Annotated in this window: 49 protein-coding genes, 2 tRNA genes and 3 pseudogenes (1 of these 54 running past the window's edge); 38 read left to right on the top strand and 16 right to left on the bottom strand. The window is 49.1% G+C overall.

The window, feature by feature from the left end; genetic code table 11:
- From IPK30_00270 to meaB, 6 genes are all read left to right on the top strand, one after another.
- Window positions 1–143 carry the end of an ABC transporter substrate-binding protein gene (locus tag IPK30_00270; GenBank protein MBK8101772.1) on the top strand. 469 nt of this gene lie to the left of the window's left edge, so the window shows 143 of its 612 coding nt (coding positions 470–612); its start codon lies beyond the left edge, outside the window; it ends in the stop codon at window positions 141–143.
- 11 nt (window positions 144–154) lie between these two features.
- Window positions 155–460, top strand: coding sequence for an STAS domain-containing protein (locus IPK30_00265; GenBank protein ID MBK8101771.1), 306 nt, complete (start codon window positions 155–157; stop codon window positions 458–460).
- Window positions 461–462: 2 nt separating this feature from the next.
- Window positions 463–1,197: a VacJ family lipoprotein gene (locus IPK30_00260; protein ID MBK8101770.1), complete on the top strand. Its 735-nt coding sequence runs from the start codon at window positions 463–465 to the stop codon at window positions 1,195–1,197.
- Between the two features lie 68 nt (window positions 1,198–1,265).
- Window positions 1,266–3,056: a DUF1631 family protein gene (locus tag IPK30_00255; GenBank protein MBK8101769.1), complete on the top strand. Its 1,791-nt coding sequence runs from the start codon at window positions 1,266–1,268 to the stop codon at window positions 3,054–3,056.
- A complete protein-coding gene (gene ampD, locus IPK30_00250) occupies window positions 3,057–3,614 on the top strand; it encodes a 1,6-anhydro-N-acetylmuramyl-L-alanine amidase AmpD (GenBank protein MBK8101768.1) in 558 nt (185 codons plus the stop codon).
- 15 nt (window positions 3,615–3,629) lie between these two features.
- Window positions 3,630–4,598: a methylmalonyl Co-A mutase-associated GTPase MeaB gene (gene meaB / locus IPK30_00245; protein ID MBK8101767.1), complete on the top strand. Its 969-nt coding sequence runs from the start codon at window positions 3,630–3,632 to the stop codon at window positions 4,596–4,598.
- A 13-nt stretch (window positions 4,599–4,611) separates the two neighbouring features.
- Here the strand turns inward: meaB and cysQ are convergent, their stop codons facing one another.
- Both cysQ and IPK30_00235 read right to left on the bottom strand, forming a co-directional pair.
- Window positions 4,612–5,442 (bottom strand): 3'(2'),5'-bisphosphate nucleotidase CysQ, encoded by an 831-nt coding sequence (gene cysQ / locus IPK30_00240; GenBank protein ID MBK8101766.1) that lies wholly within the window; start codon window positions 5,440–5,442, stop codon window positions 4,612–4,614.
- 39 nt (window positions 5,443–5,481) lie between these two features.
- Complete coding sequence (locus IPK30_00235) at window positions 5,482–6,687, bottom strand: MFS transporter (GenBank protein MBK8101765.1); 1,206 nt, start codon at window positions 6,685–6,687, stop codon at window positions 5,482–5,484.
- Window positions 6,688–6,802: 115 nt separating this feature from the next.
- Between IPK30_00235 and IPK30_00230 the strand changes: the two genes are divergently transcribed.
- Both IPK30_00230 and rlmD read left to right on the top strand, forming a co-directional pair.
- Entirely contained in the window at window positions 6,803–8,266 is a 1,464-nt protein-coding gene (locus tag IPK30_00230; GenBank protein MBK8101764.1) for a glyceraldehyde-3-phosphate dehydrogenase, read from the top strand.
- A 98-nt stretch (window positions 8,267–8,364) separates the two neighbouring features.
- Window positions 8,365–9,717 (top strand): 23S rRNA (uracil(1939)-C(5))-methyltransferase RlmD, encoded by a 1,353-nt coding sequence (rlmD, locus tag IPK30_00225; GenBank protein MBK8101763.1) that lies wholly within the window; start codon window positions 8,365–8,367, stop codon window positions 9,715–9,717.
- On the opposite strand, the gene IPK30_00220 is transcribed toward rlmD, so the two are convergent.
- A complete protein-coding gene (locus tag IPK30_00220; GenBank protein MBK8101762.1) occupies window positions 9,707–11,458 on the bottom strand; it encodes a hypothetical protein in 1,752 nt (583 codons plus the stop codon). The two genes, rlmD and IPK30_00220, sit on opposite strands and share 11 nt — an antisense overlap.
- A 100-nt stretch (window positions 11,459–11,558) precedes the next feature.
- On the opposite strand from IPK30_00220, the gene IPK30_00215 reads away from it, so the two are divergent.
- Entirely contained in the window at window positions 11,559–13,313 is a 1,755-nt protein-coding gene (locus tag IPK30_00215; GenBank protein ID MBK8101761.1) for a sulfatase-like hydrolase/transferase, read from the top strand.
- A 55-nt stretch (window positions 13,314–13,368) separates the two neighbouring features.
- Here the strand turns inward: IPK30_00215 and IPK30_00210 are convergent, their stop codons facing one another.
- The 3 genes and pseudogenes from IPK30_00210 to IPK30_00200 form a co-directional block, all read right to left on the bottom strand.
- On the bottom strand, window positions 13,369–13,692 hold the full coding sequence (locus tag IPK30_00210) for a ferredoxin family protein (GenBank protein MBK8101760.1): 324 nt from the start codon (window positions 13,690–13,692) through the stop codon (window positions 13,369–13,371).
- Window positions 13,693–13,803: 111 nt separating this feature from the next.
- Window positions 13,804–16,395: a DNA mismatch repair protein MutS gene (gene mutS / locus IPK30_00205; protein ID MBK8101759.1), complete on the bottom strand. Its 2,592-nt coding sequence runs from the start codon at window positions 16,393–16,395 to the stop codon at window positions 13,804–13,806.
- A 20-nt stretch (window positions 16,396–16,415) separates the two neighbouring features.
- A pseudogene (locus IPK30_00200) lies at window positions 16,416–17,812 on the bottom strand (MATE family efflux transporter).
- Window positions 17,813–17,871: 59 nt separating this feature from the next.
- Here IPK30_00200 and IPK30_00195 point away from each other — a divergent pair.
- Window positions 17,872–18,669 (top strand): hypothetical protein, encoded by a 798-nt coding sequence (locus IPK30_00195; GenBank protein MBK8101758.1) that lies wholly within the window; start codon window positions 17,872–17,874, stop codon window positions 18,667–18,669.
- A 10-nt stretch (window positions 18,670–18,679) separates the two neighbouring features.
- Here the strand turns inward: IPK30_00195 and metG are convergent, their stop codons facing one another.
- Window positions 18,680–20,704: a methionine--tRNA ligase gene (gene metG, locus IPK30_00190; GenBank protein MBK8101757.1), complete on the bottom strand. Its 2,025-nt coding sequence runs from the start codon at window positions 20,702–20,704 to the stop codon at window positions 18,680–18,682.
- 119 nt (window positions 20,705–20,823) lie between these two features.
- Here metG and IPK30_00185 point away from each other — a divergent pair, with 119 nt between their 5' ends.
- Window positions 20,824–21,393, top strand: a complete 570-nt coding sequence (locus tag IPK30_00185; GenBank protein ID MBK8101756.1) for a dCTP deaminase — start codon at window positions 20,824–20,826, stop codon at window positions 21,391–21,393.
- Window positions 21,394–21,403: 10 nt separating this feature from the next.
- Here IPK30_00185 and IPK30_00180 read toward each other — a convergent pair whose 3' ends face one another.
- The 3 genes from IPK30_00180 to purB are packed head-to-tail and all read right to left on the bottom strand — an operon-like array spanning window position 21,404 to window position 25,178.
- Window positions 21,404–22,927 (bottom strand): hypothetical protein, encoded by a 1,524-nt coding sequence (locus tag IPK30_00180; protein ID MBK8101755.1) that lies wholly within the window; start codon window positions 22,925–22,927, stop codon window positions 21,404–21,406.
- A 2-nt stretch (window positions 22,928–22,929) separates the two neighbouring features.
- Window positions 22,930–23,763, bottom strand: a complete 834-nt coding sequence (locus IPK30_00175; protein MBK8101754.1) for a 2OG-Fe(II) oxygenase — start codon at window positions 23,761–23,763, stop codon at window positions 22,930–22,932.
- A 32-nt stretch (window positions 23,764–23,795) separates the two neighbouring features.
- Complete coding sequence (gene purB, locus IPK30_00170) at window positions 23,796–25,178, bottom strand: adenylosuccinate lyase (protein ID MBK8101753.1); 1,383 nt, start codon at window positions 25,176–25,178, stop codon at window positions 23,796–23,798.
- 498 nt (window positions 25,179–25,676) lie between these two features.
- On the opposite strand from purB, the pseudogene IPK30_00165 reads away from it, so the two are divergent.
- The 23 genes and pseudogenes from IPK30_00165 to IPK30_00055 all read left to right on the top strand — a co-directional run bounded on the left by IPK30_00165 (window position 25,677) and on the right by IPK30_00055 (window position 47,869).
- Window positions 25,677–26,195: pseudogene (locus IPK30_00165) on the top strand (hypothetical protein).
- A gap of 197 nt (window positions 26,196–26,392) precedes the next feature.
- Window positions 26,393–26,468 (top strand) — tRNA-His (locus tag IPK30_00160).
- A gap of 343 nt (window positions 26,469–26,811) precedes the next feature.
- The gene (locus IPK30_00155) at window positions 26,812–28,014 is read left to right on the top strand and encodes a glycosyltransferase family 39 protein (GenBank protein ID MBK8101752.1); all 1,203 of its coding nucleotides are present in this window, start codon (window positions 26,812–26,814) and stop codon (window positions 28,012–28,014) included.
- Window positions 28,011–29,075, top strand: coding sequence for an SGNH/GDSL hydrolase family protein (locus tag IPK30_00150; protein MBK8101751.1), 1,065 nt, complete (start codon window positions 28,011–28,013; stop codon window positions 29,073–29,075). Before IPK30_00155 ends, IPK30_00150 begins: the two co-directional genes overlap by 4 nt.
- A gap of 78 nt (window positions 29,076–29,153) precedes the next feature.
- On the top strand, window positions 29,154–29,504 hold the full coding sequence (locus IPK30_00145; GenBank protein ID MBK8101750.1) for an aldehyde dehydrogenase family protein: 351 nt from the start codon (window positions 29,154–29,156) through the stop codon (window positions 29,502–29,504).
- Entirely contained in the window at window positions 29,480–30,697 is a 1,218-nt protein-coding gene (locus tag IPK30_00140) for an aldehyde dehydrogenase family protein (protein ID MBK8101749.1), read from the top strand. The genes IPK30_00145 and IPK30_00140 overlap by 25 nt, the downstream gene beginning before the upstream one ends.
- A gap of 16 nt (window positions 30,698–30,713) precedes the next feature.
- Window positions 30,714–32,150, top strand: a complete 1,437-nt coding sequence (locus tag IPK30_00135; GenBank protein MBK8101748.1) for a cytochrome c-type biogenesis protein CcmH — start codon at window positions 30,714–30,716, stop codon at window positions 32,148–32,150.
- A gap of 25 nt (window positions 32,151–32,175) precedes the next feature.
- Window positions 32,176–32,826 (top strand): DUF3617 domain-containing protein, encoded by a 651-nt coding sequence (locus tag IPK30_00130; GenBank protein ID MBK8101747.1) that lies wholly within the window; start codon window positions 32,176–32,178, stop codon window positions 32,824–32,826.
- 104 nt (window positions 32,827–32,930) lie between these two features.
- Window positions 32,931–34,850: a threonine--tRNA ligase gene (gene thrS, locus IPK30_00125; protein MBK8101746.1), complete on the top strand. Its 1,920-nt coding sequence runs from the start codon at window positions 32,931–32,933 to the stop codon at window positions 34,848–34,850.
- Window positions 34,851–34,873: 23 nt separating this feature from the next.
- Window positions 34,874–35,428, top strand: a complete 555-nt coding sequence (gene infC, locus IPK30_00120) for a translation initiation factor IF-3 (protein ID MBK8101745.1) — start codon at window positions 34,874–34,876, stop codon at window positions 35,426–35,428.
- Between the two features lie 79 nt (window positions 35,429–35,507).
- Entirely contained in the window at window positions 35,508–35,702 is a 195-nt protein-coding gene (rpmI, locus tag IPK30_00115; protein ID MBK8101744.1) for a 50S ribosomal protein L35, read from the top strand.
- A 13-nt stretch (window positions 35,703–35,715) separates the two neighbouring features.
- Window positions 35,716–36,075: a 50S ribosomal protein L20 gene (gene rplT, locus IPK30_00110; protein ID MBK8101743.1), complete on the top strand. Its 360-nt coding sequence runs from the start codon at window positions 35,716–35,718 to the stop codon at window positions 36,073–36,075.
- 115 nt (window positions 36,076–36,190) lie between these two features.
- Complete coding sequence (gene pheS / locus IPK30_00105; GenBank protein ID MBK8101742.1) at window positions 36,191–37,183, top strand: phenylalanine--tRNA ligase subunit alpha; 993 nt, start codon at window positions 36,191–36,193, stop codon at window positions 37,181–37,183.
- Window positions 37,150–39,516, top strand: a complete 2,367-nt coding sequence (gene pheT, locus IPK30_00100; protein ID MBK8101741.1) for a phenylalanine--tRNA ligase subunit beta — start codon at window positions 37,150–37,152, stop codon at window positions 39,514–39,516. The genes pheS and pheT overlap by 34 nt, the downstream gene beginning before the upstream one ends.
- A gap of 2 nt (window positions 39,517–39,518) precedes the next feature.
- Window positions 39,519–39,839: an integration host factor subunit alpha gene (gene ihfA, locus IPK30_00095; protein ID MBK8101740.1), complete on the top strand. Its 321-nt coding sequence runs from the start codon at window positions 39,519–39,521 to the stop codon at window positions 39,837–39,839.
- Window positions 39,840–39,865: 26 nt separating this feature from the next.
- Window positions 39,866–40,246, top strand: coding sequence for a MerR family transcriptional regulator (locus IPK30_00090; GenBank protein ID MBK8101739.1), 381 nt, complete (start codon window positions 39,866–39,868; stop codon window positions 40,244–40,246).
- 14 nt (window positions 40,247–40,260) lie between these two features.
- Window positions 40,261–40,337, top strand: a tRNA-Pro gene (locus IPK30_00085).
- A 175-nt stretch (window positions 40,338–40,512) separates the two neighbouring features.
- Window positions 40,513–41,367: a tetratricopeptide repeat protein gene (locus IPK30_00080; protein ID MBK8101738.1), complete on the top strand. Its 855-nt coding sequence runs from the start codon at window positions 40,513–40,515 to the stop codon at window positions 41,365–41,367.
- Window positions 41,367–42,752, top strand: a complete 1,386-nt coding sequence (locus tag IPK30_00075; GenBank protein ID MBK8101737.1) for a hypothetical protein — start codon at window positions 41,367–41,369, stop codon at window positions 42,750–42,752. Before IPK30_00080 ends, IPK30_00075 begins: the two co-directional genes overlap by 1 nt.
- A complete protein-coding gene (gene pgaB / locus IPK30_00070) occupies window positions 42,737–44,716 on the top strand; it encodes a poly-beta-1,6-N-acetyl-D-glucosamine N-deacetylase PgaB (protein MBK8101736.1) in 1,980 nt (659 codons plus the stop codon). The genes IPK30_00075 and pgaB overlap by 16 nt, the downstream gene beginning before the upstream one ends.
- A 5-nt stretch (window positions 44,717–44,721) precedes the next feature.
- A complete protein-coding gene (pgaC, locus tag IPK30_00065) occupies window positions 44,722–45,990 on the top strand; it encodes a poly-beta-1,6 N-acetyl-D-glucosamine synthase (GenBank protein MBK8101735.1) in 1,269 nt (422 codons plus the stop codon).
- Window positions 45,948–46,445 carry a poly-beta-1,6-N-acetyl-D-glucosamine biosynthesis protein PgaD gene (pgaD, locus tag IPK30_00060; protein ID MBK8101734.1) on the top strand — a complete coding sequence of 166 codons (498 nt, stop codon included), beginning with the start codon at window positions 45,948–45,950 and terminating at the stop codon, window positions 46,443–46,445. The genes pgaC and pgaD overlap by 43 nt, the downstream gene beginning before the upstream one ends.
- A gap of 302 nt (window positions 46,446–46,747) precedes the next feature.
- Window positions 46,748–47,869 (top strand): annotated as a pseudogene (locus IPK30_00055) (DNA recombination protein RmuC).
- Here the strand turns inward: IPK30_00055 and IPK30_00050 are convergent.
- The 5 genes from IPK30_00050 to IPK30_00030 all read right to left on the bottom strand — a co-directional run bounded on the left by IPK30_00050 (window position 47,863) and on the right by IPK30_00030 (window position 51,159).
- The gene (locus tag IPK30_00050; GenBank protein ID MBK8101733.1) at window positions 47,863–48,825 is read right to left on the bottom strand and encodes an SGNH/GDSL hydrolase family protein; all 963 of its coding nucleotides are present in this window, start codon (window positions 48,823–48,825) and stop codon (window positions 47,863–47,865) included. The pseudogene IPK30_00055 and the gene IPK30_00050 overlap by 7 nt on opposite strands.
- Before the next feature lie 150 nt (window positions 48,826–48,975).
- Entirely contained in the window at window positions 48,976–49,191 is a 216-nt protein-coding gene (locus tag IPK30_00045; GenBank protein MBK8101732.1) for a bacterioferritin-associated ferredoxin, read from the bottom strand.
- 56 nt (window positions 49,192–49,247) lie between these two features.
- On the bottom strand, window positions 49,248–49,727 hold the full coding sequence (gene bfr, locus IPK30_00040) for a bacterioferritin (protein ID MBK8101731.1): 480 nt from the start codon (window positions 49,725–49,727) through the stop codon (window positions 49,248–49,250).
- Window positions 49,724–50,203 (bottom strand): bacterioferritin, encoded by a 480-nt coding sequence (bfr, locus tag IPK30_00035; protein ID MBK8101730.1) that lies wholly within the window; start codon window positions 50,201–50,203, stop codon window positions 49,724–49,726. The genes bfr (IPK30_00040) and bfr (IPK30_00035) overlap by 4 nt, the downstream gene beginning before the upstream one ends.
- 86 nt (window positions 50,204–50,289) lie before the next feature.
- Window positions 50,290–51,159 carry an NAD(P)-dependent oxidoreductase gene (locus IPK30_00030; GenBank protein ID MBK8101729.1) on the bottom strand — a complete coding sequence of 290 codons (870 nt, stop codon included), beginning with the start codon at window positions 51,157–51,159 and terminating at the stop codon, window positions 50,290–50,292.
- Between the two features lie 65 nt (window positions 51,160–51,224).
- Between IPK30_00030 and IPK30_00025 the strand changes: the two genes are divergently transcribed.
- The 4 genes from IPK30_00025 to IPK30_00010 are packed head-to-tail and all read left to right on the top strand — an operon-like array spanning window position 51,225 to window position 53,753.
- On the top strand, window positions 51,225–51,749 hold the full coding sequence (locus IPK30_00025; GenBank protein MBK8101728.1) for an SRPBCC family protein: 525 nt from the start codon (window positions 51,225–51,227) through the stop codon (window positions 51,747–51,749).
- A 41-nt stretch (window positions 51,750–51,790) separates the two neighbouring features.
- A complete protein-coding gene (locus tag IPK30_00020; protein MBK8101727.1) occupies window positions 51,791–52,195 on the top strand; it encodes a hypothetical protein in 405 nt (134 codons plus the stop codon).
- Window positions 52,196–52,204: 9 nt separating this feature from the next.
- Window positions 52,205–53,035 (top strand): DUF692 domain-containing protein, encoded by an 831-nt coding sequence (locus IPK30_00015; GenBank protein ID MBK8101726.1) that lies wholly within the window; start codon window positions 52,205–52,207, stop codon window positions 53,033–53,035.
- Window positions 53,028–53,753 (top strand): putative DNA-binding domain-containing protein, encoded by a 726-nt coding sequence (locus tag IPK30_00010; GenBank protein ID MBK8101725.1) that lies wholly within the window; start codon window positions 53,028–53,030, stop codon window positions 53,751–53,753. The genes IPK30_00015 and IPK30_00010 overlap by 8 nt, the downstream gene beginning before the upstream one ends.
- A gap of 13 nt (window positions 53,754–53,766) precedes the next feature.
- Here the strand turns inward: IPK30_00010 and IPK30_00005 are convergent.
- A partial coding sequence (locus IPK30_00005) for a thrombospondin type 3 repeat-containing protein (protein MBK8101724.1) occupies window positions 53,767–57,671 on the bottom strand: 3,905 nt, incomplete at its 5' end.

The following is a 57,671-nucleotide window of genomic DNA, read 5'->3' as shown; positions in this document are numbered from 1 at the left end:
AGGTGTTTAATGTTGTAGTTGAAGGTGCAAGTTTGGTGACGGTGTATCGCAATCAATTTGCTGATGAAGTGAATAAAGGCGGTATCGCTGGTTTGATTCAGTCGTTGCGCAACAAAAATGCGCAGCCAGCGCAGCAGTCGTAATAGGTATTGTTGTGTTAGAAGCGGTGTCTGCTAATCACTATCGCATACAGGGTGATATCGGTATGCAAAGTAGCTCGTTGTTGTTGCGTGAGTTATTGGCTTTACCAAACGCCAACAAGGGCTGTGATGTGTATGTGGATGTGAGTGCGCTGACATTTGCAGATTCGCTACTACTAGCGGCATTATTGAACTTGCAACGGCAGCAACAAAAACAACAGCAGCGTTTATGGGTCAGCGGGTTGCAGGAAGGTATATTGGGCCTTGCTCGCGTTTACGGTATTGAAACTTTATTAGAAGATATGATGGAAGTGGCATAGCAATGATAAAAACTTACGGTAAGTATTTTTTATTCGCGGCTTTTTTCTCGGCAATGACCGGCTGCGCGGGCGCGGGAAGTAATAACCGTGATCCGCTGGAGCCCATGAACCGTGCAATTTATAAATTCAATGACAAGGCAGATGCCTATGTGATGAAGCCAGTTGCAGAAGGCTACCGTTCTGTGACGCCGCAGCCTGTGCGTACAGGCGTGAGAAACTTTTTCAATAACTTGGATGATATGTCCAGCACGGTTAATTACGCGCTGCAAGCAAAGCCGCTGCCTAGTTTTTACTCCTTTTCTCGTGTGGTATTGAACTCAACAGCGGGTATTTTTGGCTTTTTTGATTTGACCGGCGAGCAGCAGCGCCGCTTTCCCGGCACAGACTTTGGGCAGACATTGGCTCGTTGGGGTTGGAAAGATAGTAGCTATTTGGTGGTGCCATTGTTTGGACCTTCAACCATTCGTGATGGTATCGGTACCTTGGCAGATTTAGCGTTCCGCAACGGAGTGATTTACGACAATCCGCACGATGATCGAATTTTTGCCTCGGCAGCAATGGACGCCGTGAGTACGCGGGAGTCGCTCCTAGGGGTGGAAGATACTATTCAAGGTGCGGCCTTGGATCCTTACGCGTATACCCGCGATGGCTGGCTGCAAATACGCGCAAAAACCACGGGTGATACGGTAGAAAGTGCGGATCCTGCTGACGAAAATATTGATGATCTGATGCAATGACCACGGCGCGTACTTCGCTTATGCTGAACGCAGTACCCCAGTGGATGCATAAGTGAAGGAACGCGACTATGGCTGTCTCTATCGCTGAAAGAACAAGCAACACACCGCAACAGCATTGGTTCTCACTGGCTAGTGTGTATCTGCACGATCAATTGCGTGCTGTTTTTGACGCCTGCGAAGAAGAGCTGCTGCAGGATGGCGAACAAACGGTCTTCTGCTGCGAACTGCGTCGTGCTCGGCGATCGTTTGTCGATAACTATTTAAACCAATTGTGGCTGCGTTGCCAAAACCCGACAGAAGTATGGGTAATAGGTGGCAGTAGTGCAGCGCCGCGTGCGCGTACGCTGATTTATCTCACCGATGCAGACAGAGCCGTGCGTGCGTTGTATCAAGATCAAGCGGTGCGTATCGGCAATTTGGTAGCAGCATGGCGACAACAGACGGGTATTGTTAATTCGGTTTTTGATTGTCCCTTTGCTCCGCATATTTTAACGCGATTGTTTTTTCTGCTGCTGCCGGAAATTCATCTACCGTTGCGTGTGCGTTGTAAGCTGGCCTCCAAATTTATCGAAGATCTACCGCGTTTTTCAATGACCTTACAGGATGCCGTGTTTAGCGCATTACAGCGCCGCGGGGTATCTGACACGGCACTTGAGCCTGTGGCAATGCCTGAATGGTGGGAGGTGCTGGAAAAAATGCGCCAACCTTCGGCAACGGCGCTGGCCCTCATTGCGCCGCCGCGCTCTGTTGAACGGGTATCGGCGTTGGCGCAACAAATTGCCGTCGCAGCGCTAGATAATGATGTTGCAACTGTGCAAACACTCTTGGCGAGCCAGCGTTCAACAACACTGTTCTCGTGGTTGTCTGAACGCATTGCTGATGCAAACGGCCAAACACCGCCGTTAGGTAAAGAAGTATTGTGTCTGCTAGCGGGGCCGTTACTGCAAGCGGCGTGTGAAGAATCGTTTGTTGATTTTGCGCATCCTGCCAGAAAAGTTTTGTTGGAGTGGAGTCATTGGGCACCGGGCTGGCAGGACAGTATAGGAATTGATGGTGTGGTGCCGGAGTTTTGTCGGGAGTTATCTACGACTTTGGCAAAACAATTAGCGCAAGGTGCGACATCGTTATTACAGGAATGGTTGCAGTTACAAGATTATTTGCAGCAATTGCGTTATCGCGTGCAGCAAGATATGACAACCGCTGTTGCCAGCACGCGCTTGTCCTTGCAGGTATTGGAGGTGCGCTCAGAAGTGGAGGCACTGATTGCCACGCGTGCCAATTCAGAATTTTGGCCGCCAGTGGTCATCGAAATTTTGCATGACTACTGGTTGAGCTTGTTGCTGTCTATACATTGGCGCGAAGGAACAGCTTCTGATAATTGGTTGAGTGCGCTCGCCGTTGTTGATGATTTATTGGCATCTGTGCAGCCCGCGCAAGACAGACAAGCGCGTATTCGCGCCATGCAGCACATTCCTGTCTTGTTGCAGGAATTGCGCAAAGGTTTTGATCAGTTAGGTTGTGATCGCCAAACCTACAGTGCGTTGCTTGATCGCTTACAAGCAGTGCATTTGGCAATGGCGAAGGACGAAGCTTCTTCTTTGACAGAAAAATTTATTCGTTGGCCAGCGGCAGCGTCGAAGCCTGCACAGGGTGATCCTTTTGAGGTGGGTACATGGTTGCGCGGCGAAGATGGGCGAGTGCTGGCGGTGGAATTTTCAGACCGCTGGTGCACGGCGCTGCGCGATGCGCACGATGCTTCTTTGGAGTGTCATAGCACAGCGGTTCTGCAGGCTGCGTTTTACGAAGGCAACTTAGAAGTGTTGCCTGTGCCGGCATATTTACAATTACTTGCGTCGTAAATGGAGGCAGTGTTGTTTAACGAGGGTTGGTTACGAGGTGTGCGTCATTTGCCCTCGACAAACTGCAATCCGCGTCCAGTGAATGCCTGTGTGGATTTATTAGTGATTCACAATATCAGCCTGCCGCCGAACCAATTTGGCGGCGGTTATGTGGATCAACTTTTTTGTAATACTTTAGACTGCAATGCGCATCCGTATTTTGAGCAGCTGCGTGAACTGCGCGTATCTGCCCATTTTTTTATTGGACGCAACGGCGATGTGACGCAGTTTGTTTCACTGGATCAACGCGCTTGGCATGCCGGTGTTTCTCAATGGTTGGGGCGAGAGAACTGCAATGATTTTTCCGTGGGTATTGAATTAGAGGGTACGGACACTATTCCGTATACCGACGAGCAGTACACTGCCTTGCAAAAAATTGCGCGCGAGGTGATGCAGTATTTCCCAGCGATTACCGTGGATAGAATTGTGGGACACAGCGATATTGCGCCGGCGCGAAAAACGGATCCTGGTGCAGCTTTTGATTGGCAGCGCTTCAGCAATAGTTTGGTTTCTAAATAAATTGATTTGTGTGATATGGCAATGAATTCTTCTGTAGATATAGATGCTTTGCGCGCTGGCAATCGCCGTGCATTGGCAAAAGCTATTACCTTGGTTGAAAGTAAGCGCGACGATCATCGCGAGCAGGCACAGCAGTTGTTGGAAACGGCGTTGCCGCATACGGGCAACAGCATTCGTATCGGCATTACTGGCGTGCCTGGTGTGGGTAAATCCACTTTTATTGAAGCCTTTGGTTTGTATTTAATTGCACAGGGAAAAAAAGTGGCGGTGTTGGCGGTGGATCCCAGCTCCCCTGTTGCTGGCGGTAGTATTTTGGGTGACAAAACGCGCATGGAAGAATTGTCGCGCCGCGATGAAGCCTTTATTCGACCATCACCTTCGGAAGGTTCTCTCGGTGGCGTGGCACACAAAACTCGCGAAACCATGTTGCTGTGCGAGGCGGCGGGCTACGATGTCATCATTGTGGAGACGGTAGGTGTCGGCCAGTCTGAATACGAAGTGGCCAGCATGGTGGATTTTTTCTTGGTGTTGATGCTGCCGAACGCCGGCGATGAATTGCAGGGCATCAAGCGCGGCATTATGGAATTGGCGGATGGTCTTGTGGTGAATAAGGCGGACGGTGATGCCTTGGTGTTTGCCGAACAAACACGCAGCCACTACCGCAATGCGCTCAAATTATTAAAACATCCCGATTATTGGCAGCCGCGCGTAGTGTGTTGCTCGGCACTGCAACATCAAGGTGTGGATGCTGTCTGGCAGATGGTGCAGGAATACTACACAGCCAGTCAGGATGCCAGCGCATTCCTAGAAAAACGCGCAAAGCAAAATGTCGAATGGATGAAAAAACTGCTGCACGAAATGATCGATGCACGCTTACAAAAAAATCCCGCACTGGCTACGCGTTTACCGTCGTTGCAGAGTGACATCGTAGCTGGGCGTGTTACCCCTTATAGCGCGGCGCGGGAGTTGATAAGTTTTCTATAACGATAGATTGAGTTCAATTTTTTAGCAGCGATTGCCATTCAAACGCCGCATCACCAATCACATAAAAAAACGGGTTCAAAATATCGTCTTTGGTGTTGTAGCGCATCACAGCTAATTGATCGGTGAGTACTTGACCGCCAGCTGCTTCAACCACGGCTTGTGCGGCGGCGGTGTCCCACTCCGAAGTGAGCGCAAGGCGCGGATAAATATCAGCAGCACCTTCGGCAACTAAACAGAGCTTCAATGAGCTGCCCATGTTTTTCAGTGCAACTTCGCCGAGTTTTTCGCTGATTTTGGTGAGTAGCGCGTCAACGGCATCGGCGCCGTGTGAGCGACTGGCAACCACCGCAACAGGTTCGTTGTGGCGATTATTGATAGCGCGTGTGCGTATGGTTTTTTTCTCGTTTTTTTCGTATTTGAATGCGCCCGCACCTTTAACGCCGCTGTAGCTGATGTTGAGTGCTGGCACATGTACCACGCCCAGTATCGGCTCGCCGTTATCAATCAAAGCGATGTTGACGGTGAATTCGCCGTTGCGTTTGATAAATTCTTTCGTGCCGTCGAGCGGATCAATAATCCAATAGCGCTGCCATTGTTGGCGCTCTGCCCACGCGGGCAATTTGCCTTCTTCCGACAACACAGGAACGCCAGCAATCAATTTTTGTAACCCGGGTTCTAAGATAGCGTGTGCCGCGAGATCCGCTTTGGTGAGCGGCGAATTGTCGGCTTTCATATCCACGCCAAAATCTGCTGTGTCGTAAATTGCCATGATGGCATCGCCAGCGGCACGGGCGAGTTGCAGAACATCAGGCAGTAATTTTTCTAACAACAAAAGATCAGACATCGTGTGTTTCCTGTTGAAATGAGAGAGTGATTATTGGTTTTAAGCTTTGATGTGATGCAGTGCGTCGCGTTTCGCTAATTCGGGAAACCATTTCATCCACAGTGCGGCAACGATTAAGGTGCCAAAGCCGCCGACGACTACAGCGGGTACTGTGCCGAGCAGGGAGGCTACGACGCCGGATTCAAATTCGCCGAGTTGGTTGGAAGTGCCTATAAATAGTGAGTTCACGGCGTTGACGCGGCCGCGCATATCATCAGGTGTTTCTAGTTGAATCAATGTGGAGCGAATCACCACGCTCACCATGTCTGTGGCGCCGAGTACCAACAATGCGAGCATTGTCAGCCAGAAGTGAGTTGATAAACCAAAGGCAATCGTCGCCGCGCCAAAGCCGGCAACGCAGGCGAATAATTTGCTGCCAGTGCGTCGTGTGATGGGGTGGCGTGCCAGCCAAAATGACATCAACAATGCACCCACAGCTGGGGCGGTGCGTAGCAAGCCTAAACCGAATGGACCGGTGTGCAAAATGTCGCGCGCAAAAATAGGCAGCAGAGCCGTGGCGCCGCCCAATAAAACGGCGAACAGGTCGAGTGAAATGGCGCCAAGTACAATCGGGTGTTTGCGGATGAAATGCACGCCGCCAAACAGCGACTCCAGCGTGGGGCGTTCGCGCAGTGCGGCGGGCGCGGCGGGGCGGTACTGGATCAGTGTGATGCTGAGACTGGCAGCGGCGTAAGCCAGTGCTGCGGCGATATACACCGCCTTAGCGCCAGCCACATACAGCCAGCCACCAATGGCGGGGCCGAGGATAATGGCGGTTTGCATGGCGGCAGCGGAGAGGCTGACTGCGCGTGGCAGGGTTTTGCCATCGACCAATTGAGGCAGCAGGGACATCAGAGTCGGTGACTCAAACGCGTGTGCTGAGGCATAGCAGAGAATCAGCGCGTAGATCAGCTCGCGGGTCAGCCAGCCCTGTATGCTGCCCAAGGCGAGTATGCCCACCACCACCGCTTCAATCGCCATGCACAGGCGCGCCACATTGCGGCGGTCAAAGCGGTCGGCCACTTGTCCCACTACCAGCACTAGCAGCACTTGGGGAATAAAGCTCACCAAGCCAATCATGCCCAAATCAAAGGCACTGTTGGTTAGGTCATAAATTTGCCAGCCCACACCTACCATCAGCATTTGTGTGGCGGCCATGGATGCCACGCGAGCAAACCAGAAAAGTTTGAAGGAACGATTGAGCATGAGGGATCCGAACAAAAAAGGGCACCGCTGCAACAAAAGGGTGCGACAAGTTGCAGCACTATAAGTGAATCACCATAATAACGCCTCTTTCAAACCAGACCACAGGTGCAGCACCATGGCCGAAGAACAAAAACGCCCCAAACCCGCAGATTATTTCTCAGATTGGAAGCAGCGCGAGGCGTTGGCGGAAGACATGATTCCGTTGATCGGTAAATTGCACCGTGAACACAATGTCAACACCTATATTTACGGGCAGCAACTCTACAGCCGTTCCGTGATCGACATCATGAAAGCGCACCGTTTTGTGCGTCAGGTCGAACAAAACGAATTGTCTGAATTCAATACTTTCCCTGTTGTAAAAGCACTGTCTGCGCTGAACCTCGGTCGTGCGCATGTGGATGTGGGTCGTATCGCCGTCAACTTTATGAAAGACAGCGGCGGTTTGTCGGTGGAAGATTTTGTAAAACGCGAATTGGCGGATGCTATCGGCACCGATGTAAAACCGATTCCAGAACCGCGCGATGTGGTGTTGTACGGTTTCGGTCGTATCGGCCGCTTGATGGCGCGTTTGTTGATTGAAAAAACTGGCGGCGGTGATGTGTTGCGTTTACGCGCCATCGTAGTGCGCAAAAGCAAAGGTGATGGCGATTTAGAAAAACGCGCCTCACTGCTGCGCCGCGATTCTGTGCACGGTCCTTTCCGCGGCACCATTCGTGTGGATGAAGAGACCAATAGCTTCATTGCCAACGGCAACGAAATCAAAGTGATTTATGCCGATAATCCAGAAGACATTGATTACACCCAGTACGGCATCAACAACGCGATTATTGTTGAAAACACCGGCAAATTGACTGACGAAGCGGGCTTGTCTAAACACTTGAAAGCCAAAGGCGTGAGCCAAGTGTTGCTCACCGCTCCAGCGAAAGGCGACATCAAAAATATCGTGTTTGGTGTGAACCATGAGCAAATTCTGCCAGAAGATAAAATTCTATCTGCCGCTTCTTGCACCACCAATGCGGTAGTGCCTGCGCTGAAAGCGATCAACGATAAATTTGGCGTGAAGTCTGGCCATATTGAAACTGTGCATGCGTACACCAATGACCAGAACTTGATCGACAACTACCACAAGGCCGAGCGTCGTGGTCGCAGTGCGCCGTTGAACATGGTTATCACCTCAACCGGCGCGGCAAAGGCCGTGGCGAAAGCATTGCCAGAATTGGCAGGCAAGCTGACCGGCAATGCGATTCGCGTGCCGATTCCTAACGTGTCGATGGCAATTCTGAACTTGGAATTGAACCAAGAAACTACGCTGGAAGAGTTGAACGAATACATGCGTCACATGGCGCTGCATTCACCACTGCGCAAGCAAATTGATTTCACTAACAGCACGGAAGTGGTGTCTAGTGATTTTGTTGGCTCGCGTCACGCCTGTATTTTTGATGCGAAAGCGACCATTGTGAAAGGCAATCATGCGGTGATGTATTTGTGGTACGACAACGAGTTTGGCTACTCCTGTCAGGTGCATCGCGTATTGGAGCGCTTGGCAGGCATTAACTATCGCGTTTATCCCAAAGAGTGATGCCATCACTTTGTGTGGAGAGAAAGCCCGCTGCTGCGGGCTTTTTTGTCTCTGAGTGTTTGATTGCGTGTTTGATTGCGTGTCTGATTGAGTAATACATGAAAGAACTGACGATTGAATCATTGGCGCACGATTTGCGCGGTGTGGCGCACGCTGAAGGTGTGGTGTGGCTGGTAGATGGCGCATTGCCGGCCGAACGAGTGTTGGTGCGTGAACGCGCGCGCTATAGCAATCGTGTTGAAGCAGAAGTGGTAGATGTGCTGCAAGCATCACCTACACGCATTGTGCCGCCTTGTGAATATGCAACAGTTTGTGGCGGTTGTGATGTGCAGTACATGGATTACGCAACGCAGCTCGTCAATAAAGAACAGGTGTTAAAAGAGCAATTAGCGCGCATTGAAAATATTGCCGCTGTGCAATGGCTGCCAACGCTGGCTGCAGAGCCGTGGGCGTATCGTCGTCGTGCGCGCATTGCCTGTCGTTGGTTGGCAGATAAAAAACATTTGGCGCTGGGATTTCGTCAGCGTCACAGCCAAACAATCGTTGAAATAAAACACTGCGCAGTTTTAGTGCCGGCTTTGCAGAAGTTGTTGCCGCACTTGCGGCAGTGTTTGTCGCGCTGGTCGCAGCCAAGGCAGTTGGGGCACATCGAATTATTAGCGGCGGATAATGGCATAGGCATGTTGTTGCGTGTAACTGCAGCACTATCGCCAGTAGATCAGGCCTTGTTGCAGGCATTTGCTGTTGAGCAGGCGGTAACGGTGTTTATCCAACAAGAAGAAAAAAGCTCCGCTCAGTATGCGTTTGGCAAAGAGCAGGTGTTGTTGCAGCACGAAAAATCTAAGACTGCGTTGGCGTGTATGCCGGGTGATTTTTTGCAGGCCAATGGCGCAGTGAATGCTTTATTGATTGATGCTGTGCTGTCGGCAATGGATTTGCGAAAAACGGATCTGGTGCTAGAGGCTTTTTCTGGTTTGGGGAATTTTACCTTGCCCATTGCAAAGGCGGTGAAGCAGGTTTCTGCGCTAGAAGTCAGTGAGACAATGGTAAGTCGCGCTAAAGCCCAAGCGATTGCATGCGCTGTCACCAATGTGTCGTGGCTGGTATGTGATTTATCGAATAAGAAAAATATTGAGAAAGTCACCTTAACTGCTAACAAAATATTGTTAGATCCGCCGCGTGAAGGCGCGCTAACTTTTTGTCAGCAAGTGAAGTTGGATGGTGTTGAGCGTATTGTGTATGTATCGTGCAGTCCATCTACTTTTGCGAGAGATGCGGCTGTTTTAGAGCGGCGTGGCTTTGCACTTGCTGAGGTTGGAATGGTGGATATGTTTCCACAGACTTCACATATTGAAGTGTTAGCAGTTTTTACAAAAAGACATTTATCGATAAGTAAAAAAACAAAAGCGGATCATCAGCCAAAGAAGGCGCTGAAGAAACTCAAGCGCTAGGCGTAATGCTTGGCAATGTCATTTGGCATTGCGTTGTGTTGTTGTATATGCCTAATAGGGTGATGGGTTGGCTGGGATTTAATGCTTGTTGATGTGCATAAGCGCGAAAACGACTTTGTTGTACATCTTGCTGTGTGGTAGGCAGCAGAGAGTCATCCGCACCGATCAAGATGCCAAGCCCTTTAATGATTCCGTCTTGCATGATTACAACATCTGTAGCAGCCTGTTGCTCAGTAAGCAGGAGTTGTCCGTCAAATATCCACGCTTGGGCGGTGTTGTCGAGTCGCGGTGAAATATTCCCTAAACAGGCGGGCTCCTCTGTGATTGTTAGTTGTTTGCCTATGGGAAATTGTGGCAGGTGTTGGAAATAACCCAGTGAGTGGCTGCGTAAGAAAGTATCGTTATCTTTTACGGAGTTAATTTTATTTTTAATCAAAGGGTGAGATAGCGTGGCGAGAATATACGGCGGCTCCAATACGCCAGCGCGCGCTGCCGTGTGCGCTTGTTGTATGCGTGAACTCAATACCACCATGCTCTTGGCGCTGACCGGTTGTGCGGGAAGAAAATAGTACGCAAAAGTAATTGTCCAGACGCCAAGAAAGACAGTGCGAAAGTTTGTATTGCGTAAATCCGACCACAGCAAACCAAACAGCGATGGAAGCCATGGCAGAACCAGTGTTTGATAGCGTTCGGCAATGGCGGAGTTGGGATAGATCACGCGGCCGAAGGCAGTAAAAATGGCGCTGACAATAATGCCGGTCGATATAAATAAGCAGAGCTTTTGCCACGGCGTTAGCGCGATGTTGTTGTGAAATAACCGCAGCCAGTTAAAAGCAGTAACGGCAATGCCAATAATTGCCAGTGCGCCTCCGGCAATAGGCCAAGTGCGTGATAGCGGACTGGATAAATAGCGTGGCACATAAATAGCCATATCGATCAAGGTATTGTTGATGATGCGAAAAGTAGTTTCGAGATTGTCGCTGAGCATCAGTGCGCCAATAACAACATTGGCGCTGTTTTTGTCATTGTGAATATAAAAAAAACAAATTATTCCAATGGTGATAAGCAGGCCGTAATGCAGGGGTTTACGGTTGTGTTGTATCAATAGGGTTAACACGGCAATGAATAACGGCATGATGCCTGTGAAATTGCACAGAGCAGCAGCACTGCCGAAAAGAAGTACGAGCAGCCATTTCTTGGCGTTGTCTTTGTAATAGGCCAATACATATAGACCTATTAGTCCTAAAAAGTTGGACATGTACCACTGCACATCCATTGCATACAAAAAGTTGCTGACTTGGGTGGTGCTAAATAGCGCCAATATAAAGAGACTGATGACGAGGATGCGCTCGCTGGCGATGAAAGATTGCCAGCGTGTGGCACGCCAAATGAGTAAGCCATAGCCAAACTGACAGAGTAGGGCGATAGTCGTCGTTAATGCATTGCGCCCGCCAAACCAGTAATAGTCAGCAAAAAATAGGAGTTTTGGGAAAAAAATCCGATGCGCGCCGCCGTAGGCATCAAGTAAGTAACTGGCTGACCAAATGCCTTGGAATTGTTTTTCGATGTCGTCAATAAATTCCCATAAATCACGAAAAGCGCCTTGCCAATGCAGAATTACAGTCAGATACAGTGAGAAAGCTGTGATGCAGAGTGCAGCCAAGGCATACAGGCCGGCAAAGCCAGTCAGGATGGCGTTGCTTTTCAGAGCTTGATTGCGTTCAATGCGGCTACTGTTCATTGATAGTGCCGTTGTTTGCGATGGTCAAAAAAATCATAAGTTTAGTATTCGATTGCTATTCTGCAGCGTGCTGCTGCTTGTTGTATCAGGATTAAATGGTGTGGCAGCTAGCACGACATCACAGCCCAATGTGTTGTTAATTGTTGTTGATGATTTGGGTGTAGGTGATTTGCATAGTTTTACACCCAGTGTGCAAACACAAACGCCGACAATAGATGCGTTGGCGGCGCGCGGAATGCGCTTCAGTCGATTCTACACAGACAGCACTTGCTCAGCTAGCCGCGCTTCTTTATTGACAGGGCAATCACCGACTAGGCTGGGTTTTCATCCCATTGCGCGCGGCATTTCTCCTGAAATTATCACGCTGCCAGAATGGTTGCGTGATATGGGGTACAGCACGCATCTGGTGGGCAAATGGCATATAGGCGAATTGAATACTGATGCGCTGCCTGCTGCACAAGGTTTTGATTCTTTTTTTGGCTATCTCAATCAATGGTTCTTGCAAGGGCTGGATCAAGACGGTAAACCGGTGATGCGCGCACCGGTGTATGAAAACCCTTGGCTACAAGATGAAAAGAATGCTTGGCAGCAACATGCAGGGTATTTGCCAGACATATTGACGCAGCGCGCAGTGAATGACATTGCGGTTTTGGCAAAAACGGATAGGCCGTGGTTGATGTGGTACGCCACGCCACTGCCACATGGGCCTTTACATGCGCCGCCGGAAGAGAAAGCAAATAATTTGTCTGACGATGAAAAATACCGTGCCATGTTGCGACATCTAGATCGCAATGTCGGTGAATTATTGGCGGCTTTGCACAAAACAGACCAGCAGGACAATACCATCGTCATTTTTCTCAGTGATAACGGCGCGCCAGAAAAACGCGGTGGTAGCAATGCAGGTTTTGTGGGTGGAAAAGCACATTACAGCGAAGGCGCGGTGCGTACACCGATGTTTTGGGTTGATCCAAAAGTAATGCCTAATTCCCTGGATGAGCGTGCCATCACAATTGCCGATGTGTTCCCTACCTTGGCGGCGCGTTTGGGTAAGCCGCTACCATTTACAACCGATGGCGTGGACTTTAACGCGTTTGAAAATATTAAAAAAATTATTGATCGCCCGCTGTATTGGATGACGCGCAGCAGTAGCTCGGTTTTATCGGCGGATAAGCACTGGCGCACTACTCAGGAGTGGACTTTTCGGTTGCTAGAAAAATTTCAGTTATGGCGCATTGATGCGAAATCTTCTCAAGATGAAACCGCGCAGAAGATTTTGCATTTCAGGGAAATAGGAAAAATGCAGCATCAGTTTGTTGCGTGGTTGAATGAGGTTTCTAGAACGCCCATAAGTGTAGAAAAGATGCCGAATGGTAGCGAGAAATTATCTGGCAGTGATTTTTTGCGTACGCCTCTGCGCGAGTGGGATTTTTATATCGCGGGGAGTGCATCTGCAAATATGACATCAGAGCAAGTGTTAGCAGAGCAAGCTGGGGTGTGGTCGCTGCGTTACAGTCCAGAGAAAAAAAATCTGGTTGTTGATATGTATGGACATCATTGGGCGGTGCCATTGGATTTATCGACATCGTGCACGCTGATTGGACTAAATGCTGATTTGTATGATCGCTATACCAATCTCGGGCAAGCAATCAATCCAACAGAGCTTTTACTTTCCATCAATGGAAAAGAGTTGGCGCGAACCGAGTGGCAAACCGATTCTTTGGCAGGTGTGAATGTGAGCGAACCCACATGGGTGGGTATTTCGGCGGCACAAAAAAACCGCTGGCAGGGAAGCTGTCAGCGGCTGTATTTTTCATCGAGCCAATATTGTGGGAGAGTGGCCGTATTTTGTCGATGAGGCAAAGCTCAAAGAGGAACTTTGCGCGCAGTTGCAATGAGCTAAGCGGGGTGGCTTAGCGTTGCAACAGAGCCAATTTGCCAGGCTTACCGTTCCACTCTTCCGCATCAGGCAGAGCCGGTTTCATTTCGGTGATATTTGGCCACTGCTTGGCCAGTTCGCCGTTTAACTCGATAAACGCGGCTTGGTCGGCTGGCAATTCATCTTCTGAGTAGATGGCGTTTACTGGGCACTCGGGTTCACACAGTGCGCAGTCGATGCACTCGTCTGGGTGGATAACCAAAAAATTAGGGCCTTCATAGAAACAGTCGACTGGGCACACTTCTACGCAGTCAGTGTGTTTGCAGTTGATGCAGTTTTCGCCAACAACAAAGGCCATTGCAATGTCCTCAAATACGAGAGAAAGAGATTTCAGATAGGGGCAGCATTTTACTCATCTTGTGTCAGAGATAACCTACGATAAATGGCTGAAATGCTTGAAAAATGATACCTAATCCAGCTCATTTTTTAGCCGATAGAGCAGTTCTAAGGCGGCTTTGGGGGTCAGCTCATCAGGATTGGTGCTGCGCAGGGTGTCTACACAGCGCGGTTGTGGTGCGGCAAAGAGATCCGGCTGGCGTGGTGAAGGAGCTGCGACCGTAGAGGTAGGGTTTGATGTGTCAGATGATTCCAGCGCGTGCAGTTTGTCTTTGGCGGCCGCCAACACCTCGCGCGGAATGCCGGCTAATTTCGCCACCTGCAGGCCGTAGGATTTACTGGCCGCGCCGCGTTGCACTTTGTGTAGGAACACAATGCCGTCATGGTGCTCACTGGCATCAAGATGGGCATTGCCGACCCCAGTGCACTCATCTGGCAGGGAAGTTAACTCAAAGTAGTGTGTGGCAAACAGTGTAAAAGCGCGCACGCGTTCAGCGAGAAAATGCGCACAAGCCCAAGCGAGAGACAGACCGTCGAAGGTGCTGGTGCCGCGTCCAATTTCATCCATCAATACCAAGCTGTTGGGCGTGGCGTTGTGCAAAATATTCGCGGTTTCTGTCATCTCCACCATAAATGTTGAACGACCGGAAGCGAGATCATCTGATGCGCCGATGCGCGTAAAAATGCGATCCACCAATCCAATTTGCGCGCGTTCTGCCGGTACAAAACTGCCGATGTGAGCGAGCAAAACAATCAGCGCAGTTTGACGCATGTAAGTAGATTTACCGCCCATGTTGGGGCCGGTGATGATCAGCATGCGTTGTTGCTCATCCAGTACGAGATCGTTTGGCACAAACGCTTCACCGTGCAGTTGTTGCACCACTCGCTCAACAACCGGATGGCGACCGTTAATGATGTCGATGCCGGCATGTTCCGACAGTGTTGGGCGACACCAGTTGAGTGCTTCTGCTCGTTCGGCTAGCGCTGCCGTGACATCCAACTCTGCAACCACTTGTGCAGAATTTTGCATCGCCAATAAATGTTCATGCAGACGATCTAACAGCGCTTCGTACAATTGTTTTTCACGCGCCAGTGAGCGGCTTTTTGCCGAGAGTGCTTTGTCTTCAAATTGTTTTAATTCTGGCGTGATGTAGCGCTCTGCATTTTTTAATGTTTGACGACGAATGTAATCATCAGGCGCCAGTTTGGATTGTGCTGTCGGTAATTCAATGTAGTAGCCGGAAACGCGGTTATATCCTACTTTGAGGTTTGGTAAACCCGTGCGCTCGCGCTCGCGCAATTCCAGTTGCACCAAGTAGTCACCTGCGTTTTCGCTGATAGCGCGCAGTTCGTCCAATTCTGCATCGTAACCCTCGGCAATCACACCGCCATCGCGAATCACCATCGGTGGATTTTCAACGACGGCTTTTTCCAGCAGGGAAACCGTGTCTGGAAATTCACTGATGCGGTTGGCAAAGTGAATCAATGATTCCGTGCTGTTGAGCAATTGTGTACGCAGTGTGGGAAAACAGGCTAAAGATTGTGCGAGGCGCGTGAGGTCGCGTGGTCGGGCAGAACGCAGTGCGACACGCGAGAGTATGCGCTCAACATCACCGACTTCTTTTAAAACTTCACGCAGTGGTTCGTAACGGTAATTTTCTAGCAAATCAGCAACGCATTGTTGTCTTTGTTGCAGGGCGTACAGATTAGCCAGCGGGCGATGTAGCCAACGGCGCAGCAGGCGCGCGCCCATTGCTGTTGCACAGGTATTAACGACAGAAAATAAAGTGTTTTCTTGTGTGCCAGCAATGTTGGTATCTAATTCAAGGTTGCGGCGTGTGGCGGCATCCATTTCTACGGCTTCGCCGCGCCTCTCAACGGATAGCGCATGAATGTGCGGTAGGGCAGCGCGTTGCGTTTGCTTGACATAACTCATCAAGCAGCCCGCTGCGCGCAATGCCAAAAGCATGTCAACGCAGCCAAAGCCAGCAAGATCGTGCGTGGAAAATTGCTGCGTTAGCAAACGCTGTGCGGTATCAAAATCGTATTCCCACGGCGCCAGTTTTCGTATGCCAGCACGGCGTGTAATGACATCGGGCAGTGAGACATCATCTTGTATCAATAATTCTGCAGGGTTGAGGCGTTGCAACTCACCAATTAAGGCCTCAAGGTGTTCTGATTCTTGCACAGTGAAGCGGCCGCTGGTGATATCCAACGCGGCGATGCCAGTTTTTCCTTCGCTGTGAAATAACGCTACTAATAAATTGTCGCGCGCTTCGTCCAATAAAATTTCGTCACTGACGGTGCCAGGGGTCACAATGCGCATCACTTTGCGCTCAACAGGGCCTTTACTGGTGGCGGGATCGCCAATTTGTTCAACGATAGCTACTGATTCGCCGAGGCGCACCAAGCGCGCCAAATAATTGTCAGCTGCATGAAAAGGGACGCCAGCCATCGGAATAGGACTGCCGGCAGACTTCCCACGCGCGGTGAGTGTGACATCTAATAATCGCGCGGCTTTTTTAGCGTCATCAAAAAATAATTCATAAAAATCCCCCATGCGATAAAACACTAGTTCATGCGGGTGCTGCGCTTTGATAGCGAGATATTGCTGCATCATCGGCGTATGCAGTTGGTTGTCGGTGTCGGCGGGTATGCTTGACATGCTTATAGGTGCAGAAAAAGTTAATGACTAGATTGTACGCGAGGTTTAAAACGAAACAGTCGCAACACTAACAAAATGCAGGCAGAAACCAAGCCGGCAATTAGCGCTAACCAAAAACCAGCCGCCCCCATTGCCGGCAGCAGTAGATTGGTGAAAGTTAAGGTGTAACCGAGCGGCATAGCGATGCCCCAGAAAGACAGCAAAATAATGAGCATGGGTATGCGTGTATCGTGAAAACCGCGCAAACCACTGATGGCGGCAACTTGCAGCACATCAGCAACTTGAAAGATGGCGGCTAGCTTTAATAACTGCACAGCCACGGCAATTACTTCGGCGTCTTTGGTGTAAGCAGAGGCGATAAATTGTGTTCCCAGTGTCAACAGCGGTACATAAACCATGGCGATGCTGAGCGCGAGCAGCAGGGTGCTGCGCGCCAATTGATGTGCGGTTTCTACCTTGCCTTGGCCAACCAAAAAACTCACACGCAAAGTCAGAGCCATGCCGAGACTTAATGGCACCATAAACATCAAAGAAACGAAGTTGAGCACTAATTGGTGACCAGCGACAACAATGGGTCCCAGCGGTGCAAGAAATAAAGCGATTACGGTAAACATGCTGACTTCAAAAAACAAAGTGGAGCCGATGGGGATGCCCAAGCGCAATAATTTTTTTATTTCATGAAAATCAGGCCGGTGAAATTTTTTGAGTGGCGATAGCTGTTGAAAGGTTTTGCTGCGATGCAGATAAATTAATAAGACAATAAATGCCATGATATTTGCTAAGGCGGTTGCCCAGCCGCAACCCACACCGCCCATGGCGGGTATGCCAAATTTTCCATAAATAAAAATATAGTTGAGCGGCATGTTAATGAGTGTAGATAGCAGAGAAACACTCATGATGACTCTGGTATGTCCTAAACCATCGGTAAACCCGCGCAGCGCAACAATTAGCAACATGGCGGGAACGCCCCAGAGAAAGCCATGCAAATAGCCTTGTGTGATTTCTGCGGTCGCTGCATCTAGCTTTAGCCATCCCAGTGCAGGTTCAACAGAAAAAGTAAGGCCATCATGATGGCTGCGGAACACAGTGCGATGTAGATGCCTTGCCATGTCACGGGTGTAATTTTGTGCAGTGTTTGTGCGCCGCGATGTGTGGAAATTGTCGGTTGCAGTGCAGTGAGTATGCCGATAAAAAACAACAGAATGGGCATCCAAAAGCTGTTGCCGATAGCAACGCCAGCGAGGTCGCGTGCGCCGTAGCGACCGGCCATGACGGTATCAATGACGCCATTGGCCATTTGTGCCAATTGTGTAATTAGAATGGGGCTGCCTAGTGAGGCAAGCATTTTCCATTCGCGGAGTGTTTGTTGGATCAGTGTGGGCATGGCAATAGCAGTGCAAGAGTTCGGCGTTATCATAGCCTGCCTCGCACACCAAAACTGCCGGAGATTCCGAAAGGAACAAGGATTTACTTTAGGTGATAAAGCAAAAAGCTCATGTCATTGTGGTGCAACGACAGACTTTGGATTGGTCAACATTGACGGAGGAGGCTTTTCGCCCCTTGTCAGCAGAATTCTGCCGTTTGTGGGGTAAGCCCACAGATTATGTGTTCTGTTTGATGCAGTTATGGAATGCCACTTTTGCTGTGGATTATTTTCAAACGCGTGCTGCCTTGAAAGGCATTGCGGAAAAAAATCTTGCAGAAACAGACGCGCAAATTATTCCGTATCAAGGCTATAACAATATTCCCGACACTAACGGTTTTTATGTGTTTTTAGATGATGATGATTGGGTGGCGCCAGATATTGCAGCGATATTGTCGTTGCAGTCACCTGCACAGCAAAAGGCTTTGTTGTGGCGCACGATCAGTATTGGCAGCCCGCAACAAGAACATCCGGTTTTTGTATGGGGTTTGAATGGCCGCTGTATGACCAATAATTATGCTGTTAGTGGCGTATGGTTAGACCATCTGAAAAAGATCAATCAGGTGGCTCAACATGCAGAAGCTGAAAAAACTTTGGCAAGTTTTGCTGGTGTTGAACAGCTGGATGCGGCATTGACGGCTAGCAATAAAAGTCCGTGTTCTAGTGTTTCTTTGGATCGCGGCTTGCAGGGTGATTTTTCTTCAGAAAAATTAGCGAGTTTGGTGGAAGCTTATTTGCAAAAAATGGCTACGCTGACCCCAGAGCATTTGTGGATGGGGGAGTGGTCTGCGCCGTGGATTGCGCAGACCGTGGCGCTGTTTCGACGAGTTAGCGATAGCCGCCTTGCTTGAAGTAATGTGATTATTTGATGCGCATGCCCGGTTGCGCGCCGCTGTCTGGCGTCAGCAGAAAAATGTCTTTCCCACCGGGGCCTGCTGCCATCACCATGCCTTCGGACATGCCGAACTTCATTTTTCGCGGCGCGAGGTTGGCAACCATCACGGTCAGGCGACCAATCAATTGTTCAGGTTGATACGCAGATTTAATACCGGCAAAGACATTGCGTTGTTCCTTGCCGAGATCGAGCGTTAATTGCAGGAGTTTATCTGCGCCCTCTACATGTTGTGCATCAATAATTTTGGCAACGCGCAAATCGATTTTTGCAAAATCATCAATCTCAATGGTTGGTGCAATGCCGTCATCGGTAGGCGCGGTTACTTTTTTATCTTGTTTCTTTGCTGCGCTCGATTCCGCAGGCTTTTCTTCCGCCAACATTGCTTCAACTTGTTTAATGTCGACGCGTTGCATCATTGCTTCAAACGGAAGAATGCTGTGATTCAGCAGCGGCTGCAGGTCGTCTTGCCACGCTAGCTTGCTGTTGAGAAATTCTGCAGCTTTTTGTGCGGTGACAGGTAATACCGGCTGCAAGTAGATCATCAATACGCGAAACAAATTAATGCCCATAGTGCAGACATCCAGTGCGGCAAATTGATGGCCTTCTTTGGCAAGTACCCAAGGTGCTTTGTCGTTGATGTATTGATTGGCTTCGTCGGCCAGTGCCATGATTTCGCGCATGGCGTGACCAAACTGGCGTTTTTCATACAGCGAGGCGATGTGCGCACTTTGTGCAATGGTGCGTTGCCACAATTCTGGCGCATCGAGATGTGAAGAAAGTGTGCCGCCAGCTTTAGTAATGAATCCAGCACAGCGGCTAGCAATATTGACCAGTTTTCCAACCAGATCAGAATTGACGCGCTGCACAAAGTCAGTCAAGTTGAGGTCGATATCGTCGACGCCGTCGCTGAGCTTGGTGGCAAAGTAGTAGCGCAGATACTCAGGCTGCAGGTGTTTCAAATAGCTCTGTGCACGGATAAATGTGCCGCGCGATTTTGACATTTTTTTCCCATCGACCGTCAAAAAACCGTGGGCGAAAATTTGTGTCGGCGTGCGGAAGCCACTGTTATGCAGTAATGCAGGCCAGAACAGCGCGTGAAAATTGATAATGTCTTTACCGATAAAGTGATACAGCTCGGTGTCGGATGTTGGGTTCCAGTATTCGGTAAAGTTGAGATCGTTTTGCTGACACAAATATTGAAAGCTCGCCATGTAGCCAACGGGTGCGTCCAGCCACACATAAAAAAACTTACCCGGTGCGTTGGGGATTTCAAAGCCAAAATAGGGTGCATCGCGTGAAATATCCCAGGCTTGCAAGCCGCCATCCAGCCATTCAGCCATTTTGTTGGCAACTTCTTCTTGCAAGTGTCCGGCGCGTGTCCATTGTTTGAGGAAGTCTGTGCAGGCGGGAAGATCAAAAAAGAAATGTTCGGATTGTTTGGCGATTGGCGTGGCGCCGGAAATAACGGACACAGGGTTGAGTAAATCCATCGGCGAGTAAGTGGCACCACAGGCTTCGCAGTTGTCACCGTATTGATCTTCTGCTTTGCATTTTGGGCAAGAGCCTTTGATATAGCGGTCTGCCAAAAACAGATTTTTTTCTGGATCAAATGCCTGCGTGATCGCTTTGGTTTTGATCAACCCCAGATCGTTGACTCGATTGTAAATCAGTTCGCTATAGTGACGATTTTCTTCAGAGTGCGTGGAGTGGTAGTGATCAAAGCCGATCAAAAATCCCGCAAAATCTTGCTCGTGTTCTTGGCGTACATCGGCGATCAGTTGTTCCGGTGTGATGCCGAGTTGTTCGGCTTTTAGCATGATGGCTGTGCCATGTGTGTCGTCGGCGCAGACATAGAGGCACTCCTGCTGGCGTGCCTTTTGAAAACGCACCCAGATGTCGGTTTGTATCGTTTCCAATAAATGGCCGAGGTGTAGCGAGCCATTGGCGTAGGGCAGGGCGCTGGTGACGAGGATTTTGCGTGCTGTTGTCATGGAATAAGCCGGTATTTGCACTAAAGCAGAAGGGGCAAAACTATAGCGGTTTGACCGTGGATTTTCGAGTCGGTCTGCTAGAATACTGAGCTTTCATCAAACGCACAGGATAAAGACGCATGGCAATCAAGGCAGACAAGTGGATCAGACGCATGGCGTTGGAGCACGGCATGATCGAGCCGTTTGAAGCGGGTCAGGTGCGTGAACCGAATGCGGGTCGCAAAGTGATTTCTTATGGCACCTCGAGCTATGGCTACGATGTGCGTTGTGCCGATGAGTTCAAAATTTTTACCAATGTGCATTCAGCGACGGTTGATCCAAAATATTTTGATGAAAAAAGTTTTGTCGATATCAAGAGTGATGTGTGCATCATTCCGCCTAATTCATTTGCACTGGCGCGCACCGTGGAATATTTCCGCATTCCGCGCAATGTATTGACGATCTGCTTGGGTAAATCCACCTACGCTCGCTGCGGCATCATCGTGAATGTCACGCCGCTAGAACCAGAATGGGAAGGGCATGTGACGCTAGAGTTTTCTAACACCACCAATTTGCCGGCAAAAATCTATGCCAATGAAGGTGTGGCGCAGATGTTATTTTTTGAATCTGACGAAGTGTGTGAAGTTTCTTACAAAGATCGTGGTGGAAAATATCAAGGGCAGCGCGGCGTGACGCTACCCAAAGCTTGATTTACAGCGATTATGGTTTTTTGCGGTAGATGATGTAGGCCGCTTCGCGCTGCTCTGCAATTTCGTAGTGGTTGTTGATCCATTCGTACAGCGGTTTAAATTCTTTCAGGCGATTGCCGCCGCCTGGATGCAGAAATTGTTCGAAGTACACAATATAGACAGGATTTTTTTGTTGTAAGTTTTGCAAGAAATCTTGACGCAAGGTTTGTGTTTCTTGCGAGTCAGGTTGCATCCACAGCGGTACATCAATCAAAAAACGCGTGGCAGAAGTGGCTTTTGCCATCAATAACGCTGCTTGACCATCGCCTGCCATATCCAACACTTGTACAGTGTCTTCTGGCTGTAAATGTTGTGCTTGGAGATAGTTGGCTGCTTGCCGCGCGCGCCAATCTTCCGGCGCGGTAATCTCTTTTTGATGCGCTTGTTGCATGAGTGGCAGCGTCCATGATGCAAGGCTCCAACCAAGTCCAACGCAGGGAATCAATAACAATATTGCCACTGTTTTTTTCCATGTCGCAGATTGTTCGGTTGGTGTTGTCAGCAATAGCGCGAAGCAGAGAAAACTCCAGTAGGCAGAAGGGAACATGTAATTTAACCAAAATTTTCCTGCAATGGCCTCATAGAGCGTGAAAGAAAAAGTTATCGCGGCAAGCTGAGTGATGCGTTTGCAGAGAACGCTATTCTTGTGATGTAAAAACCTTGCCCAGAGTAGTCCAGGTGCTGCAAGAAGTAGCGACATTCCGCCCCATTGTGCGTATTGAGAAAGCAGCATCTGCCAGCGTTCGGCGCTGCTGCTGTAATGCCATAAGTCATAGCGGCTATTGGCATAAATGGGTAGGTAGTGGCGATAAATATCAACGAAGCTGTCCCAGCCACCCTGCGTAATAGCCCATGAAAAAGGGATCAATGCCACAAAGAGCATGCTTAAAAGAAACAGGGCTATAGTAATTATTTTTTTTCCCGCACAATTGCTGTGCAAAACCCATAGCAAAACCGGCATCATGACGATGGTATTGGGTTTCATGCTGCAGGCGATGGCGGTTAATACGCCTGAGAGAATAATGATGTTTTTAGTAATTTTGTTGTCGCAGACAATAGCAAAGGCAAGGGCCGCTGGAATAAGTGCCAGCACATCACGCTCTAAAACGAACTCGCCGCCGTTGACCCAATACAGTAAACAAAAAAGGCTGAAGCCGGTAATTGCAGCGGGTTTTGATAGAGGGGAAATAATTTTCCAGCTGGCAAAGCCAAGCGTGGTTAGCAAAAACAGATCTACCCAGCGCAGTGGTAGTGCTTCATAGCCAAGCGCATTACCTAATATGCTGTGAAATAAATAGGGTGCAGGAAAATTTATATCAAAAATATCGCGATATAGAACAAAGTTTTTTTCGTTGATCAGCCATGCGCTGTAATGCAGCATCGCCAAATCAGCAGTGATAGGGTGGTTCAGTGAAAAATAAAAAGTAGCACCGACGGCAGCTAAGAGTGTGGTCGCCAATAGCCAATGCAGGCTGCGCGTGATAGAGAAAAACATAGTTATTTTGGTTTTTTGTCGATGGGTATATTTAAGTCTTTCCCTTCAAAACGAAAAACTTGAGGTTGACTCTCGCGCTGTGGGCGCGATTTTTCATCCTCTGTGGTAGGCATCCAATCGACAAAATTGCGCCAACCTTCATAGTTTTCTGAGCGCGGCCGTTCGATAAGGTAGTAATAAACGGCGAGTGAGTTTCTGCGTCTATTTTCCGGGCACTCCAAGGGAGTTGGATGACCATGGTAAGTGTTGGTGCCAGTCAAGAAAAAAGCTGCGCGATTAAAAACGGGTGCAATTTTTGCTTCGCACTGGGTGAGATTTTTATCCCACAGCTCTAAATGTCCGCCCCAATCTTCCTGCCAATCGCGGTTGAGGAAGTAGATCATGTTAAAAATCTGATCGACTTTCTTGTTGGGATGCCGTGATTTGTCGGCATGAATCATCAGCTTGCCGCCGCGCCCAGTCGAGTGCAGACCGCAGCCTCTGTAGTGCGGATCGACGATCAAGCCTGCTTGGCCGGTGAGTGTCGTCATAAAACGAATGAAGGTGGAGCTGTTAAATTCGTGCATTACATGACGAATAAACGGCGGGAATTGCTGTTCATTCGAGTGACCGAGCTTGTGCATGGTTTGCAGGGTGGCACGGTCGCCGCCGCGCTCCCAAGCAATATCTGTCGGGCTGGGGTATTCGTCTGCTAACAGATGGGCGACATCCTCTGGTAGAAAATTATCGATGTAACAATGCCGAAAGGGTTTTGCATTTTTGAAGGACTCTGCGTGTTCCAGTGCCAAGGCCTGCATGCGGTCGTGGTCTAGGTAGAACGCTGGAATCATCTTCATCATTTGCTGCAACCCTGCCAAAAAAAACTGTGTTAAATATCTGCCGCCTGTTGCGCTGCATTACCTGTATAGCTGGCAGGTGATAGCTGTTTTAATTCCTTTTTGGCATCTTCAGGAATTGCTAAAGTGTCAATAAATTGCTGTAAGACTTCGCGCGTCATGGCTTGGCCGCGTGTGAGTGCTTTTAATTTTTCATATGGCTCGGCTATACCGTAGCGACGCATCACAGTTTGAATCGGTTCGGCTAACACTTCCCAGCTGTTGTTCAGATCTTCAGCAACGCGCAGTTGATTCAACTCTAGCTTGCTTAAACCTTTGAGTGTGGCTTCATAAGCAATCGCGCTATAAGCAAAACCTACGCCCATGTTGCGCAGCACGGTAGAATCCGTGAGGTCGCGCTGCCAGCGAGAAATTGGCAGTTTGTTGGCTAAGTGTCCAAACATGGCGTTGGCCAAGCCCAAGTTGCCTTCGGAATTTTCAAAATCAATGGGGTTCACTTTGTGAGGCATGGTGGAAGAGCCGACTTCACCCGCGATTACTTTTTGTTTGAAGTAACCGAGCGAAATATAGCCCCAGATATCGCGGTCGAGATCAATCAAAATGGTGTTGAAGCGGCTGATAGCATCAAACAGTTCTGCCATGTAGTCGTGCGGCTCAATTTGTGTGGTGTAGGCATTCCAAGTTAAACCCAACGATTCCACAAAAGTTTTTGCATTGGTTTGCCAATCCACATCAGGATAAGCAGACAAGTGGGCGTTGTAATTGCCGACAGCGCCATTAATTTTTCCCAACAGTGGCACAGCTGCAATTTGCTCGCGTTGGCGGCGCAATCTTGCCACGACATTCGCCAATTCTTTGCCCACCGTGGTGGGTGATGCCGTTTGCCCATGTGTGCGAGCGAGCATAGGCGTGGCAGCAAATTCACGCGATAAGTCAGTGAGTTTTTGAATGATTTTGTCTGCCAGTGGCAACAAGGATTGTTGCAGTCCGTCGCGCAGCATCAATGCGTGTGACAAGTTGTTGATGTCTTCGGAAGTGCAGGCAAAGTGGACAAATTCACTGGCGGCTTCCAACTCGGCATTGCCTTGCATTTGTGCCTTGATGAAGTGCTCCACCGCTTTGACATCGTGCTTAGTGGTGCGTTCTGTTTGCTTGATGGTCTCGGCGTGTGAAGTGTCGAAGTTGCGCAATATGGCTTCGAGTTGTGCATTGGCTGGTGTGGAAAAAGCAGGAAGCTCTTGGATTTGGTTGTGATTGGCTAATTGCTGTAACCAACGGATTTCAACCAATACACGAGCGCGGATCAGGCCGTATTCACTAAAAATGCTGCGTAGGTTTTCCACTTTGCTGCCGTAGCGGCCGTCGATTGGAGTAATTGCAGTCAATGCAGAGAGCGAGAAAGGAGAGTTGCTCATGTAGGGTTTCCAAATGTTACCAAGAGAGAAGGTGGCGCATTGTAACTGATGGCTAGAGGGCTATTTTTAGGGATTGTGAAACGCCATGTATCGCCAATGATGTTCCACAGTTAATGGTGACTAACGCGGTTATGCACATGTTGCGTCGTGAGAGGGTAAAAACGCTAAGATGGGTGTGTATAGTCATGTTGTTTGTTACAAATTCCATGTAACTTATTGAATGTAAAGGAATTATGTCTCATGGTTGTTTTTTGAGCAATTTGTGGAGGAGGCTTGTATTGTCTTGTTTTGGGCTGCATTTTATGAGGCAACCCACAGACTTATCCACAGATACTGTGGACTAAGTAAAAGCCCTAGTTAAAAAGTGTGATGCTATTGGCAATCGTTCGAGTGGCATCATCATGTACAATCACGCGGGTCTATTTTTTCAGAATATTTAAGGTGGCAATCGTGTCAGAAGTTGATGCCAAAGAGCTGTTAAAGCGTGGCAATGACCCGCTGGTGTGGGATCTGGAGAAGATTCAAAACCGCTCGCGCGCTATAGCTTTCATTATGCAGTTCAAGCGGACGCTCTGCGTCTATTCCGGCCCCGTGCAGCAGTTGTACAGCAACTACGACATTTTTCTGCCAGAGCATGAGGATCGTAAGCTCGTTATTCTGCCGAACCCTAATGCGCACCATGACACCTTCTTCAAAATTCCAGATAGCGCCGTTACGCCCACTGGTTTGAACATCATTCCTGGCGCTTTGATTGGCAAGCAAGGGCTTTATATCGCGATGCCTTCGCGCAACCCCAATGAAGCGCCCAAAGCCATGCCGTTGACGGTCGGTTTGCACGCCATCATTAAGCGTCATACACCGGAGCGCCCCTTTCTGCCAGTGCTGACTAAAGGTGACTTGCGCGAATTTCAGTCAGATATTCCCTGTGTGCATTTGCATAAAATTAACCTTGATCGCATCAGCGGGCTATCACGCTTGGAGTTGCAGGGCATAACGCGGGCTGTCAGTGACAAAATTTCCATCTACCTGTATCCCAAGAAAAGTACCGCTGTTCCCGTCGCGGCGGCCGCGCGACCAGCCTAATGGCGCACAACTTTCTGTTTATCAAACAGTGGTTGGCTTTTAGGGCTGGCATTTGCGGCATCAAACCCTATAATGCGCCCGCGTTTTCCAATGCCGTTTATGTTTCTTAATACATTGCGGTATCAGCTATGGTGGCTGTAGCTCAGTTGGTAGAGTCCAGGATTGTGATTCCTGTTGTCGCGGGTTCGAGCCCCGTCAGCCACCCCATTTATTTCGTTCCCCTCCCTGTTTTGCTAGATTGCAGCACTTTCACTGGTGAAGTGCTGTTGTGATGCAATTATCAGCGTCCCGTTTATCTCTTCTTTCCTTGTTAGGCTTGTTATTACTGGCCGTTGCTTTGCGTTGGGATGTGTATCCCAAAACCTATTTTGCTGATGAATTGATACCGCTTGCTGTGATCAAGCACATGCAGGTGAGCGGTACGCTAGACACCAATTGGGAACATGCCGATTGGCGCGGTGATTTTGCCGGTGGTTTTTACAAGCTAAAACAGTACAACTTTTCCAGTTATCACACGGCCTTGTATTTATTCCAAACCATAGCAAATGGCTTGAGTAAAGATGTGTCTGCGCTAGTTGTTTATCGCGCCTTTTCTCTTTTATGTCAGCTGCTGGCTATTTTTTTTGTTTATCGTTTTACCAGAAACCTTTACGGTGAAAGAGCGGCAATATTTTCTTCTGCATTTCTTGTGATCGTTCCGCAGGCAGTGGTGGATGCGCATTATGCAAGACCAGAATCATTCGTCATGTTTTTGGTGGCGCTAGCCTGCTGGCTGGCTTGGAAACATTGTGAACAAAAAAAGCAGTCTTATGCACTTTTGGAAGCTGTTGTCTGGGGCGTGGCGTTTGCTTGCAAGTTTAGTTTTATGCCGATGATCATGCTGGCGTTTGCGGTTAGTTGTGTAATTCAAAAGCGTTGGATGCATGTGTTGTTGTGGCTGATATTTTTTGTGCTTGGCGTGGCGATTTCCGCTCCCTATATTCTTAAAGATATATCAGGGTTTCTGCACGGTGTTGGCTTGTTGACAACCCAGTACGCGGCACAAGAAGAGCAGGGTGGATGGATGGGTTTTCCATCTGCGCGGCAAATAATTGTCTACCTTGCTGTGTTCTTTACGGTGCCTGTCTTTTTGGTGATGCTGGCATCTGGGTTGCGAGATCAAAAAATTGAGCGTTTATTTTTTGCGGTAGCTGTTGCGGTGTCTGCATTCTATCTATTTGTTTTTGCCGCGCAGGGCGTGTTCTTTGAAAGAAATTTTAGCCACTTGCTACCCTTGTTGGCAGTTTTGTTTGGTGCGGGTTCTGATGTGTTGTTGAAGCGCATGAAAGGGAGTTTTTCGCTGCTTGCTATGAGGTCGCTGTTATTTCTTTGTGTGGGCTGGTTGCTGTATTTGTCTGTACAAATTGACAAAGAGCTATTTCTGGGTTTGGCAGGAAACAAACAGCGCGTAGCTGATTATGAATCAGAACTCTTGCGTGAGTTTTCGTCAGAAAAAGTAATTGCATTAAATGTGATGAATATCGAGGGTGCTGCACGAGTATCTGAAACAGTTCTTTTGCGGGTACCAATGCCGAAGGTTGATTCCACGGCGCTAATAGAAGGGGTTTTGCAGGAGGGCGGGTTTGAGCTCGTGGCAGCCATCAACCTTCCATTAGCGCTTTTGCCGTATAGTCAGTTGCAGATCAATCAGTTGCCGCCAGCCTATGCCTATTATAGAAAGACAGATAAAGAACTTGAGGTAAAAATTCCATGAAGAATACTCGTTCTCCATTGAGAGTGTTCTTGTTTTCACTGCTGTTTTTATTTTTATTGTTGTTTGCGGCTATTTTGGCGCTGGAAGTTGTTGTGCCACTAATTTTTGGTAAATGGTGGTCGTCTATCGATATAGTCAGCAATCCCGATCATCGCATGACGCGTGAGCAGTACACCGATTTAAATTCGGACAGTATTCGTTCTGCCGTTGAGCCCAGTGCGGTGCGCGATGAGGATTTTAATGTCGTCGTATTGGGTGATTCGTTTGTTTACGGCATGTGGCTGGGCAGGCAGGACACACTGCCTTATCGTTTGGAAGAATTGGCGCGCAAAGCCGGTTATAACAATGTGCGTGTATTTAATTACGGCTGGATATCGTCATCGCCCTATTTATCACTGCGGTTACTCAAGGAAATTGGTAAAAAATACAAGCCGGATTTGGTGATAGAAGTGGTGGATATGACCGATTTTTGGGATGACACCTTTTATCGCCGAGCTGCTGAGCGACAAGGGTTTTTTAAAGTTGCACATTGGATTCCTGCAACATCCATGGTGTTGGGCAAGTGGGGCAGAGAAGTGGTGAAAGCAGATTGGTTTACTAAACCTTTGTGGGGTACGCCGTGGCAGCGTTATTTCCCCATGGAAAGGCCACTCAGTGAAACGCGCCCGTATTTAGATGCGCTGACTGGCAATCTGGATGAAACCCATCGTTATGCAGAAGATGAACTGCAAGCAAAATTTGTGACATTTGTTATGCCGCGCTCCGTGCAATACAGCAAAACGGAAACGCCAAAGGATCCTTCTGATGAGTACACGCGGCTGGGTGCTTGGTCATTGGAGCCTTTTCGTTACTTTGCGGAAGTTGCGCCCCAGAAGCCGTACCCGATCATCTCTTTATTGGACGATTTTCGCCAAACTCAGGAGTTTCCCCTGACCATGGAGAGTGATCCGCATCACACCTCTCTGGGAAATAAGGTATCGGCACAATTTATTTGGCAGCACCTTCAACAGCAAGGTCTGTTTTCTGGTGTGCAGACTGACGCTGGTACGATGTCTCGCTAATTGGTTTACTCCTGTCTAGCAGGTAGTATCCGGCACCAGATTCTTTCTCTTTATCTACTACAAACCTTAGGAGTTTTTATGGCTATTTTTGAACGGATTGCGGAATCTGCTGATGGTCGCCGTCGTCTGGCGTTAAAGAACCCAGCGACGCTAGAAGGTATTGGTGAATTGGTTTGTGCTTCTGAAGCCGATGTGCAGGCAGCTGTAGCAAAAGCGCGCCAAGCGCAAAAAAGTTGGGGTGCAAAATCGGTTGATGAGCGCGTTGCGTATTTGTTGAAGTTGCGTGATGTGATTTTGGATGAGCAAGATCGCGTAGTAGAAACGGTTATTCGTGAAACAGGAAAACCTTTACAAGACGCGCTGACTTTTGAAGTGTATGCCGTTTGTGATTTTATTTCGTACTGGTGCAAGCAAGCGAAAAAACTCTGAAAGATGAAGTGATGCGTGCGCCGGGCATCATGGGTTTAATGAAAAAAGTGCATTTGACTTATAAGCCTTTGGGTGTAGTGGGTGTCATCACACCGTGGAATGGCCCTTTTGTGTTGACAGCCAACCCAGGTGTCCAAGCCATTCTTGCCGGTAATGCAGTTGTCATTAAAGGTTCCGAAGTCACACCGTATTCCGCAAAATTGTTTGAAGAACTGTGCGTAAAAGCAGGCATTCCAGACGGCGTGGTACAGGTATTGATGGGCGATGGTCAAACCGGTTCGGATTTAACGCACGCGGATGTGAATAAAATTTCTTTCACCGGCTCTGTGAATACGGGCAAAAAAATTGCAGCGGTGTGTGCGGAGCGATTAATTCCTGTCACCTTAGAATTGGGCGGCAAAGATGCGATGATCGTGCTGGCAGATGCGGATCTCGACAAAGCGGTGCACGGCGCAGTGTGGGGTGGTTGCGTGAATACCGGCCACTTCTGCTGCGGTATTGAGCGCATTTATGTGCAAGCGCCGGTTTATGATGAGTTTGTGCGTCGCGCGACAGAAATGGCGAAAGCTATACGCCAAGGACAAAAACACGGCGTGAACGAAGATTTAGGCGCAGTATTCTGGGATCGACAATTGACGATTATGGAAGCGCATGTGGAAGATGCAAAAAAGCGCGGCGCAAAAATTTTAGCGGGTGGTCGACGCAATCCAGACTTGCAAGGTCTTTACTATGAAGCGACTGTCATGGTGGATGTGCAGGAAGATTTTGATGTGATGGCACAAGAAACTTTTGGCCCTATTCTGCCAATTGTGAAATTCAATACGGTAGAAGAGGCTATCGAAAAAGCCAATAACTCAATCTACGGTTTGCACGGCAGTGTGTGGACAAAAGATGTACAGAAAGGCATTGAAATTGCGAAGCGTGTAGAAACTGGCTCCATGGCGGTGAATGATATCGGCATGATGTACGGTGTTGCCTGCGCGCCTTTTGGCGGTGTGAAAGAAAGTGGCGTAGGCACTGTGAATGGACAAAATGGTTTGCGCGGTTATTCGCAAGCAATGCCTATTATCGTCGGTCGCTACGGCGGCATGGACACTGGCTACCCACACGAGCAGAAAAAGTTTGATCAGATGAAAAAGTTGATGAACTTTATGTGGCGTAACCCTGTGGGGCGTTTTCTGTTTCGCAACTAAGTATTTTGAAGTCAATGTGTTTGTTCGTAGAGGTTTTATGCGTCGTCTAGCGGTATGTTTGATGTGGGTGCTGTGTTGCAGTGCCGTGTATGCCTCTATCGATGCCTACGAATTTCAAAATGATGAGCAGCGCCATCTTTATCAAAAACTCACGGAAGAGTTGCGTTGCCCAAAGTGCCAAAATCAGAACTTGGCAGATTCCGATTCACAGATAGCGGCTGATTTGCGCAAAGAGCTGTATCAGCAATTGTTGTCTGGAAAATCCGAAGGCGAAATCGTCGATTTCATGCGCGACCGATACGGTGATTTTGTATTGTATAAGCCGCGCATACAGTGGAATACCTTGTTGTTGTGGCTTTCACCGCTAGTTTTAGTGTTGATTGTACTCTTGCGACTTGTGTTGGCGAAGCCGCGTGTGGCAACCGGAAATTCCGCTGCAGCTGTGGTTGCGCAGTCAGCCAGTGCAATAAATAAGCAGTTAATTCATGGGCGTTGGATCAATGGTATTTCTCTGTTGGCGCTGTTAGCTATAGCTGCAGGTTCCTTGCTGATTTATCGCCAGATGGGATCGGTACGCGCTTTGCAAATAACAGATTTAGGGCGCGCTGTTTTTTCACAGCAGTTCACGGACGATGAGCAAGTACGACAACAGTGGCTGCTACTGGGCGAGCTGGATGCTTGGCTTGCGGATCATCCGAATGATGAAGGTTTTATCTATATGCGTGCGCGCTTGTTGTCGATGGCAGGTGAGTGGGATAGAGCAATTAATGATTATCAACACCTCGTTACTAACTTTCCTGATCAAGACAACTTCTTGGCGGAGTATGCTCAAACTTTGTTTCTAAAAAATAACCGAGAACTGACCGATGATACCCGCGCTTTTTTGAACAGTGCTCTGGCGTTAAATCCACACAATGTTACGGCTTTGGGCTTGTTGGGGATGTATGCCTTTGAACAAAAAGATTACCGCGCGGCAGTAGAAAAATGGGAGCGCTTATTGCAAAGCATTCCGCAGGGAACACCACAAGCTGCAGCGATTGCAGACGGTGTTGCTAGAGCGCGTGAACTGGGTGGGCTGCAATCTACAGCGCTTGTGGCAACAGATTTGCAGCTGCGCGTGCATGTAAGTATTGATGCGGCGGCAGGTGCTAAACCCGATAGTGTGGTATTTGTGTTGTTGCGCGCTAAAAATGGGCCGCGTATGCCTCTGGCGGTAGTTAAAACTACAGTGGCCGCCTTGGCAGATGGTGTGGTATTAGATACAGCGACTTCGCCGATGAAAGGCCAGATAGATTTATCTGCAATCAACACTTTTGAGGTGGTGGCTCGTTTGTCACAAAGTGGTCAGCCAGTGCCGACTGTAGGTGATTGGGAAGGCATTAGTGAGCCGTTGCAAAGAAACGCGCTTCCTGCTGAACTGCGCGTCATCATTGCACAAAAAATTCCGCAGTAAGTTTGTTCGATAAGGAGATAACACCATGAAGCTAAAGGTAGTTGGTTTGGTAGTAAGTTGCTTGATTTTTACGGCGACGACGCATGCCGATAGCACGCAAGAGATCATTGGCAGCTTGGTGAAAGATGTGAAACCGGGCTTGTGGGAAGTGAAACAAAAAACGGCGGTTGATGGTCAAGAGTTACCTGATATCAACAAAATGTTGGAAAAAGTACCGCCAGAAATGCGCGCGCAGGTTGAGGCGATGATGGAGAAAAAAGCCGCGCGTTTGGTGTCCGGCAAACCTATGCAGGTTTGTCTGACAAAAGAGCAGTTGGAAAAACAAGCCGCTGAAAATGATCCGGAAAATCGCTGCCAGTTCAATGACATCCAGCGCAACGGCAATGTCACGCGCGTTAAAGTGCAGTGCAGTAAGCCTAAAGCGAAGGGCGAAACAACCATCACGCGCCTGAATACGGAAGCGTGGACTTCGGCCACGCAGATGATGGTTGAAGAGCAGAGCTCAGCTCACGCCGTCAACAGTGAAGCGGATGCGCGTTGGGTGTCGGCTGATTGTGGTGACATCAAGACCCCTGAGCAGCAGCAGGCGACGCTCACTAAGGAGCAGCGTGCAGAGCAGCGCGCCGCAGCGGCCAAAATCTTGGAAGCCAAGCTGAAAGAAGAATCTGGGCAGTAAGCGCCACCAGAGTGGGAGCTGCGCTTGTTTCGGGTGCAGCGCTCTCCTAAAATCGCGCTCCTTCAAATTTTTGCCCGTATTTTGGCGGGCTTTCTGGAAGCATCATGCCTGTTATCACGCTACCCGATGGAAGTCAGCGCAGTTTTGATCACGCCGTAACTGTGGCAGAAGTGGCTGCGTCCATTGGTGCTGGGTTGGCGAAAGCTGCATTGGCAGGGCAGGTCAACGGCAAATTAGTCGATACTTCTTTTCTTATCGAGAACGATAGTGCCTTGGCTATCGTGACAGAAAAAAGTCCAGAAGCCTTGGAGATTATTCGTCACTCCACCGCGCATTTGTTGGCGATGGCTGTGCAGGCCTTGTTTCCGGAAACGCAGGTCACTATTGGGCCTGTGGTTGATGATGGCTTTTACTACGATTTCGCCACCGAGCGCGCTTTTACACCCGATGATTTGATTGCGATTGAAAAACGCATGGAAGAATTGGCTGCGGCAGACCATGTTGTGCAGCGCGTCGTGATGAGTCGCGATGAAGCGGTAAAAACATTTGCTGCGATGGGCGAGCACTACAAAGTAGAAATTATCAACGAGTTGCCAGCGGGTGAAGAAATTTCTATTTATCAGCAAGGCGAATGGAAGGATTTGTGTCGCGGCCCACATGTGCCATCCACAGGGAAATTAAAAGCCTTTAAGTTGATGAAAGTAGCTGGTGCCTATTGGCGCGGCGACAGTAAAAACGCGCAATTACAGCGTATTTACGGCACGGCATGGCTGAATAAAAAAGATCTGCAAGCGTATTTAACGCGCATAGAAGAGGCGGAAAAACGCGATCACCGTAAACTCGGCAAGCGTCTGGATTTGTTTCATATTCAAGAAGAAGCACCGGGCATGGTGTTCTGGCACAACAACGGTTGGATCATCTACAAAGAAATTGAAAACTATATTCGTGAGCGTTTGCGTAAAGCGAACTATCAGGAAGTGCGCACACCGCAAGTGGTGGATTTGACGCTGTGGGAGCGCTCCGGTCACTGGGGTAAATATTCGCAAAACATGTTCATCACGGAATCGGAATCGCGCGATTATGCGATCAAGCCGATGAACTGCCCCTGCCATGTGCAGATTTATAACGCAGCGCTGCACAGTTACCGCGAATTGCCGCTGCGCATGGCGGAGTTTGGTTCTTGCCATCGCAACGAGCCGTCGGGTGCGCTGCACGGCATCATGCGTGTGCGCGGCTTTGTGCAAGATGATGCGCATATTTTTTGTACAGAAGAACAAATTCAGCCTGAAGTGACTGCGTTTATTGATTTGCTGTACTCGGTGTATCAAGACTTTGGTTTTAGCGATGTCATCATCAAATTGTCTACTCGCCCTGAAGAGCGCGTGGGTTCGGATGAAATTTGGGATAAAGCTGAAGCGGCACTGGCGGATGCCCTGAATGCCAAGGGCCTGCCTTTTGACTTACAGCCGGGCGAAGGCGCTTTCTACGGGCCAAAAATTGAATTTACCCTGAAAGACTGCATAGGCCGGATGTGGCAGTGCGGCACCATCCAAGTGGACTTCAACATGCCGGGTCGCTTAGGTGCTGAATATGTGGACGAACACAGCCAGCGCCAGACGCCGGTGATGCTGCACCGTGCCATTCTCGGCTCGTTGGAGCGCTTTATCGGCATTCTGATCGAGCAGTACGAGGGTGCTTTCCCGCTGTGGCTGGCACCTGTGCAGGCCGTGGTGATGAATATCACGGACAAACAGGCCGGATACGCCACAGAATTGGCAGAATTTCTTGAAAATCATGGACTTCGTGCGCATGCCGACTTGAGAAACGAGAAGGTAGGCTTTAAAATCCGCGAGCATACGATCCAGAAGACGCCTTTCCTGCTCGTCGTGGGAGACAAGGAGTCTGAATCTAAAACGGTGGCCGTGCGGGCGCGCAACGGAGCAGAGTTGGGAACCATGAGCTGGGATCAGCTATTGGCTCATCTGCAATCCGAGGTGCTTCAGCGTGGTCGCGTGCGTTTATAAGGCAATAATCGGAGAAACAAGTTATTAATCAGCCAGTTGAGAACAAAGAGCGCGGCGCTGCCAATGCTAACAAGCAGCGCATCAATGATGAAATTCGTGCGCGTGAAGTGCGTCTGATTGGCGCAGATGGATCACAAGTAGGTGTTGTCAGTTTGCGTGAAGCGCTGGCGGCGGCTGAAGAGGCAGAGTTGGATCTGGTAGAGATTTCTCCCGATGCCACACCGCCTGTTTGTAAAGTGATGGATTACGGCAAGTTTTTGTTTGAACAGAAAAAGCAAAAAGCTGAACAGAAGAAAAAGCAACACCGTGTTCAGATTAAAGAAATCAAGTTTCGACCAGGGACGGAAGACGGAGACTATCAGGTAAAACTACGCAACCTGATGCGTTTCTTGGAAGACGGGGACAAGGCCAAAATTACGCTGCGTTATCGCGGTCGTGAAATGGCTCACCAGGAATTGGGCATGGAGATGCTGAAACGCATCGAAGCTGACCTGGCGGACTATGGTGCAGTGGAGCAATTTCCAAAAATGGAAGGGCGCCAACTGACGATGGTTTTAGGACCCAAAAAGAAGAAATAAGCCGTTGTTGGCTTGTTTTTATCATTAACCAGAACACCGCTGTCAGACAGACAAGTGTTCCAATGCGGAGTTATTTGCAATGCCTAAGATCAAGGTACATAGCGGAGCGTCAAAACGCTTCAAAAAAACAGCGGCCGGTTACAAGCGCAAGCATGCTAACAAGAGCCACATCCTCACCAAGATGACCACCAAGCGTAAGCGTCAGCTGCGCGGCACTGATCTGGTTCACAAGTCAGATGTGGTGTTGGTCGATAAAATGATGCGTAATCTGTGAGGAGAACTGAACTATGCCACGCGTAAAACGCGGTGTTACCGCACATGCTCGTCACAAGAAAACCCTCAAACTCGCTAAAGGTTACAGCGGCGCTCGCTCACGCGTTTATCGCGTTGCCAAGCAAGCTGTTACTAAAGCGGGTCAATACGCTTTCCGCGACCGTCGCGTCAAAAAACGCGATTTTCGCTCGCTGTGGATTGTGCGCATCAACGCACAAGCACGCGCTGAAGGCATCAGCTACAGCCAATTTATTGCCGGTTTGAAAAAAGCAGGTATTGAATTGGATCGTCGCGTAATGGCAGATATTGCTGTGCACGACAAGCCTGCTTTTGCAGCATTAGTAGAGAAGGCCAAAGCTGCACTGGCTGCCTGATTTACTGTTCTGCCAGTAGCACCAGACGGCCCGCTTTTGCGGGTCGTTTTGTATCGGGATATTGAATTTTTCGCAGCGTGTTTGTGTAGCAGCGTCGAGCAACGAGTAAAAAACTATGGATCATTTGCAAACTTTGGCGGACGAAGCGCAGCAAGCCATTGCCGCAGCAGAGAGTGAGCGCGCGCTGGATGATGTGCGCGTCAACTATCTCGGCAAAAAAGGTGCGTTAACTGCATTGCTAAAAAATCTGGGGCAGTTGTCAGCAGAAGAGCGCCCAGCCGCAGGTGCAAAAATCAATGTCGTAAAAGAAGCCATTCAAGCGCAAATTGAAGCGCGACAATCTGTTCTGGCATCTGCTGCGGTGGCGGAGCAGTTATCGCGAGAAACGATTGATGTGACCTTGGATGGACGCGGGGAAGAAATCGGCTCTCTACATCCAGTAACCAGAACCATTGCGCGCATACGCGACATTTTTGCGCGCGTCGGTTTTGAATTGGTCGAAGGGCCAGAAATTGAAGATGATTTTCACAACTTTGGCGCGCTGAATATTCCCGATCATCACCCCGCGCGCGCCATGCATGACACGTTTTATATCAGCGACAACACCGTGCTGCGCACGCATACCTCGCCCGTGCAAATTCGTGTGATGGAAAAGTTTGTCGCTGAAAAAAGCGCGCAGCCGATTCGCGTTATCTGCCCTGGCCGTGTGTATCGCTGTGATTCCGATTTAACGCACACCCCGATGTTCCATCAGGTAGAGGGTTTGTTGGTCGATAGGGGCGTGAGCTTTGCTGATTTGAAGGGACTGATCGATCAGTTCCTCAAAGCCTTCTTTGAGACAGATTTAGCGGTGCGCTTTCGTCCATCCTATTTCCCTTTCACCGAGCCGTCGGCAGAAGTGGATATGCAGTGCACACACTGTCGCGGCAAAGGTTGCCGAATCTGTAAGCAGACCGGCTGGTTAGAGGTGATGGGTTGCGGCATGGTGCATCCCTCGGTATTTGCCAATGTGGGCATCGATAGCCAGCAGTACACGGGCTTGGCTTTCGGTATGGGGGGAAATTTAACAAAAAATTGCTTGAAGATCATGTCGATTGCAGCGGCTTAAGTGCGCAGCAGTTGGCGGACACAATCACCATGGCGGGCTTGGAGGTGGATGCCGTTACACCGGTAGCGCCGCCTTTTTCTGGTGTGGTCATAGGTGAGATTGTCGCCATCGAACAGCATCCAGATGCTGACAAGTTGCGCGTCTGCCAAGTGGCAGGGCACCCAGATGGCGAGCTCAAGCAAGTGGTTTGCGGCGCGGCGAATGCGCGTTTGGGTTTGAAGATTCCCTTTGCCACGCTGGGTGCGGAGTTGCCTAGCGTCAAAATCAAGCAGGCCAAGCTGCGCGGTGTGGAATCCTGCGGCATGCTGTGTGCGGAGCAAGAACTGGGTTTGGCGGATAGCAGCGAAGGCTTGTGGGAACTGCCAGCAGATGCGCCGGTGGGTGCCTGCATCCGTGAATACCTGCAATTGGATGACCACATCATTGAGGTGGATTTGACGCCGAATCGCGGTGACTGCCTCGGTATGCTGGGTTTGGCGCGCGAGGTGGCGGCGTTGACTGGCTGTAATAAAAAAGTATTTGAAATCAATAAAATAGAAGATAAATCTCAAGCTATAACTAGCGTTAAGTTGAGTGCCCCTGCGCACTGCGCGCGCTATGCGGGTCGTGTGATCCAAAACATCAACAGCGGCTGTGTAACGCCCTTGTGGATGGTAGAGCGCCTGCGCCGTGCCGGTGTGCGTTGCATCGACCCTGTGGTGGATGTCACCAACTATGTGCTGCTGGAGCTGGGTCAGCCCATGCACGCTTTTGATTTGGACAAAGTAGAAGGCGGTATTGAAGTGCGCTTGGCGCGTGCGGATGAAACCTTGGTATTGCTGGACGGCCAAACCGTTACGCTGAAGCCCGATTCGCTGCTGATTGCCGATGCCAAGAAGCCTTTGGCTTTGGCAGGCATTATGGGTGGCGCGGAGAGCGCGGTGTCTGCCGAAACGCGCAGCGTGCTGTTAGAGAGTGCTTGGTTTAACCCTGTCAGCATGGCGGGCAAAGCACGCCAATACGGGCTGCATACGGATGCTTCACACCGCTTTGAGCGTGGAGTTGACTTTAATATTCAGCTTCAAGCTATTGAATTAGCTACAAAATTACTGCTGGATATTGTGGGCGGTGAGGCGGGGCCCATTGTTCATGTGGTTTCTGAAGAGCTCTTGCCTGAGAGCGCGTCGGTGAAGCTGACACGCAAGCTGTTGGCGCAGTATCTCGGCGTGGAGCTGCCAGAGACTGAGGTGTTGACGATACTCGCGCGGCTGGGCTTTGATCCGGTTACAGAAGCTGACGGCTGGACGGTGCAAGCGCCGAGCTGGCGCTACGACATCGCCATCGAGCAGGATTTGATCGAAGAAGTGGCGCGGGTTTACGGTTACAACCGCTTGCCGTCACGGGCAATCAAGGCTGATCTCAACTTGGTTGGCGTGCCGGAAACCTCGCTGGCCGCCGATGTGCCGGCTGCCGTGTTAGTGGCGCGCGGTTATCGCGAAGTCATCAGTTATTCGTTTATTGCGCCAGAGTTACAGGCGATGTTTGAGCCGGAGCAAGTGTCGGTCAGTGTGCGCAATCCAATTTCGGCAGACATGTCAGCCATGCGCGCCAGCCTGATCCCCAGTTTGGTTAGTACGCTGCAATACAACTTGAATCGCCAACAGGATAGAGCGCGCTTTTTTGAGTCTGGCCTGCGCTTCCGGCTGGAGGGCGGGCGGCTTGAGCAACAGCCCGTGCTGGCGGGTTTGCTGTACGGCAATCGTCAGCCGGAATCTTGGCACGGCGGCTCGGCTGACAAGATTGATTTCTATGATTTGAAAGGCGATGTGCAGGCACTGCTGGCGCGCACGGGCAGGGCGAGCGATTTTTCGTTCGCTCCAGCGCAACATCCTGCGCTGCATCCGGGGCAGACGGCTGCCATTGTTGCAGCGGGTCGTCAGGTGGGATTGATCGGCGCTTTGCACCCAGAGTTGCTGCGTAAGCTGGATATTCCCGGCACTGTGCTGGTGTTTGAAATGGAGCGCGAGGCTTTGCTGGCGGCGCGCCAGCCTGCGTTTGCAGCCGTGTCGCGTTTCCCCGAAGTGCGTCGCGATTTGGCTGTGGTGGTAGATCGTGCGCTGCCAGTATCCGTGTTGTGCGACACCGTGCGAACAGCGGCAGGCGATTGCCTTATCAACCTCAAGGTGTTTGATGTATATGTGGGCGAACATATTGAATCTACAAGAAAAAGTGTCGCTTTGGGCTTGACCTTTCAGCAGGCTTCGCGCACTCTAAACGAAGTCGAAATTGTTGAATGGGTTGATGCCGTTATTGCTGCTGTAGGGCGCGAACACGGTGCCACGTTAAGGAATTAACAATGTCCGAAGCACTGACCAAAGCTGACCTTGCCGAAAAGCTTTATGAAGAGCTAGGGCTGAACAAACGCGAAGCAAAAGAAATTGTCGAAGTGTTTTTTGAAGAGATTCGCACTTCATTAGCGCAGAACAAAAATGTAAAATTGTCTGGCTTTGGAAATTTTGATCTGCGCGATAAAAGTCAGCGCCCAGGTCGCAATCCAAAAACCGGTGAAGAGATACCCATTACCGCACGCCGCGTTGTCACTTTTCGGCCAGGCCAAAAATTGAAAGCGCGCGTAGAAGCATACGAAGGCGAAGTTGATCAATCGATCGGCTCGTAGCAACAAATAGGAAATTGAATTAGATGATGTTGGAACCCGGCAATAACGACGAACTCCCACCTATCCCTGGGAAGCGCTATTTCACCATCGGGGAAGTGAGCGAGCTCTGCGATGTAAAACCGCATGTGCTGCGTTACTGGGAGCAAGAGTTCCCGCAACTGAAGCCGGTGAAGCGTCGCGGTAATCGCCGTTACTACCAGCGTCAAGAAGTCATGACCATTCGTCAGATTCGTTCATTGCTGTATGAACATGGTTTTACCATCGGCGGCGCGCGTCAGCGTTTAACCGACGAAGGCACGATTGTGGATGAAAGCGCGGAGCGTTTTCGCACATTGGTGCGCGAAATGATTACCGAACTCGAAGACCTGCTTGCTGTGTTATCACCACAGCCTCAAGTCCAAAAATAATACGGACAGTTTTACGGGGCGTAGCGCAGCTTGGTAGCGCACTTGACTGGGGGTCAAGTGGTCGGAGGTTCAAATCCTCTCGTCCCGACCAATTCAACATCCAACCCCATCCTAGAAAGTCTTGTAACCCAGCGTAATTGCTGGGTTTTTTGTTTTTTATGCTCGCTTTATCAAATGTCTGTTTGATGCTGCCACCCTAAATCAGTATTAGGTAGAGCGCTCTAATCTTTTCGGCATAATGGCGGCTTTCAACAAGGACTGGGCACATGCGCTGGCTGGCTGTGACATTGATAGGCTGTTTACTGGCTGGTGTGGCCAGTGCGGACAGCCTTCGCGACCAAGGAGGCAAAGCGCGCCGTGCAGGTGATTTTGTGCATGCGGAGGCTTTATTTCGCCAAGCTTTGCAGGCGGAGCCTAATCACGCTGCATTGTCGTTAGATGTTGCCACTGTATTGGTAGACCAGCAGCAGTATCCTCAGGCGCAGCAATGGCTGCGTCGCTATGTGAAGCACTTTGGTGAGAGCGAAGCCTATTGGCTGACGATGGGGTATTTCTACGATCGCCAAGCGCGTTTTTTTGACAGCCTTGATTGTTACGACCGCGCACTGCGTATTAACCCGAACAGTGAAATTGCCATGCGCAATCGCATCCAAACGGTTGACACTTTGGGGATGCCAGATAAGGCTCTCTCTCTAGCTCGTGTAAACGCGCATGTAGTAACAAAAGAGGAGTGGATGCGTTTGTATGCTGACAGTGCCGCCTACGCAGTGCGCATTGCCGGTATGGATGAACCAGATCGTCAGCGTCGCTATCAAAAAATCAAAACAGCCATTCATCGTTGCGATGATGCTCTGACCTATGTGCGAGAAAACTTTCCAGATCGAATAGCTGCTCAGCAGCAATTGCGCATGGATCGCATCTTGGTACTGGGCTTGGATAGTCAACATCAAGCGGTTTTGGATGAATACATATTGCTCCTAAAAGAAAACGCAATTTTGCGTGATGATGTGCGAGTGGCGATTGCTCAATCAGCATTACATGTAGAGAAGCCGGAGTTGGCTGAAATAATTTTGCAGCCGTTAATAGATAAAAAACACAAGATGGCAATGCGCGAACGCTAATGTTTTATGCGCAGTTGGAAAGCGAAAAATTTGACGAAGCAAAAAAGACAATAGATGCACTCATTGCCGATGAAAAGACATTTCGCTTTGGGCAAGCATCCAATATTGTTGGGAAAAACTGGTCTCGTGTTAATGCGGATACCAACCGTGTGATGTGGGAGGCTTGGGGAAATACATTGGATCTTGCACAAGAGGAAATGGTAGCGTATCAAGCCAAAGCGCCGTTTAATCCACATTTGCGTTCGGCATTAGGGGGTGTCTACCAGTTGCGCGGTTGGCCGAGGCGCTCCGAAAACATACAGCGAGATGTCTTACAGCAATCGCCTGATCTTTACAGCGCATGGTCTGGTGTTGTTGGCAGCCGAATGGCTTTGCATGATTTTTATGAAGCGGGAAAAATTACGAAAAAACTAGTGCGGAGTTACCCTGAGCTGAAATCTTCCGAAAGCCTGCAAGAAGATTGGCGTGTGCACAACATGCAAGAATTATCGATGACATTTTCGCTTGGCCACAGCAAAAGCAGTGGCGATAGCTCGGGCAATGCAGGTGCGTACGGCAGTGAGGATTTTGATGCGGAAGTGTGGTGGTACTCCAACCCTATTGATCAGCAGTACCGTGCGTTTTTTCACACATCATCACACACAGGTACTTTCGAAGAAGGAAAAGGGCAGATTGATCGTTACGGCGTAGGCGTGGAGCAGCGCGATCACATCAACAATGTGGCTTTTCGAAATACAGTGGAAATCAATAGCAGCTACAGTTCTGATACCGATTTGGGATTGGCGCTGACAACAGAGTGGCAATTAGATGATCGTTGGTCGGTGGAGGGCGCTGCAGAAACTTTTAGCTGTCAGCTCCCCGTGCGGGCGTATAACGCGGGAATTACTGCGCATTCATTGGAAAGTGGCGTGAAGTACCGCGTCGATGAAGGCGAGTATTACCGTACTGGCTTAACCTACGTTGATTTTTCAGATGGCAATCAACGGTGGATGTTTGGCGCGCAGGGCTATCAAGTTGTGTGGAGCAATCCGCATCATCAATGGGCGTTGTTGGAAACTGTATACGCATCGAGCAATTCCAAAAACAATACGATTTATTTCAATCCAAGCAATGATCTTGATGTGGGTCTGGCTGCGGAGTATCAAGGCATTATTCGTCGTCGCTATGACTTTGAGTTTCGTCACACGTTATTGGTTGGCCTTGGCGCATATTCACAAAATGGTTTTGGAACGGATCCGACAGCGCAAGTTACTTATCGCCATAATTGGAAACGAGATAAGGAACTTGAATGGTTTTATGGAGTGGGTATGAATTATCACTCATACGATGGTGAGCGAGAGTTGCGTAGCACAGCTTTCGGAGGGTTTACATGGCGCTTCGATTGATGCAAAAACATTGTTTTTTAATGGGATTGTTGCTGCTGATTTTTTTGTTGCCAGGAACAGTGCTTTCTACTGAGCTAATTACATTGTGTTACCACGATGTGCGTGACGATGTGGATGGTGATTTGGATCGCGACCCCAATGCAGTGAACAGTAAGCAACTGGCAGAGCAGTTTGAGTGGTTGCGCCAAAACGATTACCACCCGGTATCGGTGGATCAGTTAGAAGCTGCGCGCAACGGCAGCAAGCCATTACCAGCTCGCGCTGTTTTACTCACCTTTGATGATGGTTATGAGAGTTTTTACTCTCGAATTTTCCCTCTGTTAAAACTGTATAACTACCCTGCAGTGATGGCCTTAGTGGGTGGCTGGCTGGATGTTAAAAAGAACGGATCTATTCAATTTGGCACTGAGAAAAAAGATCGCGCTGGACTGCTTTCTTTTGAGCAAATTCGAGAAATGCAGGGCAGTGGCTTGGTGGAGTTTGCTTCGCATACCTATAATTTTCATCAGGGGGTATTGGCCAATCCGCAAGGCAATGTTCAGCCAGCAGTAGTAACGCGAGAATATTTTCCTAAACAAAAAAAATATGAAACGGATGGGCAGGTAGCGAAGCGTCTACAGCAAGATTTCCAACGCAGCCGTGATCAGTTGAAAAAAATTACCGGCGTTGCCCCGCGCGTCATGGTGTGGCCATATGGGGAGTGGAATGCCTCGGCTGAAAATGCAGCGCGCGCTTTAGGGTTTCGTTGGTTTTTCTTGCTGGGGCGCAATGTTCAGAAAACTTCTTTCCATACCAGCGGGCGTATTCAACGTCACTTACTGGTTTCAAACCCAAGCTTGTCTGAGTTTGCAGACATGGTGCGCCCCTTTAAGCCGCCAGTAGAAACTCTGCGTGTGGCACATGTCGATTTGGATTATGTGTATGACCCTGATCCTGTCCGTCAGAGTGCTAATTTAGACAAGCTGTTAGATCGCATTAAGCGATTACACATCTCAACCGTCTATTTACAGGCTTTTGCGGATCCAGATGGTGATGGCAATGCGGATGCAGTGTACTTCCCAAATCAAACTCTGCCTGTGCGTGCGGATTTGTTTAATCGTGTTGCTTGGCAATTAAAAACCAGAGCAGGTGTTTCTGTTTACGCGTGGATGCCGGTACAGGCATTTGATTTAGGCGCGAGTTTTTATCGCGAACACGGCGTTAGGCAATGGCGAGCACAAGGCGCTCCTATCGTCGCATACTCTGCTTATCGTCGGCTGTCATTTTTTGATCCTGTTGCGCGGAAACGTATTGTGAGTGTGTACAGTGATCTCGCAAAACATGCCTCTTTTCAAGGGCTTTTGTTTCATGATGACGCGCTGCTGGATCAAGATGAGGATTTCCATCCCCAAGCAGTGCATTGGTTTGGATTGCAGGGTTTGGATTTAACAAACTACGCGCAATGGAAAGGTGATGCCGTTCAGCGGCAACGGTTTACGGCGTTGAAGGTGAAGGCTTTAGAAAACTTCACACAAGAGTTGACGGATGCCGTCAAAATGTATCGTCCAGAAATTAGAACCGCACGCAACCTCTATGCTGAAACAGCACTAAACCCACAGAGTGCGGATTGGTTTGCTCAGCGGCTCGATACTGCGTTATTGCAATATGATCATGTGGCTCTGATGGCCATGCCTTGGATGGAAAAGGCAGAGAATCCTGCGGTTTGGACGGAAAACCTGATTAATAAATTGTCCGCGTTATCACCTGCACAAAAAGAGGGTTTGATTGTTGAATTGCAAACCAGAAATTGGCGGACAGAACAAGCAATAGAAAATCATGCATTTAAGCAGCAAGTGAAATTGTGGAAGCAAGCAGGGTATAGACACTTTGCTTGGTATCCTGATGACTTTCACGCCAACATTCCTGATTTCGACACGGTGTTTACGTCGTTATCGTTGCAAGATTATCCCTACACGCAGCGGTAATAATGATGATGTTTGAGCGTATTGTTGATGCACTGCTGGCGTTTACATTTATGTATCCGCTATTGATGGCGTATCTGTGGATGTTTGGCGGTATTTATTATCGACTGCAATGGGAAAAGCATGATGGGGATGATTGGCAACATCCCAAACCCTTGCCGTTTTATCCGCATGTGACGGTGATGTTGCCCTGTCACAACGAAGGCGATTTGGTGGTAGAAACTTTGAGTTTTCTGCTGAATTTGGATTATCCCAATTACGATGTTATTGCCATCAATGATGGCAGCACAGATAACACAGGCGAAATTTTGGATGAGCAAGTTAAATTACACGATAAGTTGCGTGTCATACACTTGGCAACCAACCAAGGCAAAGCGATGGGATTAAACACCGCAGCCCTAATGACAGACAGCGAATTTTTAGTGTGTATCGACGGCGATGCCTTGTTGGATCGCAACGCATTGCATTGGTTGATGACGCATTTTATTGATTCGCCGCGTGTGGGTGCAGTGACAGGAAACCCACGCATTCGCAATCGCTCTTCGCTGTTAGGGAAAATTCAGGTGGGCGAGTTTTCCTGCATTATTGGCATGATTAAGCGTGCGCAACGCATATATGGGCGAGTTTTTACGGTGTCCGGTGTAGTTGTTGCGTTCCGCAAAGCTGCGCTCCAGCGTATAGGTTATTGGAGCCCAGATATGATTACGGAAGACATTGATGTCAGTTGGCGTTTACAGCTCGCACACTGGGATGTGCGTTATGAACCCAATGCGCTGTGTTGGATTTTGATGCCAGAAACGCTGAAGGGCTTGTATCGTCAACGCACGCGTTGGGCGCAAGGCGGTGCGGAAACTTGGCTGCGTTATTTGCCAAAAATGATGCACTGGAAAAAAAGACGCTTTTGGTTGGTGGCTCTGGAATACATTACGAGCGTTATTTGGAGTTACACCTTAACGGCCATTGCGTTGCTTTGGTTGCTCGGAAAGATCGTGCCACTGCCCGATTATCTCTACATTAAAACACTCTTGCCTGGTTGGACTGGAGTCATCCTCGGCTTTACCTGTTTGTTGCAGTTTTTAGTGAGTCTCATCATTGATTCCCGTTACGAGCGGGGAATTACGCGCAATTACTATTGGATGATTTGGTATCCGTTGGCGTACTGGATGCTCAATGTCATCACGACGGTAGTTGGTTTCCCGAAAGCAATTTTTAAGAAAAAAGGTCAACGCGCCGTATGGAAGAGCCCGGATCGCGGCCTACAGAGCCTCGACAACTGATTATCGAATCGCCTTCTGTACTTCGGCTGAAAGATCGAATTGCAGAAGTGGGATTTACATTATTTTTCTGGTTGCTCATGCTTTACCTGTGGCAGCCTTTTCTCAGTTTTTTGGCGTGGATGTTTCAAGCCTATGTGTTTTATCGGCATATGTTTGATCTTGGTGGCTATCAGGCATTTATGGAAAACGCCGTTAATTATTTGCGATTAATTTGGATCATTGACGGCACTTTTTTAATCTGGGCATTGCTCAACAAAGCGCGTTTTCGAAAAGTTGAACGCCGCAGTCGTGTGGAGAGTACATCAATTTTAGAGCATGCGATGTATTGCAATGTTGACGCCAAGGCAGTGGAGCAATGGCGCACTTATCGCCAAATGGTCGTGACATTTGGTGACGATGGTTATATTTCTGGCGCTACAGAAGAATCACTGGCTGCGTTTCAACAGAAACATTAGACCTGCAAACGATAACCAACAGCCGTTCCTTGAGGTCGATCCCTTTTTTCCAACCTATGGAAATAATTCTGGTTACTGTTTTTATGGGCTTTTTTCGTTATTCAACAACAGGAATCTCTATGTTTTCTAATTTGGGTGTTATTGAGATGATCATCGTTTGCGCCGTGCTCGCGGTGGCGAGTGGGGTGGTTGGTTTTTTTGTGGGTGTGCAGCGCAGAGATAAAGAAGCAAAAGCAGAGAGTGTTGTCTTACAAACAAAAATAGAACAACTGCAGCAGCAGTGTAATTCTGCTGAAGTGCGCTACGAAAAATTAAAGGCGCAACAAGATGAACGGGAGGCGAGTCACGCCCGCGAGGCAGCCAATTTTGAACAGCAAAAGAACAGCCTGAGCGAGCATTTCAAAGTGTTGTCTAACGAGATACTGGAAGCGAAGGCAAAAGCTTTGCAGGACAGCAGCAAGCTCACGCTCAATGCCGTGATGTCACCGTTTCAGCAGTCGATAGACAGCTTCAAAAAAGAAGTGCAAGAAATTCATCATCGCGAAACGACACAGCAAGGCGAGTTAAGAAAGGAATTGGAGCAGTTGAAGGAGCTCAATCAAAAAATCACGCTGGAAGCGCATGAGTTATCAACGGCACTGCGCGGTCAAAAAAAACTGCAGGGCAATTGGGGTGAGTTGGTGCTGGAAAATGTGCTCGACCGCGCAGGGCTGCAGTTGGGGAAAGATTATCAGCGCGAAGTCAGTATTACAGGAGAAGAGGGTAGGCAGCGCCCAGACGCTATTGTGTATTTACCACAGGGTAAGCATTTAATTATTGATGCCAAAGTATCGTTGAATGCCTATGTGCGCTTTGTGAATGCCGAAGATGAGATGGAGCGTGCAGCGGCGTTAAAGGAGCATGTATTAGCGGTTGGCAATCGCATTAAAGAATTGGCCGATCGCGAATACTATCGCTTGCCCGGATTGAATGCGCCTGACATGGTGTTTATGTTCGTACCAATTGAATCTGCTTTTGTAGAAGCGCTGAAAGCCGATGAGCAATTATTTCAACGCGCAATAGAAAATAATGTGTTGGTGGCGACGCCAACCACGCTGCTAACTAGCCTGAATATTGTGCGTCAGCTGTGGCGTTTTGAAGATCAAAATAAACATACCGCAGCCTTGGCCAGTAAGGCAGAGTCGGTATTTAATAAACTGAATTCCTTTCTGGGTAGTTTTGAAAAAGTAAAAAAAGGTATTGATGCTGCCTCTGATGCTTACAGCAAGGCGGAGAATCAGTTAGTAAGTGGTAAGGGTAATTTGATCAAGCAGGTGAGTGACTTTAAGAAATTGGCGCCGGCTATTCGCGCGGAGTTGCCAGATCATTTTGTTGAAAAGGGCGCGTTAGAGATAGATTTTGTTGGCGAGGATGAGGTTCAGTAGTCTAGAGTTTCGCTGATGTGATGGGCCAATAGTTTTTGGCCGTATGGCGTATAGTGGGTATCCAGCCATAGGTCAGTGCGCGGAAAACGCTTGCTATAAAAATACGAATGATGGATGCCGCCTTGCTGTAAACGGTTGGCAAGTTGATGGATAAGTAGCGATGGCTTTTCGTCTGTATTGACGGTCATTAGAAAAACAACATGGAATCGTGTATTTCTTTCTGCACAAAATACTCGGATAGATTGCAGCAGTTTCTCGGTGATTGTGATGCCATGTTGGTCGTAATCCGTTAGCGAAATCGCTTGTGATTGTTTGTTGGTGTTCTGGCTTGAAAAAATAATGCTGCCTAAGTTGTCGAGAACAAAATTGAGGAGCTGGCTTTTTTGTGACCAGGTGCGTTCTGGTGGTGGCTCTGTGATGGAAATCTCCTCTGGCATGATGTGTGGCACAGGGGTATTGGTTGGTTGTAGTTTATTGTCGATAACTTGAAACATCGGTTTTTGATAGCTATATCTTTCGGTGGCGATGTTGTCTTCGAAGTCGTTGTAATACAGCAATAGCACAACATCATCGTAACGATTGTTTGGAAATTGTGCCGTAAAGCGTTGTAGTGTTAGCCATTCTTGATCGGTGCCGTATCCCGGCACGCTCAAACTGTAGATATTGGCATTGGGATGTTGTTGGTTAAAAACCGAAGCGGCTGTTTCGTTATTTTCTACGCCCCATCCCCAACCGTATGAATCGCCCAGCAACAAGATGTTTCTTTTATTTGCAACGAAAGGTGGTGATTGATTGCGATAGCCCAAAGCATCATGAGCAACATGCACGATAAAGTCTTTGCTTATGTATTCAGATTGCGCGTTCGGTGTTCCTTTCCATCCCAATTCGGCGTCATACATAAACAGGCCGTTGCGTAGAGCGGGGCGTTTTCCTACGCCGTAGTCTGGACATGGCATCCAGACTCGAATAGCCCATTCTGCTAGCAGAAGACTGATGGCCAGTGAGGAAAATACAAGGGTGGTGTTGATCAGGAGTGCTCGCAACAGCTCGAGTATTCGATTTTTTTTGAAGTAGCTGAGGGGTAATGCCATCCGTAGCCTGAATAATCAAGCAGCCGCGTGAAACAAGGGCTGCTTGTGGTGAGATGTGTGGGGTAGGTTGTGCGTGGCTTCGCGTAGGCACTGCTTCGCACAAGAGCCGCAGCAACCGCAGTCCGCTCCTACGCCCAACTGCTCGCGCAGGTCTTTCATCGTGCGGGCACCGCCCTGCACCGCATCGCGGATGTTCTTTTCGGTGACAGCTCGGCAGACGCAAACGAACATACGAATAACCCAGTAAACATCAATGAGAGTTATTCTCGTTCGCGTTACTGGGTTTGTCAATCGTTGCTACCAATGTGGGATTGTAGGTAGTTAGCGGAGCCTACCTCACCGATCAGGCTGTGCTGAGTTTCCAGCCAATCGATGGTTTCTTCGCAGTGTTCCAGCAGCTCTTCGAGCAGTTCGCGACTGACATAGTCCTGCTGCACTTCGCACAACTGAATGGCCTCGACGAGCAGAGGGCGCTGACTGCCGGCTTCGTATTTCAGGTCGCCTGCCAAGCACTCTACGGGGGTCTCGCCGATCAACAATTTGCCGAGGTTTTGCAGATTGGGCAGACCCTCTAGGAATAGGATGCGCTCGATCAGTTTGTCAGCTTCTTTCATCACGCGGATGGATTGCTTGTACTCGTGTTCGTTGAGTTTTTCTAAGCCCCAGTTACGCAGCATGCGCGCGTGCAAGAAATATTGATTGATGGCAGTCAGCTCGTTTTTGAGCACTTTATTCAAGCACTCAATAATTTTTTTATCACCTTTCATGGCGCGTCTCCCATTTGTGATTGTTGATAGTTTTGTAGACCAACCATCTCAATCAAGCGAATTTGTTGTTCCAGCCAGTAAGCGTGATCGACTTCGGTGTCATCCAGTTGCACGGTCAGCATTTCGCGCGTGACATAGTCCTGTTCTGTTTCGCAGGCAGCAATAGCTTTTTTCAATTCGCCGACCACATGGTATTCCAGTGCAAGATCAGACTTCAGCATGTCAACCACACTTTTTCCAATCGTGAGTGGATTGCGCTTTTCCATTTGCGGCTTACCTTCCAAGAATAAAAGGCGCTGAATAATCGCTCGCGCGTGCAGTTTTTCATGTTCGGATTCATGCAGGCTTTTTTCAGCGAGTTTCTTCAAACCGAAATCAGCATACATTTCACCGTGGATCAAATATTGGTCGACGGCGGTTAGTTCGCCAACCAATAATTCATTCAGAATATTGATAATTTTTTTATTGCCTTTCATCGCTGCAGTCCTCGAATGGGAATGACTCGTATTATCACAAGTCATTGAATTTCATGGCTCATTTAGCGACTTTGCGCAGCGTGTTGTCAAGTTTTTTGATGGCGCAATCTTTCGAGTAATGCAGAAGTATCGCTGTTGCCATGTCCCATTTTTTGCAGGGTTTCATACCACAGATTGATTTGCGTTACGCCAGGCAATTCGCAATGAAAATCTTTCGCAGTTGAAAGTACGATGTCGAGATCTTTTCTTATTAAATCGACAGAAAAACCAAAATTGTATTCACCGCGCAGCATGGTGTGAGCGCGATTGTCCATCTGCCAAGATTGAGCTGCGCCTTGTGAAATCACTTCCAGCATCGCATCGGTATCAATGCCAGCCTGCTCGGCAAAAAACAAACCTTCGGCTAGCCCAGCAATCACGCCAGTAACGCAAATTTGGTTGACCATTTTGGTGAGCTGACCTGCGCCACAGCCGCCAATCAACTTAGCGCGTTTGGTATAGGCGGCGATAACCGGTTCTATGCGCGCAAAAATGGCAGCTTCACCGCCCGCCATCACGGCGAGCTGGCCTTTTTCTGCGCCTGCTTGCCCGCCCGAAATAGGGGCATCCGTAAAGTGCAGCCCGTGTTGTTGCGCGGTTGTCGCGAGTTCTCGCGCCACGCGGGCGGAAGTGGTGCTGTGATCCACTAGCACTGCGCCGGGTTTCATGTGAGGGAAGGCGGCGTGAGCCACTTCGCGCAGCGCATCGTCGTTGCTGACGCAGGTGAACACCATGTCCGCGCCGAGTGCGGCGGCGGTTACGGAATCCACACATGGCAGCTTGTACTGTTGCTGCCAGCGTTCGGCGCGCTCGGCGTTGCGATTGAAGGCTTGTACTTTGTGCTGCGCGCGCACCAAGTGGCCTGCCATAGGGCCGCCCATGGTGCCGAGTCCAATCCAGCCGATGGTGAGTGTCATGAGCGTGCCTCGCAATGGGGTAGAATCTGCATTCTGAACTGTATCCACCAATAGGAAAACCGCACATGGGTCATATCGCTGTTTACAACGCCACGGCAAAAATTCCCGCTGAACAAGCTTGGGAAAAATTGAAAGACTTATCGCTGGCGCACAACTATGTGCCGAACATCACCAAGTGCACGATCACCACTGCGCAGAAAGAAGGCGTAGGTGCCAGCCGCCGTGTGTCGGGCCCACAACAGGCTTTGGATGAAACGGTTGTCGAGTGGAATGAAGGGCGTGGCTTTGTGATCCGCCTGCACAACGGCAGCAAGCCAGCCAAACCTTTTGGTGAAGCAAAGTTTACTTATCGCATCGATAAAATTGATGACAAGTCGTGCAAGCTGACTTGCACCATGACTTACGAAATGGGCATGGGTGTTTTTGGCAGTATTTTGCACGGTTTGTTTATCGGCAATTTAATTCGCGGCAATATCCGTGATGTCGCATTATCAATGGCGTATTTCTACGAAACTGGCAAAAAGCCATTGAAAGAAGATTTAGTGCGTTTGCGTGCGGATGATAAGAAGCATGCCAAGCCTTTCCCTTGATAAGCTAAGTTTTGATAAATATTTCCACGAGGAGAATTGTTATGAAAAAATCATTGAGTAAAAATTCTTTGCTGGCTGCAGTAACAGTTGCGGGTTTTGTGTCTGCGCCATTGCTCAATGCATCAAGCAATCCGTTCAGTAATACAGAGCTGGCTTCAGGGTTTAACTTGCATGGTCATCCAGACTTGAAGTCGGGTGGTGACGCGGAAAAATGCGGCGAAGGTGATGCAAAGGTTTGCGCAGAAGGCAAATGCGGTGAAGATAAAAAAGCCTGCATGGAAGGCAAGTGTGGAGAAGGTCAGTGCGGCGCTCAGTGTGATGACGGCAAGAGCGAAAAGCCCAAAGCCGATGCACCTAAAACAGAAGCACCCAAAGCACACGACGACAAAGCGGCCGCAGAAGGCAAATGTGGCGAAGGTAAGTGTGGCGAAGGCATGATGAACTGATAGGTGTCTTTGGCAGAAACAGCAACGCCCGCTGGAGCTGGTCTTGGTATACGGCGTGCGTTGCTGAATGATTTATCCAACGCAGGAAGCGTTGTCGATTTCTTAGAAGTCACGCCGGATAACTGGATCCACACTGCCGGCACCTCACTCAAAAAACTTCATGCACTAACCGCGCGCTACCCAATGTTGGCGCATGGTTTGTCGCTGTCGCTGGGCGGAACAGATCCGCTAGACAGCGATTTCATCGCGCAATTAAAAACTTTTCTGGATGCGCACCATGTGCATACCTATAGCGAGCATCTCAGCTTTTGCAGCGCAGAAGGGCATCTGTATGACTTGATGCCGATTCCCTTTACCGATGAAGCGATAAAAAATACTGCGCAGCGCATCCGTCAAGTGCAAGACATGCTGGAGCGGCGCATTGCAATCGAAAATGTCTCCTACTACGCCGCACCGTTTCAACAATTATCAGAAATAGATTTTATTAAAGCTGTGTTGGATGAGGCGGATTGTGATTTGTTGCTGGATGTCAACAATGTGTTCGTCAACAGTATCAATCACGGCTACAAGGCAGAAGATTTTATTCGTGCCTTGCCTACAGAACGCATTGCCTATTTGCATGTGGCCGGACATTACACGCAAGCCGAAGATTTGCGTATCGATACGCACGCCGCGCCCGTTTGTGATCCGGTGTGGGATTTACTGGCATACACCTATCAGCAACATGGTGTAAAACCAACGGTGTTGGAGCGCGATTTTAATTTCCCGCCGTTTGCAGATTTATTGGCAGAAGTACAACAGATACGCGCTATTCAGCAAGAGGTGCAGAGCGATGGCTGATCTGCGTGAACAGCAATTGCAGTTTGCTAACCATCTGCGCAATCCTGAGTTATTTTCTGCTCCAGAAGGTATGGATGAGCGGCGTTTGCAGGTGTATCGCGATTTGTTTTTTAACAACATCATGCAATTGTTGGCGAGCACTTTTCCGGTGATGCGCAGTATTTTGGATGATGCTCAGTGGCGGGCATTGGTGAGAGATTTTTATACGCTGCATCGCTGTGAAACGCCGCTGTTTCCTTGGATAGCTGGAGAGTTTGTTGGTTATTTATTCGATGAGCGAGACGGTGCAGGCGATTTTCCTTTTCTGCAAGAGTTGGCGCATTACGAATGGAGTGAGATTGCGCTGCGTCATGAGGCAGATTGTGCGGTAGAAGTTGCGCGTGTAGGCGATAAACCTGTGTTATCGCCATTGTGCTGGATGTTGAGTTATCACTACCCCGTGCATCGCATAGGCAAAGATTTTTTGCCGCAGCAAGCAGGAGCGCTGCCTACTTGTTTGCTGATGTATCGCAATGCAGATGATGAAATAAAGTTTGTGGAATCCAATCCTGCAACCTTTCGTTTGTTGCAGTTGTTGATGGATAACGAGTTAAAAAGTGTGGAAGCGGTTGCAGCGCAGCTGGTAAAAGAAATGCAGCGTGCAGATGCTACTGCATTATTGACGATGGTAAAAAATACGCTGGCGCAATTCGTCAGTGATGGTGTGCTGCTGGTTTGATTACATTCTTGTTTTATAAGTCGGCGCCAGATAAAACCCGCGCCGCGCCGACATCTTTTTGCGGCGCATCAAAACTCGGAATGCCAATTATTAAATCCGCTTTGCCATCGCTGTTGATGTCGCCAGTACTCACGGCTGCGCCGAATAAATCACCGAATGTATCGCCGTACACTGTTTTGACCGGTGCGTAAGTCGCGCCATTCCATACCGTGGCGCTGCCCGTTTTTTTGATGCTGTTGCTGTCGTTTTGCGATGCGCCGGCGATGATGTCCAGCGTGCCATCGCCGTTTACATCACCCAGCGCCACGCTGCTGCCCAGCCAAGCTTTTTTCACCGCGCCGAACTGTTTAGTCGATAACAATTCGCCGTCGCTGCCGCTAATCACACTGATGCTGCCGGTATCTTTGGTGCGGCTGTCTGCGTCATCATCCAGCGGTGCGCCAACAACAATATCCGCGTAATCGTCGTGATTGATGTCCGCACTCGCTACAGCTTTGCCAAACCGCGCTTTTTTGTTGGTGCCGAGTTTTTGCAGTAATTCCGTGCCGCCACTGTTGTACGCACGCACGCTGCCCACGCCGTTTTCATCTGGCGCACCGACGATGATGTCGGCCACACCATCGTTATCCACATCGCCCGCTGCCACGGCAGTGCCTGCATGTGCGTTTGTTGATAGTCCGTAAAAACGCTTGCGGCTTTGCAGTGTGTTGCCATCAAATACCGTGACGCTGCCCGCTGCTTTTTGTGACGAGGCAGGGCTTTTATCTTTCGGTGCACCGATCAACACATCGGCGTACTCATCACCATTTACATCACCCAAGGCTACCGCCGAACCAAAGCCGGTGTTTTTCGTCGCGCCCCAGAAGGTATGCCTGCGCTCGCTCACACCGCCGTACAACACCGTGACGCTGCCAACGCGCAGTGCCGTGGCGTTGGGCGCGCCGACCAATACATCCATAAAACCATCGTTGTTGATGTCTGCGTTGCCAGCCACTGCAGTGCCCATGGCATCGTTTGTGGCAGCGCCATTAATCGCTATCAACACTACACCTGTTTTGCCAGAAATCACTTCGGCACGGCCTGCGTTTTTGATAATTTTTAGCGGTGGCGCAGCAGGAATGTCGTACCCCGGCATGCCGATGGCGTAATCGCCATAACCGTCACGGTTTACATCACCAGCAAATGCAACCGCTGAACCGGCTTTAGCGCTTTTGATTGCGCCGACAATATCGTCGGGCATTGGCACCGGGTCGTCACAGGCATCGCCAGTGCCATCTGCGTCGTAATCGAGTTGGTTGATGTTGGCGACGAGCGGGCAGTTATCCGCAGCGTTATCTAGACCATCGTTATCGGTATCGCCATTCGGCGTGTTGTCACATACATCACCAATGCCGTCAGCATCCGTATCGGTTTGCGCGGCGTTAGCTGTAGTTACGCAGTTATCAGCATTATCACCAATGCCATCTGCGTCAGTATCAACGGATTCCGTTGCGTCCAGCGGCAATGCGTCGGCAATATCGGCAACGCCATCGTTGTCATCATCGCTATCGCACGCGTTGCCTTTTATATCGCTGTCTGTATTCAATTGATCGGCATTGGAAACAACCACGCAATTGTCTGACACATTATCAATGCCATCGTTGTCTGCATCGCCATTGGGTGTGGGGTCTGTGTTGTTGCCGATGCCATCACCATCGGTGTCAACAGATTCAGTCGCATCCAGTGGCAATGCATCGGCAATATCGACAACACCATCGTTGTCGTCATCGTCGTCACACGCGTTTCCTTGTGCGTCACCATCCGTGTTTAGTTGATCGGCATTAGCAACAGTAATGCAGTTATCCAATAAATTATTGACGCCATCGTTGTCTGTATCGTTATTGGGTGTGGCATCACACACATCGCCTATGCCATCAGCATCCATATCGGTTTGATTTGGATTGGCTACAGCAACACAGTTATCTGTGTTGTTGCCGATGGTGTCGTTATCTGTATCCGCAGATTCATTTTCATTTAGCGGAAATGTATCCGAAATATCCAGAACGCCGTCATTGTCATCATCGTCGTCGCAAGCATTGCCCTCCGTATCCCCATCATAATTTTCTTGATAGGTATTGGCTAACAGTGGGCAATTATCGTCACCATCGTTAAAACCATCACTGTCGCGATCGCCTTCGCAAGCATCACCTATCGAATTGGCATCGGTATCTTCTTGAGATGGATTGAATATCCATGAGCAATTATCTACGCCATCTTCAAAGTTATCGTTGTCATCATCGGTATCGGCGTTATTGCCGATGCCATCGTTGTCAACATCAAAAGATTCAGAACTGTCGAGTGGAAATACATCAGCCATATCGACAACGCCATCGTTGTCATCGTCGTTGTCGGCGTTATTGCCTACACCATCGACATCCGTATCCAGCGTTTCGCTAGCATCAAACGGAAACGCATCACTGGCATCAGGCGTGCCATCGTTATCGTCATCGGTATCTGCATTGTCACCAATGCCGTCGTTATCAATGTCTTGAAATTCAGAAGGGCTGAGCGGAAACAGATCGCTGCTATCCAAAACGCCATCGTTGTCATCATCACTATCAGAAAAATTGCCAATGCCGTCATTGTCGGTATCAACACTGAGAGCGATACTGATACTTAGAATCGAGGAAATGCCGCCTTTCAACAACAAAACATAAGCCTTGATACCTGATTTGATCAGTGTCGGCGCTCCTGCTTCTGCACTCTCATCAAGTCGAATAGAAGATACATTGAGGTCATTGCTATTGACTGTTCCATCACCATTGGCATCCAACACTTTTTCATACAGCTGACCACCAGAGAATGCATCCAACACATTGAGATAGCCAGAACCAAGGCGGCCGCCGCATTGATCTCCGCCTGGAATGATTGATGAAAAAATAATGCGATCGTCATCCAGCACGGGAGCGGTCACTACTTTTTCACCCAGTTTGGTTGCGCCGACCATCAAGTCGATATACCAGCCCCACTGTGAGGAATAATGAACTGCATTGGTAGATGTACTTCGGGCTGCATAGCCTTCATTTGCGAATACCTGTTGCTCTAATTCTGAACGCTTCAGGTGGTTGTCACTGCCCGTGTCTAATACGCCGTAAAAACTGTCAACTTGCGGAGCAGAGTTCGCAGAAAAACTCTTATCGGTGTTCTCAAAATATTTTCCAGTGCCGAAATACAGCATGGTTCCCAAGCCGTCGGGATGCTCGCCCAGTGTGATGCCACCTGTGATGGCTTGCTTGATGCCAGTTGGATCTGTGGCGGAAAATAATTGTGTTCCGGCGGGAAAAGCACCGGCAAGACTCACATCAAATTTCCAGAGGTTTCCTTGTATATCGCCTGCGTAAATGGTTGTGGCGGTGCGCTGTGCATTGAGCTTGATTTGCACCGTCATCATGCCATTGGCTGATGCTGTGTCGCCTGCATCGGTGAACAGAATGTGGTAGTCAGCAGGGTTGGCGAGATTGACCACGAATACACTGGCAATATCGGATGTGCTGTCTAAGCCATTGGCGAATACGGCATACCATTGGTTGTCTGCAAAACGCGCAATGATGGGTTTGCCGTAAGTTCTGCCCAATTCAGCATGAGAAAATTCCCATTGCACATCAGACGCAGTAAAACTGGTATCGCTTATATCCAGTGCATAGACGCTGCGTCCACCTGCACCCAATGCCCCTACTAGATAGGTTTTCCATGAACCACCCCAAAACACATCGCTGGCAGTGGCATCGCCATCGACAAACAATCGATGCTCATAATTTTCTTGTGTGAGGTTAAATAATTTTTTCTCAGTTTCTCCAGCGTCTTTTATGTAATTTTTATTAGTGTCGTTCCATTCTTCATAAACGCCACTGGGAATAAAAGCCATCAGTTCTAAGCCGG

This window comes from Cellvibrionales bacterium (assembly GCA_016713115.1).
In the GTDB taxonomy this organism is placed as follows: domain Bacteria; phylum Pseudomonadota; class Gammaproteobacteria; order Pseudomonadales; family UBA7239; genus UBA7239.
The sequence above is the reverse complement of the archived record's forward strand: the minus strand, read 5'-3'. Positions and strand labels throughout refer to the sequence as shown.

What these genes read in the sequence shown, in the direction of transcription:
- IPK30_00260 (MBK8101770.1), top strand. Translation starts at nt 463, where the DNA reads ATGATAAAAACTTACGGTAAGTATTTTTTATTCGCGGCTTTTTTCTCG.
- IPK30_00255 (MBK8101769.1), top strand. Translation starts at nt 1,266, where the DNA reads ATGGCTGTCTCTATCGCTGAAAGAACAAGCAACACACCGCAACAGCAT.
- ampD (MBK8101768.1), top strand. Translation starts at nt 3,057, where the DNA reads ATGGAGGCAGTGTTGTTTAACGAGGGTTGGTTACGAGGTGTGCGTCAT.
- meaB (MBK8101767.1), top strand. Translation starts at nt 3,630, where the DNA reads ATGGCAATGAATTCTTCTGTAGATATAGATGCTTTGCGCGCTGGCAAT.
- cysQ (MBK8101766.1), bottom strand. Translation starts at nt 5,442, where the DNA reads ATGTCTGATCTTTTGTTGTTAGAAAAATTACTGCCTGATGTTCTGCAA.
- IPK30_00235 (MBK8101765.1), bottom strand. Translation starts at nt 6,687, where the DNA reads ATGCTCAATCGTTCCTTCAAACTTTTCTGGTTTGCTCGCGTGGCATCC.
- IPK30_00230 (MBK8101764.1), top strand. Translation starts at nt 6,803, where the DNA reads ATGGCCGAAGAACAAAAACGCCCCAAACCCGCAGATTATTTCTCAGAT.
- rlmD (MBK8101763.1), top strand. Translation starts at nt 8,365, where the DNA reads ATGAAAGAACTGACGATTGAATCATTGGCGCACGATTTGCGCGGTGTG.
- IPK30_00220 (MBK8101762.1), bottom strand. Translation starts at nt 11,458, where the DNA reads ATGAACAGTAGCCGCATTGAACGCAATCAAGCTCTGAAAAGCAACGCC.
- IPK30_00210 (MBK8101760.1), bottom strand. Translation starts at nt 13,692, where the DNA reads ATGGCCTTTGTTGTTGGCGAAAACTGCATCAACTGCAAACACACTGAC.
- mutS (MBK8101759.1), bottom strand. Translation starts at nt 16,395, where the DNA reads ATGTCAAGCATACCCGCCGACACCGACAACCAACTGCATACGCCGATG.
- metG (MBK8101757.1), bottom strand. Translation starts at nt 20,704, where the DNA reads ATGACAACAGCACGCAAAATCCTCGTCACCAGCGCCCTGCCCTACGCC.
- IPK30_00185 (MBK8101756.1), top strand. Translation starts at nt 20,824, where the DNA reads ATGGCAATCAAGGCAGACAAGTGGATCAGACGCATGGCGTTGGAGCAC.
- IPK30_00180 (MBK8101755.1), bottom strand. Translation starts at nt 22,927, where the DNA reads ATGTTTTTCTCTATCACGCGCAGCCTGCATTGGCTATTGGCGACCACA.
- IPK30_00175 (MBK8101754.1), bottom strand. Translation starts at nt 23,763, where the DNA reads ATGAAGATGATTCCAGCGTTCTACCTAGACCACGACCGCATGCAGGCC.
- purB (MBK8101753.1), bottom strand. Translation starts at nt 25,178, where the DNA reads ATGAGCAACTCTCCTTTCTCGCTCTCTGCATTGACTGCAATTACTCCA.
- IPK30_00150 (MBK8101751.1), top strand. Translation starts at nt 28,011, where the DNA reads ATGAAGAATACTCGTTCTCCATTGAGAGTGTTCTTGTTTTCACTGCTG.
- IPK30_00145 (MBK8101750.1), top strand. Translation starts at nt 29,154, where the DNA reads ATGGCTATTTTTGAACGGATTGCGGAATCTGCTGATGGTCGCCGTCGT.
- IPK30_00130 (MBK8101747.1), top strand. Translation starts at nt 32,176, where the DNA reads ATGAAGCTAAAGGTAGTTGGTTTGGTAGTAAGTTGCTTGATTTTTACG.
- thrS (MBK8101746.1), top strand. Translation starts at nt 32,931, where the DNA reads ATGCCTGTTATCACGCTACCCGATGGAAGTCAGCGCAGTTTTGATCAC.
- rpmI (MBK8101744.1), top strand. Translation starts at nt 35,508, where the DNA reads ATGCCTAAGATCAAGGTACATAGCGGAGCGTCAAAACGCTTCAAAAAA.
- rplT (MBK8101743.1), top strand. Translation starts at nt 35,716, where the DNA reads ATGCCACGCGTAAAACGCGGTGTTACCGCACATGCTCGTCACAAGAAA.
- pheS (MBK8101742.1), top strand. Translation starts at nt 36,191, where the DNA reads ATGGATCATTTGCAAACTTTGGCGGACGAAGCGCAGCAAGCCATTGCC.
- ihfA (MBK8101740.1), top strand. Translation starts at nt 39,519, where the DNA reads ATGTCCGAAGCACTGACCAAAGCTGACCTTGCCGAAAAGCTTTATGAA.
- IPK30_00090 (MBK8101739.1), top strand. Translation starts at nt 39,866, where the DNA reads ATGTTGGAACCCGGCAATAACGACGAACTCCCACCTATCCCTGGGAAG.
- IPK30_00080 (MBK8101738.1), top strand. Translation starts at nt 40,513, where the DNA reads ATGCGCTGGCTGGCTGTGACATTGATAGGCTGTTTACTGGCTGGTGTG.
- IPK30_00075 (MBK8101737.1), top strand. Translation starts at nt 41,367, where the DNA reads ATGTTTTATGCGCAGTTGGAAAGCGAAAAATTTGACGAAGCAAAAAAG.
- pgaB (MBK8101736.1), top strand. Translation starts at nt 42,737, where the DNA reads ATGGCGCTTCGATTGATGCAAAAACATTGTTTTTTAATGGGATTGTTG.
- pgaC (MBK8101735.1), top strand. Translation starts at nt 44,722, where the DNA reads ATGATGTTTGAGCGTATTGTTGATGCACTGCTGGCGTTTACATTTATG.
- pgaD (MBK8101734.1), top strand. Translation starts at nt 45,948, where the DNA reads ATGGAAGAGCCCGGATCGCGGCCTACAGAGCCTCGACAACTGATTATC.
- IPK30_00050 (MBK8101733.1), bottom strand. Translation starts at nt 48,825, where the DNA reads ATGCCATGTCCAGACTACGGCGTAGGAAAACGCCCCGCTCTACGCAAC.
- IPK30_00045 (MBK8101732.1), bottom strand. Translation starts at nt 49,191, where the DNA reads ATGTTCGTTTGCGTCTGCCGAGCTGTCACCGAAAAGAACATCCGCGAT.
- bfr (MBK8101731.1), bottom strand. Translation starts at nt 49,727, where the DNA reads ATGAAAGGTGATAAAAAAATTATTGAGTGCTTGAATAAAGTGCTCAAA.
- bfr (MBK8101730.1), bottom strand. Translation starts at nt 50,203, where the DNA reads ATGAAAGGCAATAAAAAAATTATCAATATTCTGAATGAATTATTGGTT.
- IPK30_00030 (MBK8101729.1), bottom strand. Translation starts at nt 51,159, where the DNA reads ATGACACTCACCATCGGCTGGATTGGACTCGGCACCATGGGCGGCCCT.
- IPK30_00025 (MBK8101728.1), top strand. Translation starts at nt 51,225, where the DNA reads ATGGGTCATATCGCTGTTTACAACGCCACGGCAAAAATTCCCGCTGAA.
- IPK30_00020 (MBK8101727.1), top strand. Translation starts at nt 51,791, where the DNA reads ATGAAAAAATCATTGAGTAAAAATTCTTTGCTGGCTGCAGTAACAGTT.
- IPK30_00010 (MBK8101725.1), top strand. Translation starts at nt 53,028, where the DNA reads ATGGCTGATCTGCGTGAACAGCAATTGCAGTTTGCTAACCATCTGCGC.